We start from the raw sequence: 46,049 nt of genomic DNA on the forward strand, positions 1-46,049 counted from the left end.
TCAGTCCGGCGGCGTTACGCAGCCGCTTGTTGTAACCCGACTGCTGAGGCAGGTACCGAAACAGGTGCCCCAGATGAGCGTGGGCGTAGCGCAGCCAGCGGGCTTCGGAGGTGTGGCCCAGCAGTGCCTGCATCACCGCGAGGGTGACCAGTTCGGCATCGGTCAGGCTGGGCACGATGCCGACCTTCGGCCGCCACGGCGCTAATCGAGGTTGCGCCCTGAGCAAGTCGTCGGTTCTGACGTAAAGTGCGGTCGCGAGGGTGTCAATGTCGGTCGTCACAACCCGTACATCGACACCCTCGCTTCGCGTCTCTAGACGCCTACCCCTTGGACTTACTCATCTAGGCCAACCCCGCCGATCACCACCGGCAACAGCCGCTGTGCGACTCGACGCGCCACATCAGGAGCCCGATGTACGAGAAGCTCGGCCAATCGCGGTCCTAGAACTGTAGCCGCCAACGCACTGAGCCCAGCGGCGACCACCGGAACGGTCTGCCCGCTAGGCCCGTTCAGTAGCGCCAGCAGCCCCGCGATCTCGCCCGAGATGCCGAAGACGAGCCCCACCGCGATGGAGGTTGCCGCATGTATCCGATGGATAGGCTGCTCGCTATCCCTACGGATGAACTGGTCAGCCATGATGGCAACGACGAGCACTGGGATGACCTGGACCGCAGCGTTCGCGAACTGCGGTACCCCTACGTCAGCCATGTTGAGTTCGTCCTATCGAGCAGGCGGCGCTAGCTGGCGTCGAGCTGTAGACAGAAGCCAGCCGCTACAGAACGAATTAGCAGAAGTTGTAGTCACTCGCTTAGTCACTCAACACGAACAGAGAGGGCGGAGCCGTAAAGGCTCCACCCTCTCTGACCTGCTGTTTCGACCGTCGGGACGACAGGATTTGAACCTGCGACCCCTTGACCCCCAGCCAAGCTGCTGACCTGCATAAACAGGTACGTTGAACAAAGTTCGGCGCACTTGACGCTTGATCAAGTGGGTTAACCGCCGTTGACTCCAGCCCCGAAGATCCACTCCTTCTCGGAACCGCGGAGCACTCGAGCCACTGACCCTCACACTGTCAGTTTGGTCCACAAAGGACTTTTACCAGCACAAACACTAGACTCCGTCGAAATCCAACGCAACTAGCCGCCGTTCAGCGCCGTTGAGCGCCGTTCGGCGACGTTCCGCTACAGGTACTGCTCCAGTTCCGCTCCAGTACGAACAGTGTGAGACTCGCCGTCAGCATCACAACGAGTCGCCGTCAGGTTGGGCGGGTCACGACGGTGCGATGAACCGAAAACGGCCCCCTGGCAGGTGAATGAGTTCCAGGGGAAGCCGCGCACCCCTGGGGATCTGCCCGACCCGGGACGCCAAGCCGGACTTCATCCGGCTGGGCCTGATCGAGGGCATCTCCGACGGACTGGCCGGCACCGCACGGCTGGCCGGCAGCGCCTGGCCGACGCCCCCAGGAGGCGGCGCCGGATCGGGGTCGGCGGCTACACCGCCACCGCCGGGCTGGCCACGCTGACCGGCGCCGCGACCAGCTCATCTCACCGCCTCGGCTGAATCACATCCGACAACGCCTGGACTTCCGCAATGGACGTCCGACTGCGACTCCGATGCCGCTGCGAGCACCGATCTGACACCCGGTCACCGTGCTCGCACGATTGGTGCACAGTGGAGTACGGGCGAACTACGGGCAGCGCGGCGAAAGTGACAACCCGTACGATGCCTGTGGCGCAGGTCGCGCCCTCACCGCCTGCGCCCTGATCAATGGGAGAACACATGACCGTCCGGCGGCCGAGCGAGCAGATGCCCGCTCTGGAACGCGCCAGGGCTCACGCGGCGCACGTCCTCGGGCCAGAGACCGCCGAGCGGCTCGCCATGTTCCACAACGGTGTCATCTACGTCATTCCCGGTAGATGGGCGCGGTTCCTGGCCTGGCTGGTGGACGTCGTCGTGTGGGTACTCAGCATGGGAATCGGCTTCTTCGTCGCGGCCGTCGTGGCCGTCGCGGCCGACCTGGACAACGAGACGGGAGCCCCGATTGGGGGCGTGATGCTGTTCCTGACGCCGTTGCTGTACAGCGGGTTCTGCTTCCGCGACGGCCGCGCGCTGGGCGGGGTACTCACCGGCACCCAGGTCGTACGCATCAAGGACGGTGGCCGGATCGGCGGCTGGGCAGCATGGGCGATGCTGACGCGAGTCCTGTATCCCCTGCTGATCATCGGCGCGATAATCGGCGCGCTGGGCGGCGGTGGAAACGCCCCGAGTTCGGACAGGGTCAGTGTGGACGCCCGCGCCATCCGCCGGGTCCATGCCGGCGGCATCGCATGACCCGGAGGCGCTGTGCGCGCCTGCTGGCCTTGGTGATCGGCCTGGCGACGGTGGTTGTCGGCACCCTCGCGGCATGTGGCGGCGGTGCCGCGCGTTCGTGCGAGGAGGCACTGACCGCCGCCGCGACCTCCGTGGACGGTGTGGTCGGGGCTGAGTTCACCTGTGAGCGGTCGTTCGGCAACCCGAGCCAGGAGGGGTCGGTCACGATCGCGGGCACCACCGAGACGGCGGTGGTGGCGGTGATGGAGGACGTACTCCGGGCGTTCGCCGCCTCGGCCGAACTGGGTGACGCGTCCGTGGTGTACACCGGGTTCGCCAACGAGGACGGCACCATTTCGGTTGAGCCGGTCGATGCCGGATTCAACGGGACGCCGTCGATCCGCGACCTCCGCGAGCACTACGGCATCACCCCCGGCTGAGGAACGACCGAGTGTCCGCGATGTGCGGGGACGTCGACTGGAGCTGTGATGGGCAGGAGATGGGCGCGCCTGCGGGGTCGGCTCGTGCGGAGGTGGGCCGATGCAGGGCCCGTCAGAGGCATACTCGCCGCGCTGCTCAGCCTCGGGAGAGCGCGGAACTTTGACTGTGAGGACGCGTTCCGGGAGACGGCCCTCGCTGTCGACGGGGTGGTGTCGGCCGAGTTCGACTGCAGCGACATGTTCGGTGGCGGTTGGCAGCGGGGCAAGGTGGTTCTCCGGGCTTCGTCGCGGGAGGAGGCGGGTCGCGTGGTGGACGCGCTGTTGCGGGCGTTCGCCGCCGAGCCGCGCCTCGAACCCCGCTGGTCGACGCCGCAGGAATACCGGAACGAGGACGGGTCGATCGTCGTCGGAGCGGGGGCGGCCGGGTTCCCGGCGGTGCCGATGATCCGTGAGGTACGCGAGCACTACGGCATCACACCAGGGAAGGACTGACCGAATGACGCGGCGTGCGCGATGGTGGTTGTTGCCGGTGGTCGTGGCGGCGGTGCTGCCGGTCTCGGCGTGTTCGTCCGGCAGGGCCGAGGCGTGTGAGGAGGCGTTCGCCGCGGCGGCGTCGTCCGTCGAGGGTGTTGCGTCCGCGGAGTGGGACTGCAACTTCCAGTTCGGCGGCGGCTGGATCCGTGGTGACGTCGTGCTCGAAGCGACCACCGAGGACGAGGCCGTCGTGGCGGTGGACGAGCTCCTGCGGGCCTTCGCCGCCTCGCCCGACCTCGAGGACGGCTGGGCAACACCGCAGAAGTACACCACCAAGGACCCGTCGATCATCGTCAGCGCGGGCGACGTCGGGTTCGCCGCTGTGCCGAACGTCGGTGAGGTACGCGAGCACTACGGCATCGCACCCGGCTGACACCGCGGACAGAGTTCTGGGTCTCTGTCGGCTCGGCGTGAACGCGATGGCGTGGGCGTGGACATCGAGGATGGCGGGAGGCCTGAGGAGCTGGCCAGCCGGGGCGTGTTTCTCGGCTCGGCGAGCTACGCCGAGGTGGTGCCGCGGTTGTTCGCGTAGGCAGACGTCAGCTCGCGAACTTCGGTCTCACCCCTGACAGCCACATCCAGATACCGTCTTGGCGTCCACCACGGTGACGTTCGGGTCGACCGACTGCTCGCCCGGCGTGCAGCATGCGGAAACGCCACAGCATGAGTCTTCACCCTGCGCCACAGCCGTTGCCGCAACGCGCTCGGTGTCGAGAGGCTTCACCGCGCGAACGATTGCTCCATGCATGCCGTCCGCGGCCTCGTACGTCGGGGTGATCTCGATGCCGGTGAACCCGGCGGCTTCGAGGCCCTCGCGGTATTCGGTGAAGGTGAGGGCTCCGGCGATGCAGCTGACGTAGGAGCCGCGTTCGGCCCGCTCGGCGGGCGTGAGGTGGTCGTCGGCTGGGAAAACGATCTTCGCGCAGAGCTTGTTGCCGCACGGGCCGCACACCACGACATCAAGGTGCCGCTCGGCCGGATGCGGGTCAGGGAAGACAAGGTCGAGCTGGCGAAACTGCTGTGGCCGGTCCTGCGCACCAGATGCGAGACCGAGTACGCCAACGGCGTCACCCAGACACCAGTGCTGCGGCTCGTGCTCGAGGTCCAAGATCTCGTGGACCAGCTGCGCGGTGTCTTTGCGCTGCAAGGCTGATTCTGCGCCGCTAGCACCTACAGCGGCACAAGCATGTCGTCCACATCGACTAGCACGTGGCCGTCCACCAAGGGGCATCAGGCCTGCGGTCAGAACCGCAGGCCGAAGAGGCCGCCATCGTCGCCGTGGTCGGTAAGGCGTTCGGGCAAAACAAAATCCTCGATAGCACTACCGTCGGGCAGTTCGTTCGGAGTTTCGTCACTGTTGAGGGTGACGATGTACTGGAAGCCCTCGGCCGCCGCGTATTCCGCACCCACCTGAAGAGCCGACGCACGCTGACGTTCGTCGACACCGTCAAACAGGTGGCTGTCGTGGACTAGAAAGCCGGGGCCGCGTTCCTTGCGGGACCACAACGTGATCAGGTCTAGGTCGAAGCAGTAGACCTGCATGTTGGTGATCCCTTTGCTGCGCCCGCGGGGAATGGTGGCAGTGATCTCGGGTCCGTTGTCGGTCGCGTTGACGACCAGGCGGTCATGTTGCTGGTCGGCGTAGAGACGTTGGGATAGTCGCTCGAAGATCACAAATGCCGGGCGCAGCACCTGTTGCCGTTCGGCCAAGTCACGCGTCAGAGCGGCGGCAAGTCTTTGGCGTTCGAGCCGAAGCTCACCCTGCTCCGATTCGAGTGTGATGGCGTTGTCGTAGCGGTGGCGGAGCTGTTCGACACGGACTTGCCACTTGGCGACGTCGCGTTGCAGTTCGAGCAGTGTCTCTGCGTTCTCCAACGGCTTGGTCGCACCGATCGCCTGCAGGAATCCAGGACCCACCTCGGCCCAACCGATCAGGAGAAGCGGGCCGACAGCATCAAACGCCGCCTTCCTGTACTCACCTACGATGACCGGATCGGCCACGTTCAACGCCAGCGTGACAACGCTCGCGAAGATCAGCAGCCAGCGGGCCGGACGGAGCACGTCGGGGGAAACACCGCTGAGAGCCAGGTGCCTCGTGCCAAGCAGGAGCCCAAGAATCGAGAGATCGACGGCAGGCGCGACGAGCGGCGCCACCCAAACCGGCACGCCCAGCCGAAGGCCCAGGCTCAGCACGTTGCCGAACCCGAACAAGAAGGTCAGCCCCACGACCGCGGCCATGATCGCCGTAACCGCCCGGACGACCACGTCACCAGCGCTGCGCTCCACCTGGCCGCTCATCGCCCACCACGCGGTTCGTCCACGACGAAGCTGCTCTCAAGCACCAACTTGCCGGTCAGGCGCTTGGCCGAAGTAGTGAGCAGGTCTGCATGGCGCCTAGCCCACGCGACGCGCGGTTCAGCTCGTCGGCCGGCACCGGCCGCCCGGCGAGCAGCAGGTGGGCCAGCAGCATGCGCTGTACCGGCCCGCCGAGGTGGTGGCCGCGCTCGCCGTCCCACAGCTCGAACTGACCCAGCAACCGGAACTCCATCGCCGACCCCTCCCCGTCACCCGTGTCGCCCCGACGGCGCGCAGAGCGCTGAGCACGGGCTGAGTGCGCGCTGAAGGCCGCCGGTTCAGGCCACGGCGGGGAACGCCTCCCTCAGCTCCTCGAACAGCAGGTCGTGCCGCAACCGGCCGAACGTCGTCACGCCCGCCATGAGCGTGTCGCAGACGGCCCGCAACGGGTCCTCCTCCAGTGCGCGGTACACGGCCATCAGTGCCATCGCCTGCTGGAGGTAGCGGTCGCCCTTGCCGTGCGGTCCGGCCACGAACGTCTTCGGGATCCGTTCGTCGGTCATGAGGCGTTCCCGGACCACCCGGCCGTCGTCGAACGGCGGTGGCAAGGGCTCGTCCCGGTCCATCGCGTCCAGCGCGGGCGCGATCCAGTCCACGTCGGCGAGCTTCGCCTGGACGCAGGTGCGCCTGGCCACCCACCGGGCGATGTCCCGCTGGGCCGCCTCGTCCGCGTCGGCGATCGACTCCACCAGCCCGCGGTCCAACCGGGCGAGGCTCCTCACGGAACCGCGCAACGGCCGCGGCCTCTCGTTCGGCAACCACTCGGCCCGGTCGCGCTCCTCGCCCCTCGACCGCGCCGGCGCGTCGGCGCGTTCCTGTTCCTCCCGCGCGCGGCGCTCGACGGCGGCCCGCTGCGCCTCGGGCGGCGGCGGTGGCTGCTCGCGGGCGAACTCGTGCCAGTAGGCGGCGTGCGAGCTGGTCTGCCGGACGATCCGGTCGGGCTCCGGCGGCGCGGGCCAGAACTGGAGGAGGTAGCGTTCACGGGACGGCTCGCCTTCCTTCGGCTCCCCGGTGCGGGTCTCGTCCATCGCGACGGCGCAGTAGCGGACCCGGTAGTCGACCGGCTCCAAGTCCTCCAACGGCCAGGTCTTCGTGTTCGCCCAGGCGACCAGGTGCACCGGCCCGGCCGGGCGGTACGACACCTCGACGACCTCCTCCCACTCGCCACCCACCGGGGGCTCCTGCTCGTGCAGCTCCACGGTGAAGCCGACCTCGCCGGCCTGCAGGCTGACGATCAGGAACAACCCGCCCGGGACGGCGGCCCCGCACAAGCCGTTGACCTGGCCGCCGAAGCACTCACCCAACTGGGACGAGCCGTCCTCGGGCTTGACGTAGAGCTGCCCGTAGTCCACCCAGGCCGCACCGCTCATCAGCGTCCGCACCTCGACCCCTTACCTCGGCAGAACCTTCGGCCGACATCATGTCGGCGATCACCGACAAACCGGCCGCGTCCCGGCGTGAAAGTAATTCGTTGCGGTCGACCGCCCAGGTTCACCCGGTGCGCTGAATCCGGCGACCACCGGCTAACCACGTCCCAGCAGGCCGCCACTCGCCGGGTGTGCGGCGCGTTCTGCGCTAAGCCGTCCATTCGCGACCGGGCCGGCTCTCCGGCCTCATCATGTGAGTGAAGACCATGCCCGTCGTGCGGGTCCCCGTGATGACCAGTACGTGCTCAACCACACCACGCGCTTCCTGGCCTGTGACACCGGCGACGTGGTCGAGCCGTTCCACCTGCCGGTGGTCGACACCCACTGGGACGGTTCGTCGGCGGAGACCTCCTACCGCTTCAACGACGTCACGTTCGCGCACCGTAACGACGCGGTTCCTCGGCGACTTCTACCACAAGCTCAGCCGGCCCGAGCGCGACCGGCAGTACCCGGCTCCGGCCGCTGCGTCGAGGTACCGGGGTCCTCCCAGACCAACGGCGCCCAGGTCGCCCTGCGTGACTGCACCGGCGGCGCGAACCAAACCTTCGACACCACCTCGTCCCGCCAGGTGCAGGTGTACGGCACCAAGTGCCTCAACGCCGCCGGCAGCGGCACCACCCCGGGCACCGCGGTCACCATCTGGGACTGCAACGGCAGCGCCGGCCAGCAGTGGAACGCCGGCGCCGACGGCACGATCCGCGGCGCGCAGTCCGGCCTGTGCCTCGACGCCACCGGCGCCGGAACCGCCAACGGCACCCTCATCGTGCTCTGGACGTGCACCGGCGCGTCAAAACAGCGGTGGACCACCACCGGCGGGCCGAACCCGACCACGACCACCACAACCCCTCCGGCGGGCACCACCCCCGTCGCCCGCCACGGACAACTGCGCGTCTGCGGCACCACGATGTGCGACAAGAACGGCGCGCGCGTCCAACTGCGCGGCGTGAGCAGCTTCTGGCTCAACTGGGAGAACCCGGCTTACGCCGAGAACCTCTCGGCACTGCAGTGGATGCGGGACAACTGGAACCTCCAGGTCATCCGTGCCGCGATGGGCGTCGAACCCTCCGGCGCCTACCTCAGCAACCCGGCCAAGGCACGCGCCCAGGTCGAGACGATCATCAACAACGCGGTCACGGCCGGCGTCTACGTGATCGTGGACTGGCACGCCCACGAAGCCCAGAACTCGCGGTCGCAGGCGGTCGCGTTCTTCAGCGACCTGGCACGCCGCTACGGCCACCTGCCCAACGTCATCTGGGAACCCTGGAACGAACCCCTCCAGGTCAGCTGGACCAGCGTCATCAAGCCCTACCACCAGGCGGTCGTCTCCGCGATCCGCGCCTCAGACCCCGACAACATCATCGTGCTCGGCACCTCCAGCTGGTCCAGGACGTCGACCAGGCCGCCGCCAGCCCGGTGCCGGGCACCAACCTCATGTACACGCTGCACTTCTACTCCTGCTCGCACACCACCGGCCTGCGAGCCAAAGCCGACACCGCGATCCGCGCCGGCCTCGCTCTGTTCGTCACCGAATGGGGCGCAAGCCACGCAGACGGTCAGCACACCGATGTCCGGCCCTGCCCGCGCGGGGTGGGACCGGGCACCGCAGCCGCTCGGAGCATCCGTCGTCATCGGTCGAACCAGGACGGGTGACGGCCGGACCTGCCTGCCAGAGGCACAATCCTGGATCGACTGGATGCGCACCAACGGCATCTCCTGGACCGCGTGGAAACTCCACACCGGCACCGACTCCACCAACCTGCTCAGGGCGGGTGCGCCTGTGAGCGGAGGCTGGAACAACCACCTGCACGGCCACGCGCCCTTCGTCGTGGCCGGCATGAGGTGACGCGACTCCGAGCGCGGATGCCGCGTGACGAGCACCGCCACGCGGCATCCGCAACTCGCTTGCTCGGCAACAGCCCGGTCGCAGTGCTTCGGTCAAGACTGACCATGCTCACTTTGTTGCGCACGACGAATCGCACAGAGACTGACCCGTTCGGTCTAAGCGCGGTGATACCCCCGTGCGCTCGTCGCGATGATCGGGATACTCGGGCCGTGCGTTGGGTGGGATTCGCGTTCTTGGCAATGGCCGCGCTGCTGGCGGCCGTCGCGGCGACCGTGATCGCGGTCGCGGTGAACGTGGCGACCGGCGGCACGAGTCCGTGGTTGCCGTCGGTCGAAACGCGTCCGCTGTGGTGGGTGGCAGGAGGTACCGCGGCGGTCGCGGTCGCGGGCCTGCTGATGTGGTGGGCGCAGCGGCAGGCTGACCGACGGCTGGACGAGCTCATTCCCGCGGCACTGCGCATCGAACCGTGGGTGGTGGATCGGCCACTCGAGGTCGGACGGGTCGTGCGGGCACTGCGCCGGCGCCGTGGCGCGGTCGTCGGCATCACCACCGCGGTGCAGGGGGCCGGTGGGTTCGGCAAGACGACGGTGGCGCGGCTGGTGCGGACGGACCGGCGGATTCTGCGGCGGTTCCGCAACCGGGTGTACTGGGTGACACTCGGCCGCGACGTGCGGACCGGTGGCGCGATCGCGACGAAGGTCAACGACCTCATCGCGCGGATCGACCCCGACCGCCCGGTCGCCTTCACCGACCCGCTGCAGGCTGGGGAGCACCTCGCCGCGCTGCTGGCCGCGGGTCCGCGACGGCTGCTGATCCTCGACGACGTCTGGTATCCCGAGCAGGAGATGGCGTTCCCCGTCGGCGGCCGGGGCAGTGCCAGGCTGCTGACGACCCGCATCGCCTCGGTGATCAAGGGCGAGTCGGTGCCGGTCCGCGTGGACGAGGTGACCGCCGCGCAGGCGGAAGCCTTGCTGACCTACGACCTGCCGCCGATGTCGCGATCCCTCGTCGACGCACTGATGGTGGAGACCGGACGGTGGCCGTTGCTGCTGCGCCTGGTGAACAAGGTGCTGTGCGACCAGGCGAAGGCCGCGCCGGACGTGGGAGGGGCGGCACGAGATCTGCTGACGAGGTTGCGAAGGTCCGGCGCTTTGCACGTTGACGAGCTCACCGGCGCTGCAGCGCAACGGCTGGACATCAACGATCCCGTGCAGCGCCAGCATGCGGTCACCGCCACCATCGAGGCGAGCACGGACCTGTTGACGTCGCCGGAACGGAGCAGGTTCGCCGAACTGGCGATCTTCGCCGAAGACGAGACCGTCCCCGTCGACCTGATCGCCGACCTGTGGCACGGCACGGCCGCGCTCGACGTGCTGCAGACCCGCGCGCTGTGTGCCCGGCTCGACGAGCTCGCCCTCATCACCCTCACCGAGGGCAGGGCGACCATCCACGACGTCATCCGCGACTTCCTGCTGGCCGAGATGGGCGCCGAACGCGGCACGGCGTTGCATCACGTGCTCATGCGGGCCGTCGCCGAGCACCTGCCGTCCGCGGCTGCACTGGTACCGGACGTGGCGTGCCCGGAGGTGGCCTGGTGGCAGATGGACGTCTCGGCGCGCTATCTGTGGGACCACCTCGTCGAGCACCTCATCGCCGCCGGCTGGACGACCGAGGCGGAGGCGCTGGCCGAAGACCCCCGCTGGATCACTGAGCGGTTGGTCCACTCCGGACCCCAGGCCGTGCATGCCGACCTCTCGCTCGTCGAGACACCGCGGTGCCGGTCGCTGCGCCGGCTCGTCGGTCAGTCCGCGCACCTGCTCACCCCCACCGAGCCGCCGCGGGCCCGAGCGGACGTGTTGTTCAGCCGGATCAGCCACGACCCGCACTGGCGGGCGGCAGCCGACGCGCTCGACGAACACCGGCCGCGGCTGACCAACCGGTGGCCGCTCCCGGATCTCGCCCACCCGGCACAGCGCTGGACCGCGCACGCCGGCTCGTACGAAGGTGCCGTGGCCATCGCTCCGAACGGCAGCTGGATCGCCGTGTCCAACAGGTCGGCGGTCACTGTCTTCGACACTGTCAGGTGGACCGAGGTGGCGACGTTGGCCGGGCACACCGGCCGGGTCCAGGGGATCGCGGTGGCTCCGGACGGCACCTGGCTCGTGACCACCGGCCAGGACTCGACCATGCGGATCTGGGACACCGCCACCTGGACGGAGAAGTCGGTCCACGGGATCTGGAAGCAGGAACTCAGGTGCCCGGCCGTCGCCCCGAACGGGAAGTGGCTCGCCGTACCGGCTGGCAGCGCCGTGCGGATCTGGGACACCACGACGTGGACAGAGACGGCGGTGCTGTCCCACTACGACGCCGACGCGGACCCCCCTCGGCAGGTGTTCGCGGTCGCGATCGCGGCGGACGGCGACTGGCTCGCCGCTTGCGACTCGGGCGGTACCGTCCGGACCTGGAGCGCACGTACCTGGACCAGGATCACCAGTTTTCGCCACTCCGGCGAGAGCCTTCGCACCGTGGCGATCTCGCCGAATGGTGCCTGGTTGGCGAGTGCGGGCGGCATGGGCGGCACGATCCGGCTCTGGAACATGCGCGTCCGGACTCGGCAGGAGAGCCTGGTCGGCCACACCGGGGTGGTGCGCGGCATCGCCTTCGCTCCGGACGGAAGGTGGCTCGCCTCCTGCGGTGCCGACCGGGTCGTCCGGATCTGGGACGTCCGGCGTCGCAGCGAGATCCGCACCATCGACACCGGCCATGTCAACTGGATCAGCACGCTGGCGATCGCGCCGGACGGCACCTGGCTCGCCACGGTCGGAGCGGACGACACCGTGCGCGCCTGGGACACCAGCGCAAAACATGAGGTGGACCGCGATGACCACCGCACGCGCAACGTCAAAACCCTGGTGGCGTGGAGCGACCGGCTCGCGTCCTCGCACGAGGACGAGGCCGATCGTCACCTGGTCCGGTTCTGGGACGTTCGTTCCGGCGCCGAGCTGACTGAGTTCGTGAAACCGGAGGCTCCCGGTGAGCTCACGTATGCCGCGTCCACGCTCGCCGTCAGCGCGGACGGTTCCACGCTGGCCACCGTGGACTCGAGCCGAGTGCTGGCCTGGAGCGCCATCGGGAAACCACGCCGGGTGGACCATCCCAGGCGGACGTTCCAGCACACCTCCTCGGTCGGCGCGGTCGCGGTGTCGCCGAGCGGTGCGTGGATCGCCTCCGGCAGCGGGTGGACCGTGCGGATCTGGCACGTCGCGGCGGGCAGTCTGCTGGTCACCTTCGTCCACAAGTCGCGCTTTGCTCTGCTGACCGAGGTCAGCGGTGTCGTCGTGGCACCGGACGGCGCCTGGCTCGCCACCAGCAGAGGGCGCAGCATCCGGATCTGGGACACGTCCACGTGGACGCAGCTGCGCGAGCTCTCCGCCAGAAGCCCTGCCGTGGAGTGGCCCTCGCTCACGGTGGCACCAGACGGCACGTGGCTCGCGTCGGTGGATTTCCCGCACGGCGACTGGAGTGTCCGCATCTGGGACACCGAGACGTGGGAGCTGCGAGCTGTCCGGCTCGTCGGTGAGACCGGCAAGGTCGTTGCCACGGCAGTGTCTCCGGACAGGCGGTGGATCGCCACCATCGTCGGCGGCACGCTGCGGATCTGGGAGGCCGCCACCGGCCTGCCGGTGGCGGCGATGCGGGTCGAGCATGCGGCGTCCACGTGTGCCTGGACGACTGACGGCCGGTCGATCGGCGTCGGCGGACGGGCCGGACTCTATCTGTTCGACTTCCATCCGGTCAGGGACCGAGGCGGTCGAGCAGCGCGCCTTTGATCGCCGGTCGTGACCCGACCGCGAGCAGGAACCCGGCCTCGCGCAACAGGCGCTGCCCGTGCTCGTGTGCCAGCACCGCCCTGCTCCCGTCGTGCACGACGAGCGCTGCCCGACCCGCGGCCACCAGGCCGGTGCCCAACCCCGCCGTTAGCGCTCCGGTCAGCTCGGGATGGCGCAGACGTACAAGGGCACGACGCACGGCATTACCGCTCATGGCCTTGATCGAGGCGCGCAGCTGGTCACACCATGGCAACCTTGCGGCCGAGTTCCACTTTGATCCCGCCGAGGTGCATCGGCCCCGGCGAATCCGATCTGATTCACCAGGACAAGCCGAGCGCGGCAAGACGCGGCAAGCGCATCGACGCCCGCACGGCGGCGATGGCGGTGGACGGGTGGAAGCTGCGCAGCGCGAAGCTCAAGAAGTCTTTTCGAATGGTTGTTCTCGGGTGAAAGCGGGCATTATGGAGCGCCGCCGACTGTGGCTCAGCTCTACCGCATTAGGCCACGCATTCTTCAGCGCCGACGGCACCGTTCTCTTCGTGGTTGTTCACCAGGATGCGGGCGGCACCATGACGGGCCGCCCGCACCTGTCCTTTCGTGTCAGCCGGTGATGTTCTTCAGGCGCCGCGCCTTGTACTGGTCGCCGCCCAGGCCGTAGCTGCGGGTGCGGTAGTCGGTGCCGTAGCCGCCGCGCTGCTCGTAGGCCCAGTAGGCGGTGCGCTGCGCGTTGGCCCACTTCTCGAAGATCACGACATGGCGGCTGTTGGCGTCACCGATGGAGTCGATGAACAGGTCCCCCATGCGCATGTCGTTCTTGTTGATCGCGACCGTGTGGGTCGAGGAGGCCAGACCGACCGTGTTCGGTCCCGGCTTGGCCAGCTTGGCCGCCATCGCCACGTAGCCCGAGCAGTCGGTGCGGTAACCGCCGTGGGTCTTGCTCTGGCTGTAGGGAATTCGCTTGGCGGTGTGCGGGTTCCAGGACTTGGCGCGCTGGATCATCTCCGTGCGCGATACCGCCGCCGCCGCGGACACATTCTCCGTCGCGGACACGTCCGTCGAAACAGGTGCGGCGGACACCGCCGGCGCCGACAACAGCGCGAATCCGAGCGCGCCGACAACAACCCCCGTGAGCAGCTTCATCATTCTCCCCTAGTAGTCATTCGATGACTGACTGCAATCTCAGAATGTCCATAGTTGACGAAAATGTCAACGGCCGAGTTGCATGTCAACATCGCTATACATGAACGATCTTGACCATTTTTATTGACGAATAAACAACACACTCGTGGAATCACATGCTCAGCACCAAATTCACGCTTCACCTGAAGGAGTGAAAGGCGGGCGGCCGCCGATGATGTATAGCGAAGCCGACATCGCCCAGTACCTACCAGCGGTGACCGGAGGCGCGGTCGACACCCCTGTCCTCAGCCGACCGAGGTCTAACGGCCACCTGGGCGCCGGTTAGGTCTGCGAGTAGTACCCGCAGCTGTGCGTGCCATCGGTCAGGCGAATGCAGACCCGGAACTTGCCGAAGCTAGACCAGGTACCGGTGTTGACCCCGATTTCCCCTGGCGGGACGACCGCCGATGACACGACGTTGTCGTACCAGTTCTGGGCCCGCACCTGCGATCCCGGCGCGGCGTTGTGGATGTTGGCATGCCACGTCCATGCGCCTGCCGGCTCGATGATCCGCCACAACGTGCCTGTCGCCCCGCCCGCCTTGACCTTGGCCATTGACTCGTAGCCCGCCGCACGAAGGTGCTGGTCGCTCACCGCCGCATTCAGTGACGGGACCAACGGCGTGGACGCACGCGCTAAGGCCATCGGATCGGTCGTGGCGGCGTTCGCCGGTGCAACGGTGAGCGTGGCGGCGAGGGCGAGCAACGGTCCCAGCGATGCTGATGTGACTTTGCAAGACATGATGACTCCCCTGATCGACGTTGAGAACGGCAGCCAGCACTTGCCCTACGACGAGCTGACCCCGGCTTTCTGCCTCGACCGTGCGGCCACCGTTTCGAGGTAGCGGTCGAGATTTGCCGCGAAGCTGGATCTGAGGACCGAAAGGCCTAACGACATCCAGCACTTGGCTGCACACAGGTTGTAGTCGGTCAGTCTCGGTGCGCAAGCGTGTCCCGGTTGCTTCAACTCATTTGGGACCGCTAGGTTCCTGACCTGCTGGGACATGTCCGTCCCGGGACAGGTGCCGTCGGTCGAAGCATGCCGTCGGCCCGGCGTGAACGAGGTCTCGATGGCTGGTGGCCAGCAGAACGAATCCGACCCTGTGCGCAGCCTGGCCAACGCGCTCAGCACTCTGCAGCGGGACTCCAGACGTCCGCTCCGGTCGCTGGAAGCCGAGATTCACGTGAGCGACTCGTCGCTGTCGCGATACCTGCGCGGGCACTGCGTCCCGCCGTGGGAGGTCGTGCGCGCCCTGTGCACGGCCCTGGGCGCGGACCCCGCCGAGTACCGGGCGCGCTGGGAAGCGGCCGATGCGGTTCAACCCCGCACAGCACCGGAGCCCTCACCGGAGCCCTCACCGGAGACGCCGAACACAGCGCCCTCCAGGACGGGCCGCGGGTGGTTGTGGGCGTTGGCCGGTGGCGGTGTTGGCGCGGCGCTGGGCAGCGTGATCACCCTGACGTTCGTCTCGACGGCCACCACACCGACACAGCCGAGCGCGGGCATACACGGTTCCGCGGGCCTGGTCTCCGCAGCTGGGGAGAATCGCATCTTCGTCAGCAGGGCCACCGGCGCTTGCCTGGATGACAGCCTGGACGGCGGACTGAGAACCTATAGCTGCAACGGTATGAGCTACCAGCGGTGGACACCGCAGGCGGCCGGGGACGGCACCTATCGGCTCAGCAACCACGCCACGGGCGCGTGCCTGGACCTCAGCCCCACAGGCCTCCGCAGCGCCACATGCGCCGAAACAGATTCACAGCGGTGGAAGATCACCGTCTCGCAGGACGCCGCCGAAGTCCGCAGCACGGTCCACGATGCGTGCCTGCACGACAGCAACGCAGGCCTGCAACTGGCTCCATGCGATCAGTCCCGCAACCAGCAGTGGGGATGAGCGAGCGGCGACGAAAGCCAAGCGCCGATGCCTGAGACAATCGACGACGCGACGGCCCCGAACACGCGCGCCACCCGCATGAACGGCCATCCCCGACGAACTACCTGAAGACCTCAGACGCCTGCTCGCCCTGATGACGTCACTTTCACCACGTCGCCGTCCCACAGCCGCCCAGTGCGCACACGCCTTGCGGCATCCCGACGAGGTACCGACCGTGGTCGGATCACCTGTTCGTCCAGGTCGGCCGGTTCGGCTGCTGGCCACCTCGGCAGTGCTCGTGGCGCTCACCACCGCCGGCATCACCACAGCATTGCTGAACCAGGCTCCACCCGCCGAATCCGCACCGCCCGGCCAGCACGAGCACGGAGCCACCCACTAGCGACACGACCTCCGCTCCGGCTGCTTCGACTCCCCAGTCCACCGTGGCGCCTGCGGTCGTTCCCGCCAAGCCGAGCCGCCAGGTCCTCACGCGAAAGACGACGACAAGGGCAATGACGAGAGCGACAAGGGCGAACCCGACCTCATCCGCCCCGACAAACCCGAACGAGGCAAGACCGGCAGACGCATCGACGCCGTGTCCACGGCGGCAATGGCGGTGGGCGGCTGGAAGCTGCGCGGCGCGAAGGCTAAGAAGTCAGACCGGATGGTCGTGATGGGCTAATTGCTGGGGTCGAGATCAACCATCGTTGCACCCGAAGTACCCAAGTCCTGCCGGAAGGCCTCGATCAACCGCGCCACCATTTCGACACGCTCGGTGTAGTTGCCACCAGACAAGGAAGTTACATCCTCGACCTTGCGGACAGCGCGCGTGAGGGCTAGGTGCCCAGGCATGGTGTTCTGGTAGACGTCTGCGGCAACCTCCACCACGTGATCGGACGCCACAAACTCGATCATGGCAAGTGCTTCAGCCACGTTCGCGTGTGACGTCAAGATCTCGGCTACCGGGATACCCTCCATGAGGTCTTTTTGGTCCTTATTGAAGACCACACGAAACCGGTAGGCATCGAGCTGCTGGTGCCAGTACCGGAATGCGGCAAGATACCTGGTGTAAAGGTCGATGCGCTGTTGCCGTAGCTCTTTGACGTTATCGTGGGCGCGCTCTCGTTCCCATCGCTGATCCTCACGTCGCAGCTCACGCTGCCAACGTCGATCTTCACGCCACGCGTTGATCAACTGGCCGCCGATGATTCCGACGATGCCGAGCACGGCGACGACGATCGGTACCCATACCGAGACCTGTCCTGATGGCACGTCAAGACCATAGCGGCTGACTGGTGGTGATCATTCTGATCACCAAGTTCGAATTGTCCCCCGATCAGTGGGTGACCCGCCTCGCGCGGCTGCACAACAGGCAGCTGCCGGAGCTGGAGTTGCTGGACGCCTACTACGAGGGCGAACAGCCGCTGTCCTACATGCACCCCGAGTTGTTGCGGCGTTTGGACCCCCGGCTCCGGTCGGTCGTGATCAACTGGCCGCAGCTGATCGTGGACAGCCTGGACGAACGCCCCGACGTCGCCGGCTTCCGGCTCGGTGGTGAGGCTGCGGCCGATCGGGAGCTGTGGCACATCTGGCAGGCCAACCGGCTGGACCTGCACTCGGAACAGGCGCACGTGGACGCGCTCGCGCTGGGCCGCTCGTATGCGATCGTCGGCAGCAACGAGAAGGACCGCTCTACGCCGCTGGTGACGGTGGAGTCTCCGTTGGAGGTCCACGTTGACCTGGACCCGCGCACGCGCGAGGTCCGGGCCGCGCTGAAACGGCAGTACGAGGAAGACGGCGACGGCTACACCGAGGCCTACGCCACGCTCCACCTGCCCAACGAAACCGTCTGGTACTCCTCGGACAACGGCGGCGGCACCTCGTCGGAGACGAACCGCGACGAGCATGGCATGGGCGCGGTGCCCGTGGTGCCGATCATCAACCGGCCGCGCATCCGCCGACGCCGCACCGCGCCCCCGAGCCTCGGCCGCTCCGAGCTGATCAGCGTTCTCCCGCTGTCCGATGCCGCGTGCAAGATCGCCACGGACATGATGATCAGCGCGGAGTATCACGCGATGCCGCGTAGGTACGCGCTGGGCTTCGACAAGGATGATTTCGTTGACGCGCAAGGGCGTCAGCTCACGCTGTGGGAGTCGGTGGCCGGTGTGCTGTGGTCGCCGAAGTCGCCCAAGGAAGACGGCGTTGCGGTCGGCCAGTTCCCCGAAGCGAACCTGTCGAACTTCCACGACACGCTCAACACCCAGCCCGGCAAAAACTCATCCGTGAAGCACTGGCCATTGCGCGAGACACGACCTTCCGCGGCGATCGAAGCGTCACGTTCAGATGGATCGGGGCGGTCGTAGACGAGCCGTATCGGACCGAGATGCTTAACGACGCGGTGGCCGCATCACGCGAGTACAGCGACACTGACGATCGCGCGTGGTCGTTGATGCTCACCGCGCGGTTGTTGTCCGGTCCCCATCGCGTTGCGGTGCAACGTGAAGCACTCGACGTTGCACGGTCCATTGAGGACATCGATCAGCAGGCGTGGACATTGAGCCGACTGGCAGTACAGATGTCCCAGCCTCAGCGCGACGAGGTCTTGTTCGAAGCGGCTGAAGCGGCGCGCGGAATCACGAGCGGCTTCTTCAAAGTGCAGGTCCTGACCATCGTTGCTGGGGAGCTGTCCGCGACGCACCGCATCAAGATGCTCGAAGAGGCACGCCGGGCCGCCCTCGACCTCAATTCGGACAGCTCACCGATAGCGACGATTCTCGCCCGGGTCGTACGCTATCTGCCCGAGTGGCTTCAGATCAGGCTGCTCGATGGTGTTCAAGCGTTCTGTCAGGCCACTACCGAGTTTCTGCCTGCGGATCGATCCGTCAACCACCGCGCAGATCGCCAGACTGGTTACCCTGCTGCCGGCCCGGTTGATCGCCGACGCGTTCCGCATCACCGAAGCCATGCCTGCGGCTTACGTCGTGGATCCAGCATGGGGCGTGCTGGCGCTGCACCTGAAGGGGCCACTGCGCGAAGCCGCCCTGCACCAGGTTTTCGGCAGCACCAGCACGGTGCTGGCCCGCTTCGTGCTGTTGAACCAGGCGAAGGTTATGTGGCAGGACTCGATCGGTGTCACTGAGCTTGACATTGTGCGCCGCGCACTCGCCAACCTCGACCTGCAAGGGTGCTACCGGGTGGTCGCCGCAGCAGTACCGATCCTGCACGCGGCGGGCGGAGTCGCGGTGACCGACGACTGTCTCGATGCTACGAACGCTGTTCACAGGTGGTGGCGCACCCAATCGGAAGCCGCCGTGTCCATGCCGTTCAACAGAACGACGGTGTTGGTCGGGCCGGTCAACATGTCTCCGGAGGACGACGGAGGCAGTCAGCGATGAGGTTTGCTTCATTCGCCATGATCGCCACTTATCCCGTGTGCTCGCGCACGGGATAAAGGTGCTGCGCCGCGAACCGCGTGACATCGGACTGCGCCTCAAGCCCCCCAACGGGTGGTTTTCGCGGTTCATAGGCGAGGAGCCCAACGGCCGCAAGCTCCCGCACTCCACTCAGCCGGCACGCCGTGTCGAAGTCGGCCTCTATGGCTGCGGATCTGCTTGATCGATGCCAGGCACCTGCGCCAGAGCGGGAAAACCTATTACCGTGAGGAGCTGATCGCGATAGTCCTCCAGCACGGCCAGGAGCTGCAAGTCCCGCACCGCGATCATCGCTACCAGGACGGTTTGGGCAAGCCAGTACCGGGTCGAGGGGATCATCCGGGATAGCCATGTCCACGCTGGATGCTGTCGGAGTTCGTCGACGCCGTCTGGTATCCGACGCATCGATTCGGGCAGCAACGTATCCAGTTCCGTGGGCCCGACCTCGCGCAGCACGAAGGCGTGAAGGGCCTGGACCGACAACACCCCGTGTCCTGCCTGGACTGACCCCATCGCCGTCAGTGCCCGCTTCAACAGCACCAAGTCGACTGTCTCGATCTCGCCGACCATGCGGGATAGCGATAACTGCGGCACCAACAGCTCCGCTAGGTCCACGCCGTCAGCCATCTCGTATGTGCGGACCGACTCCACAGCCTGCTCGACCTCGACCGCTGTTCGGCCTTCCGCCATCATGAACGTGCTGATCAGATCCTCACTGACGACACCATCAACGTCGCCCGCCAACGCGTGTGCAAACGTCGCTGCCGCGTTCTTCCAGGCGGGTCCCGTTGCCTGATGCAGGACTTTCCCATCAGCGTCGGGTATCAACAGACCATCCAAGCCCTGGCCAGGGCCGGACCCCGCCGTCGCGCGGGCACGGTCGTTGCGCCGTTGCCACCCCACCTCCCCTGTGCCTTCCAGCGCCAAGCTTCGAGCAAATCGCCGTAGCTGCCGGGCCGCCGCCACACGCACCACGCCACCCGGTACAGGGAGACCTTTAATCACCCGCTCCAGCGGCCCCCCGCCCGGCAGCGCCTTGCCCTGCCGGGCCTGCTTTGCGGTCGCCAGCAGCAAAGGCAACGCCTCAGGTGGAGCGATAGACACGGTGCCCCGGCCACGCCCGGAGCTCCGACGCACGTTGCGAGGCACCAGACCGGCCGTCCGCCACCGCTCCAGCTGGAAGTACGACACCGGGTAACCAGCAGCCTTCGCATCAGCGAGTAACACCTGGTCGGTAAGGCTTGGAGCACAGCGAGGCACGCCATCAGCTTACAACCCCGCGAAGTTGCCGGTGAACAATAAAGACCCCTGCTGACTCAATAAGGACATGCACACCGCATATCTGCTGCGCAACGACGCCGTTCAGACTTGGGTTCTGGACGACGGTCTGACCATCGTCGCCGCTGTACTCGGCACGCTGGGCGTACTCACGACGGGCACTTGTGTGATCACCTGGCTGGCTCTGCGCGGCAGCAAGCCGAAGGATCGCGTCGCGCTGATCAAGGCCCTGCCTCGAGTGCTACGGGCCGCCGGAATCGTGCTGGGCCGACGCGGGCCGCGGTAAGCGGAGCGTGTAAGCCGCAGCCTGTCTACTTGTGGCTAGCGTCTTGCCGGGTGGCCGTAGCCTGCTGCGCCGACAGTGGCTGTTCGCGTGGTTCTTGTCTGGCGAACCGCGATCGACCGCTGGACGTCGACATCGAGTCCGACCGACGCGAAGCGGTCGTCTGGTACACGCCGGTCTAGCACCGGCTGCCAGTCCCCTACGGAACGCGATGACGAACGATCAACACCCCCTGTCAGAAAGACGGCCAACGCGACCAGCCGCATGTACCGCTCCCGAAACACCAGAAGTCGAACAGTTAGCGTGCATGCCCAGCCGGGCACCGCGAGGCACTCGATCAACGAGCCGATTCGGCGAGCGCTGTTGGCGGGCCACCTTCAGCGCTGACGACGGCGGGGTGACAGTTGTGCCAACCAGTGCTCCGGCAGGGACGGCTCTGTTGCCGGGCGAACCCACTCGTCCTCAGGGTTGGAGTCACGAGGTGCCCAAGACCGGGGAGGCCCCAACGCGAGTACCTCATGGACTGCTGCGGCGATGGTCGGGGACGCCGGCCGGGTTACGTGGTTGAGCAGCAGTGGCATGCCCTCGGAATCCAGGCTCAGGTTCCAGGTCCGGCAGGTGACCTGGCAGAAGTCGTCGATTTCGAAGACCACATTGGTGCAGAGACCGGTGCCGTCCTGGTCTGACAGCCAGCTGAGTCGGTCGCCAGCCATCAGGCGCTCCCGACCTATCAGCGTTCCGTTGGGTTCGGTGTTGTCCCGGTTGAGGAAGGGCACCGGGTCCTCGTACGCGCCAGGATCGTTGTCGCTCAGCCCGCTGACCTGGCGGGGGTCAGCGGTGAGGTGCAGCTCGAGGACGTCCCCGTCCGTGTGCGCCTGCCAGATGTCGACAATCGACGCGGCGGACGACGTCAAGACGTGCGGATAAGCCGTGATGATGAAGACCTGGCCAGCCTTCAGCGGCAACGTGACCCGGTCACCCGCGCGCAGTCGGTGCAACACCGGCATCGGCTCCCAGCGGGCGATTCCGGTCATCAGCTCATGGCAGTACCGGATCGCTTCCTCAGCGGCTTGCTGGTCCACGCGGAAGAACTCGCGGTTCGCGGCCACCCGGTGGACCGCGAGCAGCCGATGGACCGCTTGCTCCACCTGACGAGGGCGCGACGTGAGGGTGCGGTGCAGCACCTCGAACGGGAAGGGCACCGAGGTGCCGAACAGGTCGTCGGCCCGGTCCTCTGACAGCAGCTGTGTGAAGCCGATCTTGACCATGCCGGGGATGGCCGGACTCCGCTGGACGTACACAAAACCGTTCTTGAGGGGTGCTCGCACCGCTGCTGGCACGGCATGTGGGGACAACGGCCCGCTCCAGCGTTCGACCGGGGCGAAGGTCGTCGCAGTCGCCGGAGGGTCCGTGGTTTCCACGGAGATCTCTCCCGCCGTGTCTCCAGGCTCGGCGACCAGGAGTGAGCGCGGGGTGGGCCAGGGTTGGAGGTGGTATCTGTCGACCTGCCACGGCGCGTCCCCGAACGACACAAGTCCGACGCTGTCGTCGGTCTCCCATCCGTCGGGCAGGAGTTCCTTCAGCGCCTTTGACGCGACCGCGGTCAGATAGTGCGCCAGCTCGCGATGAGCAGTGACGTGCAACGTGCCCAGTGAAATCGGCCTCGGGTCATCCTGCTCGTCATCGGACTCGCTGAACACATCAATGCAAATGTCGCCCCGTCGGCCGATCGCCAGCAGCTCACCAGCGTGCACCGGGTTGGTGAGGTCGAACGTGAAGCAGGCACGCAGACCCGGTGAACTCGTCCGAGGTCTGCGGCAGATCAGCTGAAGGCGATCCGGTTCGGCGGAGTCACGGTCAAAGCCGAGAGGCAGTATTCCCTCGGCCAGAGCCGCAGTGGCAGCGCAGACCTGGTCTGAGTTGCGCATCGTCATGGTCCACCAGGGCAGTGGTCCCCACATGCCATGCGCTGTGTCGCAGCCGTGGAGCCCAGGCCCGGGCTCGCCCCCGCGCGACCAGTTCATCAAGGCCGCAAGGCACCAGTCCTCGAGATGTTCCTGGTCGCTGCGTTCACGAAGCAGCTCACGTTCGAGGGTGCTCAGACCGTTGATCGCCGTCGTCACCTGGGCGATCTGATCCTCGATGATCTCCAGGGCGCGGGCCACTGGCCTGCGCTGTTCCCGGTCCACGCGGTCGTGCAGGTGACGCAGATACCTCCGCGCCTGGGTGCTACTGACCAGATCGCCGCCGACCGTGAACAGGTGCTCGACCTGCGAGGCGGCGAACGGCAGCCGGTCTGCCCACCGCTCCCGGACCTGTTTGCCTGCAGGGTCCCCCGTGAGACCAAGCGCCGCGACATTGCCGACTCGGGCATCTGGCTCGGCCTTAAGCGTTGCCCACACATCTGGGTAGCCGTGCAGCGGAGCCGGCGGACGGGACAGGCAGGCTTCAAGCCAGCGGGCATCCTGAACGCCCCAGCAGCGCGCCAGTTCTTTTCTGACTTGGGTGTGGGAGACCGAACCGAGACGCCGCGACGACCAAATCTCCAGCAGGAGCAGGTAAGTGCTCTCCGGGCTCCAGGCGGGAAGGCCACTTCCAAGAAAGCCGACCGGACCGGTGATTCCGCCGTACCCAATCTGCCGGTAGATCTTTGCCACCAAGTCGGCCAACTGCTCCGGCTGCGGTCCTGGTCCGACGAAGGCAGGGCTGGTCGTCAGCAACTGAACGATGTCGTCGTTCGAACGACCGCCAGCGGCAAGAGCAGCGATCCGCGTGACCAGAAGCGCGCACACCAGGGCAGGCTCGCCTAGCTGGGGAACGATCTCCGCCGGGTCAAGCGCGGGGTACCCGCTCAGCAGCCCAACTGTCTCTTCACAGATTGTCGTGATCCACCGCTCGCGTTGGCTGGCGAGTTCATCCGTAGACAGCACTGCTTGAGTGTTCCCGATCCTCTGAGCTGAGCGGTGCGCTTCCGCCAGACCGTCCCTTTCTTCACTAGGCCGACGGGTACCGCGCCTGTTGCACCACGGTGTACCGCACAGCATGGAGGCTCACGGCCCGGTCGGCGTCAGGTTCGACAAAGACGCTGGCAATTCACAGTGGACTGGGTCGGGGTCTGCTGCTTCGACTGCTCGACAGGACCACAAGCCGAGTCTGACTGTTTGAGGCGGGTTCAGGCCCTGCTGTGGTCCACACCGGGGGTGTGGACCACAGCGGAGGCTCTCTCAACCAAGGTATGGCGAGCTAAATGATCTTGAAGTCGTAGCGGAACTCGGCGGCCTCAGGCGTCGGCACCCAGTCGAGTTCGCCGTGCTCGACCACCGGGGAGCTGCCGTGCAGCGTGGAGCCGCTCTCCAGCGCCGTTACCACGTCGGCAACGAGCTCGGTTACCGAGCCCGCGAGCAGGCATACGTAAGGCAGGTACTCGTTGGCCGCCCGGAACACTCGCAGGCTCTCGCGGTCGGCGACGAGGAACCCGCCGCAGCCGTCAGTGGCGATAGGGAGCCATGCGGGGTCCCAACCCGGACGCGACCCCAGCTCGAGCGGCGTGAACTCGAGCTGGGGTGCCAGCTGAAACGATCCGCGCGACCCGTTGTGCCATGCGTAGAGCATCGCCGTTTCAGGGTCCCCCAGTGCCTGCAGCAGGTCGGCGCCCGCGGGCGGGCACAGTCCCGCGTGGGTCACCGGCGCGTGCGCGACCAGCCAGGTTTCGAGTCGTTCCAGCACTACCGCAACCTATCCGCGCACTTCGATCTCGTCGAGCATGGTCCAGGCGCTGCCGCCGTCGATCTCGACCTTGACGTACTTGGCGTCCACGTTCAGGTCGATCGACCGGTAGGTCTTCGCCTGCATTCTGGCGCTGACAGCCGGCGTGGTGATCGTGCGTTGCTCCTGGAAGTTCGTCCCATCGTTGGAGGTGTAGTACTTCACCGTCGGCGGCAGGAACGCGTAGTACTCGCGAACCTGAAACCACCGCGTGTTGATTTCCTTGATCGGCTTGGACTGCTCGCCCAGCCTCACGACGAACGAGTACTTGCCGGCGGCGTTGCGCCCCTGCCACTGGTGGTCGAAGTACTCCGGTCCACGCAGCCCGTCTGTGAGTTCGGTACCTCCGCTGTCGGGGTAAGCGGGGTCGGCTGGTGCGCCGATGAGGTCGTACGAACAGCCCGGCTGGCCGTCCTGCGCTCCGCAGCGAGCGAAGTTCGTCGGCGCGCCAGGCAGGTTCGGGGTGGAGGCGGTAACCGTCGCGGTCAGGTCCGACTCCAGCCCCGAGCCGTCGAACGCCCGGATCTGATAGCTGTATGTCGCGCCGCCGTCGAGCTGGTGGTCGGTGAACCCGCCCTGCGGGCTGATCTTGTCGGCCACGAGCTCGCCGTTGCGGTAGATGTGGTAGCCCGCGACCCCGCTGCCGCTGTCGGTCGACGCACCCCAGAACAGCTGCACGATCTGCGGAGACAGGGTCACCGCGGTCAGTCCGGTCGGGGTCGACGGCCGGCTGCCGTCAGTGCCGTCGCCGGACCGGTTCTGTGTCCACGCCCGGTACGCCGCGTCGTAGGCGGTGGAACCGAACTTCGACCTCGCCGACTGGTAGTGGTTGTAGGAGAACGACCAGTATCCGTCGACGTACGGGTCGACCGCTTTCACGGCCGCGATGATGTCCTTGGCGGGCATCGGTTGCAGGCCCGACGCGCCGATGAAGAACGTCTCGGTGTCGGAGATCAGGATCGCCGACGAGTCAGCGTCGGTGATGGCCTTGCGCATCGCCGCGAACCATTCAGGCAGCATCGCGACCGTGGCGTGGCCTGCCCCGATGCCGTCCTGCAGCGAGATCACGTCGATGTCGGTGTTCTCCAGGACCTGACGCCAGGTCTCGCCGAACTGTGCGGCGTTCTGCCAGCCCGGCAGTCCGGTCGTGATCGCGTTGTAGAACGGTGCCACCGCCACGACGTCCTGCCGTGCCCAGCCCTTGATGCCCTCGATCGCGCGGTTGTAGAAGTGGGTGATGTTGTCCACGGCCGCAGGTGTTCCGAAGTGGACGTTGTCGAGCTCGAAGGACAGGTACCAGCCGTCGAGCGCCGCGTAGTGGCCGTACCGGGTCTTGATGTCGGCGGCGATGTTGATCGCCGTGTCCGCCTCCCGGTCCAGCCACGTGCGGTCACCCGCGTACACGTCCCACCACTGGTCGTTGACCTGCAGGCCCATCCAGACGCTCATGCCCTGACTGCTCGCTTCTCGCAGGACGCGGTCGACGACATCGGTGTTGGTCGTCTTGCGGAAACCGTTGAGAGCAGTGGGATACACCGATGTCTTGGAGTTGCCTTCGCGTTTGTCATAGCTGTTGGCCGACCACTGCAGCACGACGGTGTTCATGTTCATCGACCGCATGCTCGTGAGCTCGTCGCGCAGGGTGGCGTCAGACCACTGGTCAACGAGGTCGGGCTGGATGAAGGAGCCGCCGAGCCGATCGCCGACCGACACCGGGGAACGCCACGGCGTCTCGGGCGCCAAGAGCGACGCGGCCGATGCGCACACGCTGGCCGACATGGTCCGTACCGACTCCCACCAGCTGCGCCCGGTCGCGGGTGACACCGCCGAGGCTGAGGCGATCAAGGTCGTGAGCAGGGCGCACAAGACGCTGATCTGGGAACGCACCCGGCACACCCAGCGGCTGCGGCACGCGCTGCGCGACTACTTCCCGGCCGCGCTGGAGGCGTTCACCGACCTCGACGCCGCCGACACCCTGGAGCTGCTGGCCAAGGCACCCGACCCTGCCTCGGCCGCGAAGCTGACCATCACCCAGATCACGGCCGCTCTCAAACGTGCTCGCCGCCACGACATCCCCGCCAAGGCCGCCTCGATCCAGGCCGTGCTGCGCGCCGAGCACCTGGGTCAGCCGACCGTGGTCACCGCGGCCTACGCCGCCACCACGCGCGCCGCCGCGGCAGTGCTGACCGTCCTGCATGAACAGATCAAAGCCTTGCAGGGACAGGTCGACGCGCATTTTGGCCGGCACCCGGACGCTGAGATCATCCTGTCCCAGCCGGGACTGGGATCGGTCCTCGGTGCTCGGGTGCTCGCCGAGTTCGGAGACGACCCCGACCGCTACGCCGATGCCAAGCGCCGCAAGAACTACGCCGGCACCAGCCCGATCACCCGAGCCTCCGGCAAGAAGACGGCCGTGCTGGCCCGGTTCGTCCACAACGACCGGCTCATCGACGCGCTCATGACTCAAGCGTTCAGCGCACTGAAAGCCTCGCCCGGCGCCCGCGCCTACTACGACCAGCTCCGCGCACGCGGCGCCCACCACAACGCCGCACTGCGGCAGCTCGCCAACCGGCTCGTCGGCATCCTGCACGGCTGCCTCAAAACCCGCGCCCGCTACGACGAGGCGACCGCTTGGTCACATCGTGCAGAGAAGGCAGCTGCTTGACACTCAAGCTCCTGGGATGTCTTCCAGGGGCAAAACCCCTGATCTCAGGTGTCCGTCAAAACGGGCCAGGCCCAGCACGCCACTTACTAGCGGTGTCATCACCCAGACAGCAGGCCTGGGATCACCTGTGGCAATACGATCTGACTCATCATGTGCAAGCACACGGACGATCCCGTCGGCAATGGCGACGCCGCATCAACGACCCGCTGCTCTCCACACCGATAGCCAGACTGCTGGCACTGGCGATGGGCACCGACGTCCTCGTGTTCGACGTGCCTGCGGCACACAGCGTGGGACTCGCGGGCCTGGTCGCGTCAGCTCCGGCAAAGACGGCGAGCCGCAGTGCTCAAAGCTCGATCGGGCGGTAGGCCAGCGCCTCGTCGACGATCTCCTCGGCGCCCATGTTCTCCTTTCCCTCTTCAGGGTAGAAGATTAGGTTGAAGATGTGCGGATTGCCCGTAGAGCGGACCAGAGCATCCTCGGCCGCCGCATCCTCATCCTCAGGGAAGTCAGGTCGCATCAAACGCTCGACGAGGGCGATCATCTGCTGTCGGTTGAGCTTCTCCACTCCGTTCACCCACTTCCATAGTGATACTTAGGCGAAAGTACCTCAGCGTGGTATCGAGGGGTCGCGACAATGATGTTGTTCAGGTCGTACACGCCGCCCTCGTGCTGGATCGGCTGAAGGTGGTGCAGTACGTACCGCTTCTGGCCACCATACTGCTGTGACGCGTGCACGAAGGGGGCGTTTCCGTCAGCCATTCTACTCAAATTGCGCGTACCGAACGGGGCGGCCAGCGAGGCATCAGCTGCGACGGCCTGCCAGAAAGCACGTCGGAAGTCATTGAAGGAGTCGAACGACCGACCCTCCAGCACCTTCGCCACCTGCCCCGGAATGCGGGCGGCGTTGCCGTGCGAACCGCGCAACCACATTCCGTCCACGTCCGGCAGCCGCTTGTCCATTGTGGCCACGCCACCGCGGTCCCGGGCCTTCACATCGCATTCGGACCAGATCTGCGCACCTCGGAACAGGCCACCCGAGGAGTAGTCGGGCCGCTGGTAGCCGCCGTGCTGACAACTGTTGGTGAGCTTGCCCTGCGCTGGCGCTGTGACACCTGGCCGCGGGCCGACTCCGGGCGTCGATTCGACTTCGCCCTGAGCCGCCGTCTGGCCCCCCACAACAGTCATGACGACCGTCGTCGCGTCGTTGATGAGCTTGTCGATCTCCGGCGAGAGCGTCACGCCCGACGGAGGCTTCACCAACGGCGTCAGCGCGTTTTTCAGCACCTGCGCCCGCGCTGCGATCTCGTCCAGTTCCTCCTTGGTCGGACCAACGGGCGGGACGCGACAGGGCGTGACGCTGCACGGGCCTGGCCGCCAACCGGTGGTCGGTGTCGTACCGGGCGGAGTCACTCGGCACGACGACCCCGTGCACATGGGCCCCGGATCTCGTCCGCCACACCCGGCCGCGCCCACCCGGCAGCTGGGCTCTTGGGTGCTGCCAGGTCTGTCGCTCGGCCTCGGGGTCGGGTTCGGACGGCGGGTCGGTGCGCTGGCGGTGCCTGCCCCCAGGTACATGGTGGCCGCCATGACCGCGGCGCCCACCAGCACATACGGAGCAGCCATAACCGCGAAAGTTCCAACCGCCGCCAGAGCCCCGGCCGTGATGGCCACTGTTTGGGCCGCGGACACGGCCACCCTGGTCCAGTTCGCCGCGTTCCGGAGGAAGCCGCCCACGTTAAAGTGACCGGTCGGGTCGGTCATGTTGAGCGGGTCGCCCGCCCCGTAGAGATAACGGTTGTAGGCGGAATGACCCAGGCCGCCGGGCCCGCTGATGTCGTCACGGCTGGCGAACGTGCCGGTGCCCGGCGTGTACCAGCGAGCAGCGCGGTTGACACGGCCGGTGGACGGGTCGGTCCACCCGGACTCATACCCGAGAGAGTGCGTAATCCCGGTCCGTCCGATCACCTCACCATGCGGCGTGTACGCGGCGGAGGACGAAACCACGCCCGCGGCCGTGTACGTGCCGACGAGGTCGGTGTGCTGGTCGGTGTAGGTCAGGGCACTGGTGCTGCCCTGGGTGATTCCCAGCAGGTCGCCGTCCGGCAGGCGACTGTAGGTGCCGGTGCCGTCTGCCGCGAGGTTGTTGCCGGTGTCGCTGTAGGCGAAGCCGGTACCGATGCGGCGGTCGAGGGCGTCATAGGTGTAGGTGGCGCTGCCATCGGTGACGAGGCGGTCGAACGCGTCGTAGCCATGGTTGACCGTCGTGCCGCTTGTGGTCGACGACTGCAGCGTGCCGCGCGCGCTGTAGTCGAAACTCGTACCCGCCGAGGTGAGCAGGCGGTTGCGCTGGTCGTAGGTCGCGGAGACTGCGCCTGCGGTCAGGCGGTTTCCGTTGTCGTCCCAGGTGTAGGCGACCTGGTTGGTGCCGTTGTCCCAGGAGGTGAGGCGGTTGGCCTTGTCGTAGCCGTAGGTGTTGGTTCCGGCCGCTGCCATGCCGGTCGTGGTCTTGCTGGTGAGCCGGTCGGCGTTGTCGTAGCCATAGGCGATCGACGCTCCGGTTTGGCCTGCCGGGTTCTTGACGGTGTCGGTGACGACGCGGTTCAGGTCGTCGTAGGTGTAGACACGGCTGCCGTTGCCGGTGCCGTAACCGATGGTGGTCGGCCGGCCCGCATCGTCGCGCGTGTAGGTGGAGGTGGAGCCGGTCCGCGGGTCTGCCGCGGTCTTGATGCGACCGGCCGGGTCGTAGGTGTAGGCGGTGGCACCGGCCGCGTCAACGCGCTGTGTGAGACGTGCGGCGTCGTCGTAGGTGTAGCTGCCGGTGCCGGACGGGCCGGCCATGGTGAGCAAGTTGCCGCGGTCGTCGTAGGTGTAGGTGTTCGTGCCGGTTCCTGCGCTCGCCGACGTCAGGCGGCTCGCGCGGTCGTAGCCGAGCACACGGTCCTGGGTCGACGCCGCGGTGCCGGTGCCGGTCTCCTTGGTGAGGTTGCCGAGCGCGTCGTAAGTGCGGACCCGCACAACACTTCCCGGCAGCGCGAGACGGACCGGGCGGCCCATGGCGTCGTAGCTGGTCGTCCACGTCCGGCTGGACGCCGCCGGATGCATGGTTGTGGACGGTTCAATCACGGACTCGGGCAGGTTCCACGAGTTGAACGTGGTCGTGGTGACGTAGCCCTTGCCGTCGGTGCGACGCGTCTGGTTGCCCGCCGCGTCGTAGCCGAACCCGATCGTGATCGTCGCCGACGCCGACACCGGCTCGGTCTCGGAGACCAGCTGGTTCAGCGCGTTCCACTGCCGCGTGGTCGTCGTAGCCAGTGGATCGGTCATCGACGTGGTGTTGCCCGCCGCGTCGTATCCCGCCGAGGTCGAGCGCAGCGCCTGCCCGGCGGCGTCGCGCCAGGTCGTGCCGATCGCGCGGCCCGCCGGGTCATAGGCGGTGTCCACCTTCAGTCCCAACGGATCCGTCGACCTCGTGACGCGGCCGGCGAAGTCACGGACCACTGACGTCGTCTTGCCGGCGGGGTCCTTGGTGGATGTGAGCTCGCCGAGACCGTTGTAGCCGTGCATCGTCACGGCGTTGTTCGGCGCCTTGACCGAGGCGATCGTGCCTGTGTCGTTGTAGGTGGTCGTGGTGGTCAGGTTCCTGCCTGGCGCGGGGAATCGCTCGTGCACCGTCGAGGTGACCTCGCGCCCGAGGTCGTCGAAGGTCGACGAGACGACCGCGCCCGTCGCGCCCGTCGTGCCGAGCAGCTCACCCAGCGGCGTGTAGCGGAATGTCGACACGCCGGCAGGATCCGTGCCGACGACCGGGTCGGTGCGTTTGGTGAGGTTGCCCAGGACGTCGTATTCGTAGCCGGTGACGCCAAGGGCCGCGTCGGTGACCGACGTCGGACGGCCGAGCTTGTCGTAGACGGTTGCGGTGACCGAGGTGACCGCCGTACCACCAGGTGCGGTATATGCGGGTCGGGTCGTCGAGGTCTGCCGACCTGCCTTGTCGTACTCCGATGTCGAGATCTTCCCGTTGGGGTCTTTGACCGACACGGCCTCGCCGAACGTGTTGTACCCAAGCGTCGTCACCGGCCTGGTCACGACCGCCGCTCCACCGGCGGACTCCACGGAGACCGGCGGCGAGGTCTGCGTCACCACCCGTCCATAGGCGTCGACGGCGAAGTCGGTCCGGAACTGCGACGCGGTCGCGCCCGCAGCGTTGCCGCGCGGATCAGTGGATGAGATCGGCAGACCCGCCTGGTCAACGATCGACGTCGTCGCAAGTGTCTCGGCGCCGTTGCGCACCGCTTCGCGGATCGGCCTGCTCACCGCGTCGTACCCGAACTCGGTCACCTCGGTGCCCGTGCCCGCGGTGTCGGTGCGAGTGACGGTAACCGGGTTGTTTAACACGTCATAGGCGATGTCCGTCGAACGCGCGGCACCAGCGGGATCAGCGACTACGCGGACGGGGTTGCCCGCCGCGTCGAACTCCCGCTCGGTCACGACACCGGCCTTCTCGGTGCGGATCTCGTTGCCGGCGCCGTCGTACGCATGGGTCGAGAGCGTGATGTCCCGGCGGCTGCCGTCCGGGTTGCGGAAGCCTGTGCGCACCGTCGACGACACCAGCCCGTCGTCGAAATACTTGTACGCCGTCGTCCGCCCCATCGCGTCGGTAACCGAGGCTAGCCTGCCCGCCGGGTCGTACGCACGGGACTCGAACGTCACGTCACGCGCGGGTTGTCCGTCGCCGTTGAAGCCCTTCACCACGATGGTGGCCGGCTGGTTGGTTGGCGTGTAGGTGAACTCGGTCTCGTGAGCCAGCGCGTCGACGGTCTTGGTGACATTGCCCGACGAGTCGTAGAAGTACGCTGTGACCGCGTTTTCCGGATCTGTGACGGTAGCCACGCGTCCACGATCGTCGTAGGTGTACGACATCGTGCGTGCCGCATCGTTGCCAGCGACGTCCTCGAGCTTGCGCGACGCGAGCGTGCCGTCAGGGTTGTAGGTGTTGGTGATCCGCAACCGGTGCGCGGTACCCGACACCGCGTCAGTGGTCGGCGGACCGGTCGTGGTGAGCGGCCGCGACGCGCCGTCGTAGGTGGTCGTCGTGGTCACCGAATCACCGGGCAACGCTGAGGACAACACTGTCTCACTCACCGGCCGCCCAATACCGTCGTAGGCGTACCTGGTCACCTTGCCTGCCGGATCGACGGTCTCGACCAGATCACCGAGCCTGTTGTACGCGAACGACGTCACGCCGTTCGCGGCGTTCGTTGTGGACTTCAGCAGACCAGGGGGCTGGGTCCCGGTACCCGAGAATGCCGGCACCGCCTCGGATCCGGTCGTGTACTGGTTCGTCGTGGCCGCGCCCTCCGGGGCCGCGGCCGTGCTCGGCCCGCGCACGCTCTCCACGTCACCCTGGTCCGTGTAGGCGTACGTGGTGAGGAACGACGTGTCGTCCTTGCTCGCCGACCGGGCGTCCCGCGAGGTCAGCAGCAGGTCGTTGCGGGGGTCAGTGGGATCGGAGGTGTTCAGGAAGTAGCTGTAGTACGCGGTGTTGCACTGCGTGGGCGTGCGACAGGTCGACTGCGACACGAGGTTGCCCCGGTCGTCGTGCCCGGTGGTGATCGTGTTGCCGTTGGCGTCGGTCGTCTTCGACATGAAGCCACGAGCGTCGTAGTCGAAGTACTGCATGTCGCCGTTGGGGTCGGACTTGTAGATCAGCCGGTCACCGTTGGCGTGGTCGAACCCGTAGACCGCCCGTCCGTTGGGACCGCCCGTCCGCACCTCGTGCTTGTCGCCCTTGCCGGCGCGCTGACGCGCCATGACCTCTGGGCCGGTGAACGACCGGGACTGGAACGCCAGGTTGGAGATCGTGCCGTTGAACCGGCCCCAGTCGTCCGCCGGGCGGTTCGGGTGCGTGACCGCGCCCAGCCATCCGGCGCCGGCGTAGACGAACTTCTCGTCGTCGGCGTACGTGCCGTTCAGGTGGCCGACGACCTTGCCGTCCAGGTACAGCACCTGGCTCGTGCCGAGGCCGACCAGGGCGACGTGGTGCCACTGCCCGTCGTTGACCGCCTCCACTGTGGACAGAGGGGTGCCCGCCGAGCCGTAGCTGCCGCGCAGTTTGCCGTCGGTGCCGAGGTAAAGGACGGCGTGCCCGGCCTGCGGTGTGCCGTCGCCGATCGCGCGGTCCGCCGTGCCGACCAGGACACCGCCGGCCGTCGAACTCGTGTTGAACCAGAGGTCGGTCGTCTGCTGGACGCGGCCGTTCAACTGCCAGTCGGGCAGTTTCACGTGCGACGACATGCCGTTGAAGGTGCCGGACGTGCCGTTCCTCGTCATCATCTTGGCGTCTAGCTGAACGTCGGTGAACGTGGCGTGCCCGACCTGCGGGTCTGCCACGACGTCACCGGCACCGTAGGAGTAGAAGCCGTTGGGCACGTCGGCCCGCACCGCGTTCTTGTAGGTCTCCTGGGAGGTGCGGGCGGCGTAGTGCGCGCTCACCTGGGCCGGCGTCAGCGCCCGGCGGTAGGTCGAGAGGTGCGTGAGCGACCCCTGGAACCTCGCGTCGCCGTCCACGGGTTCCGCCGGCCACTCCGACTCGTCGGTCGTGGCCCAGCCGACGTGTAGCTGCTCGTGCACGTCCCAGACCGCCGCGGGCAGGGTGCCGACGGCCGCGCCGTCGAGGTAGAGCGCCTGACCGCTGTCCGAGGTGGAGAGCACGACGTGGTGCCAGTTGCCGTCGTTGACCGCGCCGGCGGACGTGATCATGTTCATCTGCCCGTCGGGGGCCCGGCCGCGCAGCTTGCCGTCAACACCCACGTACAGGACGGGCACCGAGTCCTCGCTGAGGGTGTTCGACCGGGATCGTCCCGTCCCGATCAGCGCGCCGCCGTCGGCCGAGCTGGTCTTGAACCACAGCTCGATCGACGCCGCCCTGGTGCCGGACACCGAGTAGTCGCCGACGGTGCTGTAGTTCCTGGGGAACGTCGCGGCGGCCTCGCCGAACGGGCCCGGCTGGGTCGAGCCCCAGTCGTCGTGCCACAGGTACGGCTGCAACCCCCTGGTCGTGCTCGGTGCCGTCTCATCGCCGAACCAGCCCGACTCCGTGCCCTGGTAGGCCCGGAAGTAGTACTCCGACTGCTCCTGGTCGAGCCAGTGATCGGTACCGGAGTCCGTGTCCGGATCGGCGGCCCACCACGTGCCGCCGTTGCGGTCGTCCAAGTAGCTGATCCGGCCGACGCCGTAGTCCTGGTAGCGCACCTCGCTCGTGACGCGGCCACCCGGTGCCGTGACCGACTTCAGCTTCAGGCTCGCCCCCACGTCGCTCCAGGTGTAGGGCGAACTCATTCCCTCCGCGACGGAGAAGTGCGCGATCTGGCCCTTGAAGTAGCTCCACGTGCCGGTGGGCGCGGAGGGCCAGGCCTGCTTCGCCAGACCGCCGCCGATGAAGACGTTCGTGGTGGTGCCGAGAGTGAAGGCGTTGTCGCGTTCACCGATCCACTCACCGTCGAGCCGGAGTTCCGCGGACGTGCCGTCGTACCCGTCCAGGGTGAGGTCCACGTGGTGCCACTTGCCGTCGGTCACCGGGTGCGGCGAGACGGTGCCGAGGCTGTCGTGCAACCTGCCGTCCTTGCCGATGTACACGACCGGAAGCACGTTCTGCGGGTTGGCCGCACCGAACGCCCCGATGGAGTTGCCGATCAGCACACCACCCGCGGAGGTCGTCTTGAACCAGGCGCTGATCGTGAGGAAGTCGTTGTAGCCGACGCTCTGCGCGAGCGGAGCACCGGTGCTCTTGACGACCGAACTGGTGCCGTTGAACACCGCGCTGCCCGTACCGCCAGGTCCGAACGGGTTGTCGCTGGACGCCGTGACGTTCGTGTAGGTGGCGCCGGCGTGCCCCGAGATCTGGTTGGCCGCCGTCGTGCCCGAGCCCGCGTCGTTGAGCAGCAGGTACTCGTCTGCCCGAGGCAGCAGGTCGCCCTGGTAGCTGGGCGCGGGCGTGTAGGCGTAGTCGGTGCAGGCGTTCGCGGGGTCGCACACCTTGGTGAGCAGGTCGCCGTCGTAGGTGTAGTTCCAGATGAGCTGGGTGCCGGTGCCACCGGTCGGGTCGGTGCTGACCGAGGTGACGTGATCGCCGGTCCACTGGAACGTCAGGCTGCGGCCGCCCTGGACGTTGGTCGCCGACGCCAGTTTGCCCGCCGTGTAGGTGAGGTTGACGGCGCGGCCGAAGTTGTCGGTGAGCGAGGTCAGCTTGCCCGCGCTGTCGAAGACGTAGGACATCGCGGACTTGTCGATCAGCTTCCAGCCACCGTTGTGCGTAGTGAGGGTGGCGAACCGGCCTGGTGGCGGGGCATAGGTGCCGTCGTTGTTCCTGCCGAACCGCACCTGCTGGCCGTCGGGGTAGGTGATCACGACGTTGCCGGTGCCGTCGCTGTCGACCTCGATGCCCGCGTCGTAGCGCGACGACCAGCCCATGCCGAACGCGAGGTTCCGGCGGGTGTCGACGCTGTTATACGTGCGCACCACGGAGAGATCGGGACCGACGGTCTTGACGACGGCGTCGACGGCCTCGGTGGTGTAGTTGCGGGTGACGGGGTCGAAGCCGCGGCCCGCCTCGATCGCGGCGGCACCGGCGTGACTCAGCACCGCGGGTTGGCGGATCGCCGTGGTGAACGTGCCCGCGGGGACGGTCGGGCCGTTGTTGCCCCAGCTGCCGATGCTGGCTGACCACTTGTAGGTCTTGCCCCACTTGAGCGTGCCCGCGGGCACGGTCCAGGAGACCTCGCCGCCGAAGCCGCTGCTCTGCCCGTCACCGACCCAGTTCGAGTCGGCGACCTGCACGTCGTTCTCGTCGGTGATCCAGAAGCGGCCCGCGGTGCCGGTGGACGGGTAGTTGTCCGGGTCGTGGCCCTGGAACCGCAGCACCGGGGTGAGCGACTCGACCGCCTCGCCCGGTGCGGGGTACATCGCGTCGATGATCGGGTACTGGTCGCCGATCGTGATCGCCACGGTGCCTGAGGTGGGCACGCCCTGCCAGGCGAACATGGTCGTGCCGTACTTGTCCATGTCGAAGCGGATCGTCCAGTTGCCCGGAGGTAGCTTCTTGATCGGCATGTTGATCGTCGCGGACTGCCCGTAGCCGACGTTGTACGGCATGGCCACGTGGTAGGTCATGCTCTGCGGCTGCTCGACACCATTGCCGTCATAGAGGTGGTAGGTCAGCTGGTAGTTGTTCGAGGACGTCCAGACGTCCTTGCCCCAGTTGGTGACCGTCACCGGCATGACACCGTCCTGGGTGGACGAGATCGGTGTCGTCATGCCCTGCGGCAGCTGGTAGGTAGCCCAGTACGGGCTGTAGGTCACGGCGAGCTTCGGTGGGTTCGCGCTGTTCTTGCTGGCGAACTTCTTCCACGCGTAGCTGTCTCGCTCCGACGTGCGGACGGTCAGGCCGTAGTTCGCACCGCCGTGCACCCACGAGTTCACCAGGTCGCGGCCCGCCTGGTTGAGGGTGATGCCCGCCCACTGCGGGTTGGGACAGGCACTGCCGGGATAGCTGTAGGCGTAGGAGAAACTCGCTGATCCCACCAGTGCGCCATACCCCGGGCCGGGGAAACCCGCGATCCCGTTCGCCGACCACGGCTGCGTGACCTGGTAGACGTTCACGTCCCTGGCATCGCACGAATAGGAGTGGATGTTAGCCAGCCACAGCTGCGCGCCCAGGACGTACTGGCCGGCGAAGCGCGACGAGACGCTGCCGAAGTTCAGGTAGGTCGCGGCCTTGTTGCCGCCGCCATCCCACGTGCCCGCGCGGAGTTCGGCCATCGTGTGCTGCGGCGTCACGAAACCGGTCTGCACGAACGTCGATGAGTCGGCGTTCTGGTCCTCGACGCTCGGGTCGACCTTGATCGGGAAGACGCGGGCGGGGTCGTTGACCCAGGCCTTGTCGATGCTGACGTGCAGCACTGTCTTGCCATCGCGTTCGTTCAGTGAGTACTTCACGCCTGCGGAGTAGGCTCCGGTGCCGGCTTGTGGGAAAGCCGAGTCCTCCATGAAGCCGTGCGGGATCTGCGCCTTCACCACACCGGCTGAGTCCTTGAACTGGACCACGCCCTTGTCGTCGAGCGAGGCGGTCAAGCCCTTGAGCTCCAAGGGGAAGTCCCACTCAGTGGGCGCATCCTTCGACTTCAGGACGATGGTTTCCTTGATGCCCGTCGTGGTCGACTGCAGCTCGACGTCGGAGTGCGCGCGAACGTCGGCGTAATTGATCAAATCGCCGTCCCGGCTACCCGCGACCGGCGCGGCGCCCGCCACCCCGAAGCCGACCGAAATGCCGTCCTTGACGCGGTACTCGCCCAGCGCCTTGGAGTCGGCCTTCTTGGCGAAGCGGTGGCCGATCGCACCGGCCTTGTTGCGCACCACTCCCCCGTCGTCCACCAGGGTTGTGTCGATCGGCTCCCACTTGCCGTCAGGCGTGCGGAAGAACTCGGGCTGCGCACTGATCTGAGCGGTCTTCGTGCCGTCGGGATTGGCGTACACCCTGGTTCGGGCATCGCGCTCGCCGACGATCTCCTTGCTGAACCTAGGGTCGAACGACTCCGTAGCGACGGTCGGCTGCGCCCCGGTCTTCACCTCGGTGCGAGGCTGCTTCGGCATCGTCCGCGGTGCCTGGCTCTTCGGCTCAGGCACGCGCTCACGCTGTCTGGCCTTGCCGCCGGTGTCCTCCGTAGAGGCCCGGTGCGACCTGCCCTCTGCGGTTCCCTCCGGTTGCTCAGGAACGGCGCCCACAGGCTTGCCCTGCGCATATGCGGGCGGCGCGGCCGGAAGCGTCGGCGACACGGTGGCGACTACCAGCAAGATCACCAAAACACGCATGGTGGTACGTCTCAGGCGAGCAGGCACCATCAGCCGACCGGACATCGCAGATCCCCCAGAGGCTCAGACCGTCCGCGGAATATTCAGTCACCGGCTCGCGCTGGTCAATACCCAGCATCCTGTGTTCGAAAGCACAAGACCCGCGCGTACCGATCAGGCATCATCAACGTCCCCGCGCCCGTCGAGAGGACTCCAGGCACCATGCTCCGCCTACCCCACTTGGCCTGTGCCCTCTTGTTTCTGCTCACCTCGACCGCGTGCACGTCCGACGAGCCCGCACCGCCCTCGGTGACCCGCACGGTTGCCCCACCGCTGAACCAAACGGGTCCGAACACTCCCGACCAGCGCCCGGTGACCGCGATCCAGATCGATCACCGCACAGGCAAGACCACCGTTAACGGCAGCACCTCGCTCACCCAAGGCACGGTGGTCGACCTCACCGTGCTGTCCGATCTGGACGATCAGGTGACGATCGAGGTTCTGCAGCTGAGCACAACGCTGACCGGCGGTTCAGCGCGACTGCAATTCACCGCGACCACGCCGGGAACGTTCCCGATCCGTTTGCGCGACAACAAAATTGAGCTGGCAACACTTAAGGTCACCTAGAATAGGCGAGCACGCTGCGATGTGCCGTTGCCGGGACACTAAATGTCCAAGCGAAAATCTTCAATCTTCTGTTGTATCAACAACTCTGGCGGATCGCCGTCTGACCGGTTGGTGAGCATCTGAACAAGATCGGCATCGTTCAGCACGAGGATCATCTTGTCGTGCATCATCCACTGTTCGCGACGCACGTACAGGGCCGACTTATCCCCTCCTGTGCGCGTGATGATGATTCCGAACAAGCCGGTGCCGTGGCGCGACAGGTAGTTCGCCATCTGAAGAACCTGGTTCTTACTCACGTTGCTGGCGAAGTTCTTCGCGTCAACAACGACGTGATCGGCTCGGTACGCCTGGCGCAGGTGGTACCAAAAACCTTCTGTGCTGTAGTTCGGCATGATGATGTCGCGACGGTTGATCTTGGCCGCATTCGCGTCTTCCCACCTACCTCGGTTGAGCGGAGGACTGAATAGGTGGTCCAGAATGTCCAGGCAGACTCGCTGGTAGGGACTCCACTGACTGCGCCCGGCCGGGATCTGCTGCAGCCTGGTAACCAGTTCCTCTTCAGCGCTTTGCAGGATGTCCGGCTTCCTGCCGTCGCGCGTATCGCGATCTCTACGGCCGAGGTCAACTGGGCCCAGAATCTCCATCGCCCGTGCACCGAGTCCTACACGTTCAGCGGACTCGGCCATCCAGTACCGGTCGTACCCCGTTATGCCCTGATCGCCGAGATAGTCCAAGCTCGTGCTCGACAGCACACCGGGGGTCGCGAGCGCCAGCCGCGGCCGGCGTTGGAAGACCTTTGTGTACTCCTCACCGTACCGCTTGAGCTGCTCAACGGCCTCCTCGAGCCGAGTGTGCGTTTGCGGCGGGTTGTTCTTGACCTCGATCAGTAGATCGGTCGTACCACGGCGTTCATCACCGCGCACCAACAGATCAACGCGTCGACGCGCGCTGGTGGCAAACCCGACCAACGGCATCGAGCCGCTCGCTTCGAACACCTCGGCCAGGAAGTTGGTGAGCTCAGATTCTGTAACCAGTGGACTGTGGTGCGACCTCATGATGATTGGCTCCAAAACCCGACGCGAACGCTATCGTGTGGAACCGAACGTTACCAACGAAACCTTGGCCGCATCAGATCCTCAACACCAACGTGATCTTGTTGAGACAGCACAACAAGAAGGCAAGCGGACGGCCAGCTAGGCAGCCAGTGGGGTCTGTCAAACGAGCGGTGTAACTCGGGTTGAAGGAAACTACTTGCGTCCGGCGGCCAGGCGGCCGTCGAAGGCGATCTCGAACGCGTTCAACGCGGGTTTCCACCGCATCGTCCAGCGTGCGCGGCCGGTGCCGGTCGGATCCAGGCTCATGATCGCCATGTAGACACACTTGAGCGCGGCCTGCTCGTTCGGAAAGTGCCCGCGGGCCTTGACGGCGCGGCGGATACGGGCGTTGACGCTCTCGATGGCGTTGGTCGAGCAGATCACCCGCCGGATCTCCGGGTCGAACGCCAGGAACGGCACGAACTCGGCCCAGGCGTTGTTCCACAACCGCACGATCGCCGGATACCGGGCGCCCCACGCGTCGGTGAACTCGGTGAACCGTTCGCGGGCGGCGGCCTCGGTCGGCGCGGTGTAGACCGGCTTGAGGGCTTTGGCGATCGCGGCCCAGTGCTGCCGGCCCGCGTAACGGAAACTGTTGCGCAGCAAGTGAACCACGCAGGTCTGGGTGATCGTCTGAGGCCAGACCGTGGTGATCGCGTCCGGCAGCCCGATCAGCCCGTCGCACCACCATCAGCACGTCGGCCACGCCGCGGTTCTTGAGCTCGGTGAGCACGTGCAGCCAGTATTTGGCGCCCTCGCCGCCGTCGCCGGCCCACAACCCGAGGATGTCACGGCGGCCCTCGCAGGTCACCGCGAGCGCGACGTAGATCGGCCGGTTGGCCACCTGCCCGTCGCGGATCTTGACGTGGATAGCGTCGATGAAGATCACCGGGTACACCGCGTCGAGGGGCCTGTTCTGCCATTCGATCATGCCCTCGATCACCTTGTCGGTGATGGTCGAGATGGTCTGCCGCGACACCTCGGCACCATAGACCTCCGCGAGGTGCGCGGAGATCTCTCCGGTCGTCAAACCCTTGGCGGCCAACGAGATCACCATCTCGTCCACGCCACCCAAGCGCCTCTGACGCTTCGCGACGATCTTCGGCTCGAAACTGGCGTCGCGGTCCCGCGGCACATCGATCTCGACCGGGCCCACATCGGTCAGCACGGTCTTGGAACGGGTGCCGTTACGCGAGTTACCGGTCCCGCGGCCAGACGGGTCGTGCTTGTCGTAGCCGAGGTGATCGGTGATCTCGCCCTCGAGCGCGGACTCCAGTACCAGCTTGGTCAGCTGCTGCAGCATCCCGCCCTCGCCAGTCAGCTTCAGCCCGCTGGCCTTGGCGCTGCTCAGCAACTGCGCGACGAGCTGCTCGTCGAGGCCGTCCAGGCTGGTTGCGGGCTTCGAGTTCTCGACGTTCTCCACGCCGGACATCATGTCGGTCATCAGGTGCACTTCCATGATCGGGAGTTACACCGCTCGTTTTACAGTCCCGCGGAGTGCCGAGACGTTCACCGGAGCCAAGGAAAAGCTCAAGGAGATCCAGCGCGAGTTGGACGACGGGCTGCCCGCCACGCCTCACATGTACAAGGTCAGGGAGGCAGTCCAAGCGTTCCTGAAGTACGGATTGCGCAGGTGCAGCAAGGAGACGGTGAAGAACTACACCTACCTTGCTGCTGGCCACATCATCCCGAGCTTGGGTGAGCGCAACCTTCGTGAGTTGTCTGCTGACGAGGTGGACGACTGGTTGGAAGAACTCTCGCTCACGCTGTCCACGCGCACCCTGCGGTTGGTGCACTCGATTCTTAACCGCTCGGTGCGCATGGCGCAGAAGCGCGACAAGGTCAAGCGCAACGTCGTGCAGTTGTGTGAGGTGCCGAATGGTCAGGACGGACGTCCGTCGAAGTCGCTCACGTTCGCTCAGTTCGAAGCTGTGCTCAAAGCAGCCGAGAACTCGCCTCTGTACGCGTATGTCGTTCTGTCGCTGTTGATCGGTGCGCGTACCGAGGAACTGCGCGCGTTGACGTGGGATCACGTGGACCTGCTCGGCAAGCCGGACGTCGTCCCGGTGGTGCTGCCGGCGATTTCGGTGTGGCGGTCGGTGCGCGAGGGCGGCGATACGAAGACCAGGAAGTCCCGGCGGACGCTGGCCATGCCGACGCGGTGTGTCGAGGCGCTGAAGGCGCACCGCGTCCAACAGGACGCCAGACGCAAGCTCGCAGGCAAGCGCTGGCAGGAACACGGCCTGGTGTTCGCCTCGGAGGTCGGTACGGAACTCGACTCGCACAACGTCCGGCGTTCGTTCCGCCGAGTCGTCAAGGCTGCTGGACTGGTCGGCAAGGACTGGACGCCTCGGGAGATGCGGCACAGCTTCGTGTCCGTGCTCTCAGCCTCCGGCGTGAAGATCGAGGACATCGCTCGCCTGGTCGGCCACAGCAGCACGACGGTCACCGAGACCGTGTACCGCCACCAGATCGTGCCCGTCATGCAGGAGGGCGCAACGGTGATGGACGGCATCTTTCCCGCGACCGGTTAGAACTGTTGTCACTCAGTTAGTCACGCACACAGCCTGGTGAGACGACGCAAGATCGAAAGCATGATCAAAGGCTGAAAAGAAAAAGACCCGCTGACCAGGCTTTATGCCTTAATCAGCGGGTCTTTTCGACCGTCGGGACGACAGGATTTGAACCTGCGACCCCTTGACCCCCAGGACGTACAGGCGCTCTGACCTGTGAAAACAGTCGACTCCACGAGAAGCTGATTAGTCGGCTCTTGCTGTTTTCTCTCCTGTTGCTGATCTTCTGGTCCACACCTGGTCCACAACGTCACCTGCGGCGTCTTCCAAGGGTGGGCAGACCGCCCGAGACGGTTCGAACGCTGTTGGACTCTTCCTCACGCACGCGAACCGTCACATCACTGACCTGCGGTGGCTCCTCTACACGCTCCAGCGTTGGCACTGCGCCCCCTTCCGCGTCCAGCACCACCGAGGCAGAGGCCCTGCATACCTCCGTGGACTCGGGGATCGGATGGGAATAGAGCCGTCCCGTGCGTCGGTTTGCTCGCGTCTTCGCGCCACACTGCGAGCACTCGAACTCAACGGAGTCGGGGTTTCGGAACCCTTGACGCAGCTCGGGTACGAAGGTCTCGTCAGGCTCCAAGACCATGGCCCCAGACGCCGCGCATTCGGCTGTTCCATCTGGTTGCTTGTGAACGTTGAGCCGCCCCGTTCGCCGATTCGCGAAGGTCCTTCGTCCACAGGCCGAGCACACATGATCAATGGCGTAGGGGCTGCGTCCGTTTGAAGCCATGCGATCCATGGTGAGCCACGATGCGCGGTTGCGCTAGAAGCCCTGCGATGCACCTCTGGGTTTCCCACATCGGAATGCTTCAACATGGGGGGTGATCACCAGCCGGTCGCCGTCCAGAGCCCCGAACCGGCCGCGCGCAGCCGACTCTGCCAACGCGACCGGCAACGCCCCACAGGCCATCTCAGAGCGCTCTGAGATGGCCGCTCGCGGACGAACGTCATGCAGCCAGGCGGAACATCTCGGTCGCGCTGTCGGCTGCGCGGCCGACAGCGGCCCGGTCGCGACCGAGCTGCGAAAACGTCGGTGACGCAACACGCCCCGACAGGCGCCTCGGCTGCTCCACTCCGCCATGTTGGAGCAAAGACGAAGTCGCCTCGGTCGTCACGTCGGTCGCCGGATGTCTCGCAGCTGCGCGAGGTACTCCTCCGCGGCTTCCTCCCCCGCGTACTGGTGCGTCAGCACGTCGGCGAGGTCCTGGGAAGCGATCGCCAGAGAGGGCAATGACTTTCGGTCGCCGGATAGCGCACGGCGGCCGTGGTCGAGTGCCTCATCGAGGTCGCCCTGGCGGGCTGCCGTCACTCCAAGAGTGATCTGCGCTTCGGCGATGCGCATCGGCGCCCGCGCTTTGCCGGTGTAGTCGGTCGCGCCTCGGATCACCTCGTCCGCAAGAGCCCTTGCCAGACGGTCGTTTCCGGTGTGGCGGTAACAGTCCATCGCGTAGAAGTCGAACTTCAGCGGGTCCACCACGAAGTGGTTGTCGGTGTTCTCGGGGTACGGCATGCCATCCAACAGCACCCGACCGCGTTCGAGCGTTGTCGCCATCTCGTCTTGAAGTCCCATGCGCGCAAAGGCTTTCGCCTGCTGCGCTACCAGCTGGACTGCCACGCTGTGATTGCCCGCAGCGGCGATGCCGGCGTCGGCTGCGGCCAACACGCTTCGGTAGTCGTTCGAGGTCAGCGCGAACCAAGCGCGCATCTCGTGAGCCCACCCGAGAATGCCGGGGCTGCCAACGTCTTTGCCGAGACTCAGCGCCACCTGCCGAGTCGCTTCCGCAGCGCGCCTGTCCCCCAGGTCGTACTCCAGACATCCGACGAGCAGCGCCAGCCAGCCCGCAAGCTCCAAGGTGTCTCGCCGCTGCCTGAAACTCAACCGTTGTTCCTGCATCTCCACGATGCGGCGGAGCCACTGGCGCCCCTCGATAATGAGGTCCGCCGCTGGCTGGCTCGCGTACTCCGAACACAGCTTGTCGACCGTGATGCGCAAGCCGTCCATCGTGGCTTCTTTAAGGTCCGACACCTGCAACCGGCTGACGATCTCCAGCGTGTCCATGCCCGTGACGGTGAGCAGGTCAGTGGCCGCCGGCCGCTCATCGGGAGGGAAGATCGCGGCAGTTACCGTGCCGAGGGCGCCCGCGATGAGCGGGGCGTAGCCGTCCTTGCGTGGTTTGTTGTCGCCGCGCTCCCAAGCCTTCCAGCGCCGCTCAAGGTGTTCGGATGCGGGCAGCTGTCGATCGGCGTGGCGACGCATGGCCTCAGCCGCGGCTACCTGGGACATGCCGCGTGCCTCGCGAAGTGCGCGAATGCGCCTCGCCCACTCCGGCAGCTGCTCACCCATGCCCGCTCCCCTGCGATCGAGTGCCGTCTCCTCCGAGTGTGGCACCTGCGGGAGGGGACACAACCAGTGTCACGGGGTGACACAGCCATATCACCACGTTACGGAAGTGACCCCGCTCATGACACTGTGAAGTCGTTTGGTTTCGATGGAACGTAGTCAACGTGAATACAGCAACTACAGCCCACATCAGCACTCAGGAGCAGAGCGAGTTAGCTCTCCCCCAGCTTGCGCTCGACAGCTTCAACTCGGGCGGTCAGTGCTTCAACGGCGCGCTGAAGGTTCGCGATCACGGCTTCGTCGGCAGTCTCAGGAAGTGGCTTGGTACGCACGAACGCCCCCTGTCCCTGCCTCGTCACGATCAGGCCTTCGCTTTGCAGCAAGGAAAACGCGTGCTTGACGGTGCCGACAGCCACGCCGACCTCACCGGCGATCTTGCCGTGACTCGGCAGTTTGTCACCAGGAGCCAGGTCTCCTGCCGCGATGACACGGCGAAAGTGGTCAGCGATCTGCTGGAACGGCGCACGCGAGTCGTTCGGGTCGAGTTTCAGCACGTCAGCAAGGCTACAACCTAGCCAACGATGATGACCATGCAGTGCCTAGTTGACTATGTTGCCTATGTTGACTAAGTTCTCTCTTGTCGCGGTCGTCTCAGGCCGCAGAACACAGAAGCCCCGACCGGTGCGGGAACACCAGCCGGGGCGCACATCGGACACGTTGGAGCGCGACGATGCAGGTTGAGACTACCCGGCTGTACCGGGTCAAGGCAGTGGCAGACATGTTGGACGTCTCCCAGGCGACGATCTACCGCGCAGTGGAATCGGGCAAGCTCCGCGCGGTTCGGATGGGCGAGGGCGCAGGCGCGGTGCGCGTCTCCGGCCAGGCCATCAACGAGTACGTGGAGGCGTGCACCATCCGCCCCGTGATCACGGCAGAGGTGGCCTGAGATGGCAGCCACTTCGATCATCCGTGAGGACTGCCGCGTGTTGCGCGAGGGCCTTGACGCTCTAGACGAGTAAGTCCTAAGTCCGGGCGGTGTCTGAAGACAGACGAAGGGTGTTCAAGATCAGTTTGTGAGGACCGACCTGAACACCCTTCTGACCGCACTCTACGTCAAGATCGATGATCACTTGGGCAGGCCCGCCCGGACTGGACGACCACCACGGCTGACCGACGCTGAACTGCTCACTCTCGCCGTGGCGCAGGCCTTGCTCGGCATCCGTTCCGAGGCCCGCTGGCTGAGGTTCCTGCCCCGCCATCTGCCCGGTGCTTTCTCTTACCTGCCACAGCAATCCGGCTACAACAAGCGACTGCGCACCGCGGTCCCGCTACTCAAGAAGGTCATCCGGC

34 protein-coding genes and 5 pseudogenes are annotated in these 46,049 nt (G+C 66.3%); 18 read left to right on the forward strand and 21 right to left on the reverse strand.

The window, feature by feature from the left end; translation table 11 throughout:
• Window positions 1-280 (reverse strand): annotated as a pseudogene (locus LX88_RS44815) (IS982 family transposase); the annotation flags it as partial.
• Between the two features lie 1,032 nt (window positions 281-1,312).
• Between LX88_RS44815 and LX88_RS42365 the strand changes: the two are divergent.
• From LX88_RS42365 to LX88_RS42385, 5 genes are all read left to right on the forward strand, one after another.
• A complete protein-coding gene (locus LX88_RS42365) occupies window positions 1,313-1,522 on the forward strand; it encodes a hypothetical protein (protein WP_258953390.1) in 210 nt (69 codons plus the stop codon).
• Between the two features lie 257 nt (window positions 1,523-1,779).
• Window positions 1,780-2,331, forward strand: coding sequence for an RDD family protein (locus LX88_RS42370; RefSeq protein ID WP_258953391.1), 552 nt, complete (start codon window positions 1,780-1,782; stop codon window positions 2,329-2,331).
• Complete coding sequence (locus LX88_RS42375; RefSeq protein WP_258953392.1) at window positions 2,328-2,750, forward strand: hypothetical protein; 423 nt, start codon at window positions 2,328-2,330, stop codon at window positions 2,748-2,750. The genes LX88_RS42370 and LX88_RS42375 overlap by 4 nt, the downstream gene beginning before the upstream one ends.
• 210 nt (window positions 2,751-2,960) lie before the next feature.
• A complete protein-coding gene (locus LX88_RS42380) occupies window positions 2,961-3,242 on the forward strand; it encodes a hypothetical protein (protein WP_258953393.1) in 282 nt (93 codons plus the stop codon).
• Window positions 3,243-3,246: 4 nt separating this feature from the next.
• Window positions 3,247-3,657: a hypothetical protein gene (locus tag LX88_RS42385; RefSeq protein ID WP_258953394.1), complete on the forward strand. Its 411-nt coding sequence runs from the start codon at window positions 3,247-3,249 to the stop codon at window positions 3,655-3,657.
• Between the two features lie 186 nt (window positions 3,658-3,843).
• Here LX88_RS42385 and LX88_RS42390 read toward each other — a convergent pair whose 3' ends face one another.
• The 5 genes and pseudogenes from LX88_RS42390 to LX88_RS42410 all read right to left on the reverse strand — a co-directional run bounded on the left by LX88_RS42390 (window position 3,844) and on the right by LX88_RS42410 (window position 7,021).
• Window positions 3,844-4,431: a hypothetical protein gene (locus LX88_RS42390; RefSeq protein WP_258953395.1), complete on the reverse strand. Its 588-nt coding sequence runs from the start codon at window positions 4,429-4,431 to the stop codon at window positions 3,844-3,846.
• A 95-nt stretch (window positions 4,432-4,526) separates the two neighbouring features.
• A complete protein-coding gene (locus tag LX88_RS44820) occupies window positions 4,527-4,976 on the reverse strand; it encodes a DUF2326 domain-containing protein (protein WP_258953423.1) in 450 nt (149 codons plus the stop codon).
• Between the two features lie 189 nt (window positions 4,977-5,165).
• Window positions 5,166-5,582 (reverse strand): annotated as a pseudogene (locus LX88_RS44825) (hypothetical protein); the annotation flags it as partial.
• 55 nt (window positions 5,583-5,637) lie between these two features.
• A complete protein-coding gene (locus LX88_RS42405) occupies window positions 5,638-5,832 on the reverse strand; it encodes a hypothetical protein (protein ID WP_258953396.1) in 195 nt (64 codons plus the stop codon).
• An 85-nt stretch (window positions 5,833-5,917) separates the two neighbouring features.
• Window positions 5,918-7,021 (reverse strand): hypothetical protein, encoded by a 1,104-nt coding sequence (locus LX88_RS42410; protein WP_258953397.1) that lies wholly within the window; start codon window positions 7,019-7,021, stop codon window positions 5,918-5,920.
• Window positions 7,022-7,376: 355 nt separating this feature from the next.
• Here LX88_RS42410 and LX88_RS42415 point away from each other — a divergent pair.
• The 3 genes and pseudogenes from LX88_RS42415 to LX88_RS42420 all read left to right on the forward strand — a co-directional run bounded on the left by LX88_RS42415 (window position 7,377) and on the right by LX88_RS42420 (window position 12,739).
• Window positions 7,377-8,716, forward strand: a pseudogene (locus LX88_RS42415) (cellulase family glycosylhydrolase).
• Between the two features lie 43 nt (window positions 8,717-8,759).
• The gene (locus LX88_RS44740; RefSeq protein WP_372511539.1) at window positions 8,760-8,909 is read left to right on the forward strand and encodes a hypothetical protein; all 150 of its coding nucleotides are present in this window, start codon (window positions 8,760-8,762) and stop codon (window positions 8,907-8,909) included.
• Between the two features lie 209 nt (window positions 8,910-9,118).
• A complete protein-coding gene (locus tag LX88_RS42420; protein ID WP_258953399.1) occupies window positions 9,119-12,739 on the forward strand; it encodes an NB-ARC domain-containing protein in 3,621 nt (1,206 codons plus the stop codon).
• Here the strand turns inward: LX88_RS42420 and LX88_RS42425 are convergent.
• Window positions 12,705-12,953, reverse strand: a complete 249-nt coding sequence (locus LX88_RS42425; RefSeq protein WP_258953400.1) for a hypothetical protein — start codon at window positions 12,951-12,953, stop codon at window positions 12,705-12,707. The genes LX88_RS42420 and LX88_RS42425 overlap by 35 nt on opposite strands.
• On the opposite strand from LX88_RS42425, the gene LX88_RS42430 reads away from it, so the two are divergent.
• The gene (locus LX88_RS42430) at window positions 12,952-13,350 is read left to right on the forward strand and encodes a hypothetical protein (RefSeq protein ID WP_258953401.1); all 399 of its coding nucleotides are present in this window, start codon (window positions 12,952-12,954) and stop codon (window positions 13,348-13,350) included. The two genes, LX88_RS42425 and LX88_RS42430, sit on opposite strands and share 2 nt — an antisense overlap.
• Here LX88_RS42430 and LX88_RS42435 read toward each other — a convergent pair.
• On the reverse strand, window positions 13,340-13,879 hold the full coding sequence (locus LX88_RS42435; RefSeq protein WP_258953402.1) for a hypothetical protein: 540 nt from the start codon (window positions 13,877-13,879) through the stop codon (window positions 13,340-13,342). The two genes, LX88_RS42430 and LX88_RS42435, sit on opposite strands and share 11 nt — an antisense overlap.
• 321 nt (window positions 13,880-14,200) lie before the next feature.
• Window positions 14,201-14,659: a hypothetical protein gene (locus LX88_RS42440; RefSeq protein ID WP_258953403.1), complete on the reverse strand. Its 459-nt coding sequence runs from the start codon at window positions 14,657-14,659 to the stop codon at window positions 14,201-14,203.
• Window positions 14,660-14,972: 313 nt separating this feature from the next.
• Here LX88_RS42440 and LX88_RS42445 point away from each other — a divergent pair, with 313 nt between their 5' ends.
• On the forward strand, window positions 14,973-15,812 hold the full coding sequence (locus LX88_RS42445; RefSeq protein WP_258953404.1) for a ricin-type beta-trefoil lectin domain protein: 840 nt from the start codon (window positions 14,973-14,975) through the stop codon (window positions 15,810-15,812).
• A gap of 657 nt (window positions 15,813-16,469) precedes the next feature.
• Here LX88_RS42445 and LX88_RS42450 read toward each other — a convergent pair.
• Window positions 16,470-17,063, reverse strand: a complete 594-nt coding sequence (locus tag LX88_RS42450; RefSeq protein WP_258953405.1) for a hypothetical protein — start codon at window positions 17,061-17,063, stop codon at window positions 16,470-16,472.
• Between the two features lie 23 nt (window positions 17,064-17,086).
• Here LX88_RS42450 and LX88_RS42455 point away from each other — a divergent pair, with 23 nt between their 5' ends.
• The gene (locus tag LX88_RS42455) at window positions 17,087-18,154 is read left to right on the forward strand and encodes a phage portal protein (RefSeq protein ID WP_258953406.1); all 1,068 of its coding nucleotides are present in this window, start codon (window positions 17,087-17,089) and stop codon (window positions 18,152-18,154) included.
• A gap of 44 nt (window positions 18,155-18,198) precedes the next feature.
• Here the strand turns inward: LX88_RS42455 and LX88_RS42460 are convergent, their stop codons facing one another.
• Window positions 18,199-18,489, reverse strand: coding sequence for a hypothetical protein (locus LX88_RS42460; RefSeq protein WP_258953407.1), 291 nt, complete (start codon window positions 18,487-18,489; stop codon window positions 18,199-18,201).
• Window positions 18,490-18,616: 127 nt separating this feature from the next.
• Here LX88_RS42460 and LX88_RS42465 point away from each other — a divergent pair, with 127 nt between their 5' ends.
• Window positions 18,617-19,186, forward strand: coding sequence for a hypothetical protein (locus tag LX88_RS42465; RefSeq protein ID WP_258953408.1), 570 nt, complete (start codon window positions 18,617-18,619; stop codon window positions 19,184-19,186).
• A 198-nt stretch (window positions 19,187-19,384) separates the two neighbouring features.
• Here the strand turns inward: LX88_RS42465 and LX88_RS42470 are convergent, their stop codons facing one another.
• Window positions 19,385-20,302, reverse strand: coding sequence for a hypothetical protein (locus LX88_RS42470; RefSeq protein ID WP_258953409.1), 918 nt, complete (start codon window positions 20,300-20,302; stop codon window positions 19,385-19,387).
• Between the two features lie 247 nt (window positions 20,303-20,549).
• Between LX88_RS42470 and LX88_RS42475 the strand changes: the two genes are divergently transcribed.
• Window positions 20,550-20,786, forward strand: a complete 237-nt coding sequence (locus LX88_RS42475) for a hypothetical protein (RefSeq protein ID WP_258953410.1) — start codon at window positions 20,550-20,552, stop codon at window positions 20,784-20,786.
• A 374-nt stretch (window positions 20,787-21,160) separates the two neighbouring features.
• Here LX88_RS42475 and LX88_RS42480 read toward each other — a convergent pair whose 3' ends face one another.
• The 3 genes from LX88_RS42480 to LX88_RS42490 form a co-directional block, all read right to left on the reverse strand.
• A complete protein-coding gene (locus tag LX88_RS42480) occupies window positions 21,161-23,713 on the reverse strand; it encodes a GIY-YIG nuclease family protein (RefSeq protein ID WP_258953411.1) in 2,553 nt (850 codons plus the stop codon).
• Window positions 23,714-24,026: 313 nt separating this feature from the next.
• Window positions 24,027-24,509: an SMI1/KNR4 family protein gene (locus tag LX88_RS42485; RefSeq protein WP_258953412.1), complete on the reverse strand. Its 483-nt coding sequence runs from the start codon at window positions 24,507-24,509 to the stop codon at window positions 24,027-24,029.
• Window positions 24,510-24,518: 9 nt separating this feature from the next.
• Window positions 24,519-26,261, reverse strand: a complete 1,743-nt coding sequence (locus LX88_RS42490; protein WP_258953413.1) for a DUF4434 domain-containing protein — start codon at window positions 26,259-26,261, stop codon at window positions 24,519-24,521.
• Here LX88_RS42490 and LX88_RS42495 point away from each other — a divergent pair.
• Window positions 26,227-27,213: an IS110 family RNA-guided transposase gene (locus tag LX88_RS42495; protein WP_258953414.1), complete on the forward strand. Its 987-nt coding sequence runs from the start codon at window positions 26,227-26,229 to the stop codon at window positions 27,211-27,213. The two genes, LX88_RS42490 and LX88_RS42495, sit on opposite strands and share 35 nt — an antisense overlap.
• Before the next feature lie 346 nt (window positions 27,214-27,559).
• Here LX88_RS42495 and LX88_RS42500 read toward each other — a convergent pair whose 3' ends face one another.
• Window positions 27,560-27,781 carry a bacteriocin immunity protein gene (locus LX88_RS42500; protein WP_258953415.1) on the reverse strand — a complete coding sequence of 74 codons (222 nt, stop codon included), beginning with the start codon at window positions 27,779-27,781 and terminating at the stop codon, window positions 27,560-27,562.
• Window positions 27,782-27,786: 5 nt separating this feature from the next.
• Window positions 27,787-37,896, reverse strand: coding sequence for a pyocin-S2/colicin E7-DNase domain-containing protein (locus tag LX88_RS42505; protein ID WP_258953416.1), 10,110 nt, complete (start codon window positions 37,894-37,896; stop codon window positions 27,787-27,789).
• Between the two features lie 420 nt (window positions 37,897-38,316).
• Here LX88_RS42505 and LX88_RS42510 point away from each other — a divergent pair, with 420 nt between their 5' ends.
• A complete protein-coding gene (locus LX88_RS42510; protein WP_258953417.1) occupies window positions 38,317-38,688 on the forward strand; it encodes a hypothetical protein in 372 nt (123 codons plus the stop codon).
• A gap of 38 nt (window positions 38,689-38,726) precedes the next feature.
• On the opposite strand, the gene LX88_RS42515 is transcribed toward LX88_RS42510, so the two are convergent.
• Together LX88_RS42515 and LX88_RS42520 are read right to left on the reverse strand one after the other, a co-directional pair.
• Window positions 38,727-39,743, reverse strand: coding sequence for a hypothetical protein (locus LX88_RS42515; protein ID WP_258953418.1), 1,017 nt, complete (start codon window positions 39,741-39,743; stop codon window positions 38,727-38,729).
• Between the two features lie 192 nt (window positions 39,744-39,935).
• Window positions 39,936-41,217 (reverse strand): annotated as a pseudogene (locus LX88_RS42520) (IS256 family transposase).
• A 22-nt stretch (window positions 41,218-41,239) separates the two neighbouring features.
• On the opposite strand from LX88_RS42520, the gene LX88_RS42525 reads away from it, so the two are divergent.
• A complete protein-coding gene (locus tag LX88_RS42525; protein ID WP_258953419.1) occupies window positions 41,240-42,316 on the forward strand; it encodes a site-specific integrase in 1,077 nt (358 codons plus the stop codon).
• A gap of 1,153 nt (window positions 42,317-43,469) precedes the next feature.
• Here LX88_RS42525 and LX88_RS42530 read toward each other — a convergent pair.
• Together LX88_RS42530 and LX88_RS42535 are read right to left on the reverse strand one after the other, a co-directional pair.
• Complete coding sequence (locus tag LX88_RS42530; RefSeq protein WP_258953420.1) at window positions 43,470-44,702, reverse strand: XRE family transcriptional regulator; 1,233 nt, start codon at window positions 44,700-44,702, stop codon at window positions 43,470-43,472.
• Window positions 44,703-44,911: 209 nt separating this feature from the next.
• A complete protein-coding gene (locus LX88_RS42535) occupies window positions 44,912-45,253 on the reverse strand; it encodes a GntR family transcriptional regulator (RefSeq protein WP_258953421.1) in 342 nt (113 codons plus the stop codon).
• A gap of 176 nt (window positions 45,254-45,429) precedes the next feature.
• On the opposite strand from LX88_RS42535, the gene LX88_RS42540 reads away from it, so the two are divergent.
• Together LX88_RS42540 and LX88_RS42545 are read left to right on the forward strand one after the other, a co-directional pair.
• Window positions 45,430-45,645 (forward strand): helix-turn-helix domain-containing protein, encoded by a 216-nt coding sequence (locus tag LX88_RS42540; protein ID WP_258953422.1) that lies wholly within the window; start codon window positions 45,430-45,432, stop codon window positions 45,643-45,645.
• Between the two features lie 127 nt (window positions 45,646-45,772).
• Window positions 45,773-46,049 (forward strand): annotated as a pseudogene (locus tag LX88_RS42545) (IS982 family transposase); the annotation flags it as partial.

Source organism: Lentzea californiensis (assembly GCF_024648825.1).
Lineage (GTDB): Bacteria > Actinomycetota > Actinomycetes > Mycobacteriales > Pseudonocardiaceae > Lentzea > Lentzea californiensis.

What these genes read in the sequence shown, in the direction of transcription:
- LX88_RS42365 (WP_258953390.1), top strand. Translation starts at nt 1,313, where the DNA reads ATGAGTTCCAGGGGAAGCCGCGCACCCCTGGGGATCTGCCCGACCCGG.
- LX88_RS42370 (WP_258953391.1), top strand. Translation starts at nt 1,780, where the DNA reads ATGACCGTCCGGCGGCCGAGCGAGCAGATGCCCGCTCTGGAACGCGCC.
- LX88_RS42375 (WP_258953392.1), top strand. Translation starts at nt 2,328, where the DNA reads ATGACCCGGAGGCGCTGTGCGCGCCTGCTGGCCTTGGTGATCGGCCTG.
- LX88_RS42385 (WP_258953394.1), top strand. Translation starts at nt 3,247, where the DNA reads ATGACGCGGCGTGCGCGATGGTGGTTGTTGCCGGTGGTCGTGGCGGCG.
- LX88_RS42405 (WP_258953396.1), bottom strand. Translation starts at nt 5,832, where the DNA reads ATGGAGTTCCGGTTGCTGGGTCAGTTCGAGCTGTGGGACGGCGAGCGC.
- LX88_RS44740 (WP_372511539.1), top strand. Translation starts at nt 8,760, where the DNA reads ATGCGCACCAACGGCATCTCCTGGACCGCGTGGAAACTCCACACCGGC.
- LX88_RS42430 (WP_258953401.1), top strand. Translation starts at nt 12,952, where the DNA reads ATGGCCTTGATCGAGGCGCGCAGCTGGTCACACCATGGCAACCTTGCG.
- LX88_RS42425 (WP_258953400.1), bottom strand. Translation starts at nt 12,953, where the DNA reads ATGAGCGGTAATGCCGTGCGTCGTGCCCTTGTACGTCTGCGCCATCCC.
- LX88_RS42435 (WP_258953402.1), bottom strand. Translation starts at nt 13,879, where the DNA reads ATGAAGCTGCTCACGGGGGTTGTTGTCGGCGCGCTCGGATTCGCGCTG.
- LX88_RS42440 (WP_258953403.1), bottom strand. Translation starts at nt 14,659, where the DNA reads ATGTCTTGCAAAGTCACATCAGCATCGCTGGGACCGTTGCTCGCCCTC.
- LX88_RS42465 (WP_258953408.1), top strand. Translation starts at nt 18,617, where the DNA reads ATGGTGTTCAAGCGTTCTGTCAGGCCACTACCGAGTTTCTGCCTGCGG.
- LX88_RS42475 (WP_258953410.1), top strand. Translation starts at nt 20,550, where the DNA reads ATGCACACCGCATATCTGCTGCGCAACGACGCCGTTCAGACTTGGGTT.
- LX88_RS42495 (WP_258953414.1), top strand. Translation starts at nt 26,227, where the DNA reads ATGAAGGAGCCGCCGAGCCGATCGCCGACCGACACCGGGGAACGCCAC.
- LX88_RS42515 (WP_258953418.1), bottom strand. Translation starts at nt 39,743, where the DNA reads ATGAGGTCGCACCACAGTCCACTGGTTACAGAATCTGAGCTCACCAAC.
- LX88_RS42525 (WP_258953419.1), top strand. Translation starts at nt 41,240, where the DNA reads ATGATCGGGAGTTACACCGCTCGTTTTACAGTCCCGCGGAGTGCCGAG.
- LX88_RS42530 (WP_258953420.1), bottom strand. Translation starts at nt 44,702, where the DNA reads ATGGGTGAGCAGCTGCCGGAGTGGGCGAGGCGCATTCGCGCACTTCGC.
- LX88_RS42540 (WP_258953422.1), top strand. Translation starts at nt 45,430, where the DNA reads ATGCAGGTTGAGACTACCCGGCTGTACCGGGTCAAGGCAGTGGCAGAC.